Genomic DNA, 57,105 nt, shown 5'->3' on the forward strand with positions numbered 1-57,105 from the left:
CCCCCCCCCCCCCCCCCCCCCCCCCCCCCCCCCCCCCCCCCCCCCCCCCCCCCCCCCCCCCCCCCCCCCCCCCCCCCCCCCCCCCCCCCGCGGCGCCTTGGCAGCCTGCGCCGCGACGCTCCTCGCCGCCGCGCTGACGGGCTGCTCCGGGACCGACCGGGACGCGGGTCACGACACCGCCGCCGGTACGCCGCCGCCCGCGACCGGCGCCACTCCCGCACCGCGGCCCACCCCGCCCGAGGACCTCTGCACCGCGCTGATCACGCACTGGGCCGGCGTGGTGCTGGACGGGGACGGCGCGGGCGACCCCGTGGGCCTGGACTACCAGTCCATGGGCCTGTCCGGCGACCAGAACGAGATCCTGCGGGCCGTGCTCGCCGACGCCCGCGCCGAAGGCCGGGCCAAGGCCCCCGAGGGCGCCGCCGCCGCCGACGCGGCCGCCCGCCGGCTCGCCGCCCGCGAGGCCCGCGAGCGCTGCGCCGCGCACCACCGCTCCGCGGCGACCGCGACGGCGACCGGCGGCCCCTGGGGATGAGCGGCATCGGCCCGGTCGAACCGGGCGAGGGCACCGCGGGCCGGGAGCCCGACGACCTCACGGACGGGCGGGGCGGCGACCTCCCCGAGGGAGCCTCCCCGGGACCCGCCGACGCCCCCCGCGCCCTCCTGGGCCGCGCCCGCGACCGCTACGCCCGCCACCGCCCCGCGGTGGCCGCGCTGGCCCTGCTGGTCGCCCTCGGCCTCGGCGGGGGCTACCTCTACGCCGTGCGGCCCCGGCCGCCCGCGCCCGTACCGGCTCCGCCGCCGGCCGCACCCTCGCAGACCCTGGAGCTGACCTACGGGGAGCCGGAACCGCTGGAAACGACCCCGGCAGGCACTGCCCTCAGGTTCACTGTGCGTGCACGAACGTCCGCCGGACCGCCGGTGACGATCGAGCGGATCGGCCAGCCGTCGCGGGCACTGACGGTCACCGTGCGGCCACCCTCACCCGTCATCGTGGCTGCCGGAGAAGTCCGTGAGGTTGTTGTGGAGATTCACGTGGCGGACTGTGTGCATGTTGCACGGAATGCGGGGCTCCCTTTTCTGGAAGTAACCCTGAGTAATGGATTCCAGAAAGAGGATCACAGTTACATCCTCGGTGACCGATATGCCAGGGATCTTTCCAGCGCTCTGACCAGGGCCTGTCCCGTTGGTCGAGATGTGGGCCCCACACCCGCGTCATGACCAAAACCCTTGAGCAGCCTGGCTTGTAAGGACTTAAACCCTCCGACAGTCCTGCCGCATCTCACCATGCGGACAAGACGAACCGGCCGGAATTCCCCCGTTCCACCCCTACAGATCCGCTATGTATTACGCCGTGGCATAACAAGAGAGTCACATCATTGGCCTGAGCCCTCCATATCGTCCGGTGGGCGGCTTAGAGTCACGGCCAGTTACCGCGACCGCCGGATGCCATTCAGTTCGGTTCCCCGCGTTCGACTCGGCGCGTCCCAGGGGGGACGCGGCGCCAGGAAAGGACTGATCGTGCGTCATCGTTCGCTCATCGCCGTGACGGCCGCCCTCGCCGCGGGCGCTCTCACTCTCACCGCCTGTGGCTCCCGCGACAACAAGTCGGACACCTCCGGCGGCGGCGACGTCACGGTCACCATCGGCGTGGACGCGCCGCTGACCGGTGACCTGTCCGCCCTGGGCCTCGGCATCAAGAACTCGGTCGACCTCGCGGTCAAGACCGCCAACGAGAAGAAGTACGTCAAGGGCGTCACCTTCAAGATCCAGGCGCTCGACGACCAGGCGCAGCCGTCCTCCGGACAGCAGAACGCCACCAAGCTCGTGGCCGACAAGGACGTCCTCGGCGTCGTCGGCCCGCTGAACTCCTCGGTGTCCGAGTCGATGCAGAAGGTCTTCGACGACGCCAAGCTCGCCCAGATCTCCCCGGCCAACACCAGCCCGTCCCTCACCCAGGGTCCGAACTGGGCGACCGGCCAGAAGGTCCGCACCTACAAGAGCTACTTCCGCACCGCCACCACGGACGCCATCCAGGGCCCGTTCGCGGCGCAGTACCTCTTCAACAAGGGGGGCAAGAAGAAGGTCTTCCTCATCGACGACAAGAAGACCTACGGCGCCGGTCTGGCCGCCACCTTCAAGGGCGAGTTCACCAAGCTCGGCGGCGCGGTCGCCGGCGAGGGCCACATCGACCCGGAGTCCAAGGACTTCTCGGCGATCGTGACGCAGGTCAAGAACTCCGGCGCCGACGTCGTCTACTACGGTGGCGAGTACCCGGCCGCCGGCCCGCTCAGCAAGCAGATCAAGGCCGCGGGCGCCAACATCCCGCTCGTCGGTGGCGACGGCATCTTCGACAAGAAGTTCGTCGACCTGGCCGGCCCCGCCGCCGCGGGTGACATGGCGACCTCGGTCGGTGCGCCCGTCGAGACCCTGCCGTCCGCCACGGAGTTCATCGCGAACTACAAGAAGGCCGGCTTCAAGGACCCGTACGCGGCCTACGGCGGCTACTCGTACGACTCCGCCTGGGCGATCATCGAGGCCGTCAAGAAGACGGTCGACGCCAACAACGGCAAGCTCCCCGAGGGTGCCCGCGCCAAGGTGCTCGAAGCCGTTCAGGGCGTCTCCTTCGACGGTGTGACCGGCAAGGTCTCCTTCGACGAGTTCGGTGACGCCACCAACAAGCAGCTGACCGTCTACAAGGTCGACGGCCCGGACTTCAAGGCTGTCGAGTCGGGCACCTACCCCGCCAAGTAACCGGCCCGTACCACCTCACTCCTGCCGCGCGGGGCGCGCATCCAGCGCCCCGCGCGGTGTCACATCCGTCGAAAGACTCGGAGGACCTGCGGTGCACGAACTGCCGCAACAGCTGGTCAACGGCCTGCTACTGGGATCCATGTACGGGCTCGTCGCCATCGGCTACACGATGGTTTATGGCATTGTCCAGCTCATCAACTTCGCGCACGGCGAGATCTTCATGACCGGTGGCTTCGGCGCCTTCACGGTCTGGTCGATCCTCCCCTCGGGCACCACCATGTGGATCGCGCTGCCCCTCATGCTCATAGGCGCTGTCATCGTGGCGACCCTCTTCGCCGTCGGAGCCGAACGCTTCGCCTACCGCCCCCTGCGGAACGCTCCCCGCCTGGCCCCGCTCATCACCGCCATCGGCCTCTCGCTCGCCCTCCAGCAGGCGGTCTGGGCCTGGTACCCGGACGCGAAGTCCTCCATCGTTTTCCCCGAGATCTCCGGCGGACCCTTCAACATCGGCGACGTCACCATCCAGACCGGTGACGTGTTCCTGCTGATCGCCGCTCCGATCTCGATGGCCTTCCTCGGCTACTTCGTCCTCAAGACCCGCACCGGACGCGGTATGCAGGCCACCGCGCAGGACCCGGACACCGCCAAGCTCATGGGCATCAACACCGACCGCATCATCACGGTCGCGTTCGCCCTCGGCGCCGTGTTCGCCGCCGTCGGAGCCGTCGCGTACGGCCTCAAGTACGGCGAGATCAACTACAAGATGGGCTTCCTGCTCGGCCTCAAGGCCTTCACCGCGGCCGTCCTCGGTGGCATCGGCAACATCTACGGCGCGATGATCGGCGGCCTCGTCCTCGGTCTCGCCGAGACCATGGCCACGGCCTACATCGCCGACATCCCCGGCTTCCACCAGCTGGGCGGTCAGACCTGGGGCAACACCTGGGCGTTCGTACTCCTCATCCTCGTGCTGCTCTTCCGGCCCCAGGGCCTGCTGGGCCAGCGCGTGGCGGACAGGGCGTGACAACCATGACGACCAACACCGCGGACATCCCGCAGACCGCCGCTGCCCGGGGCTTCGTTCCCCTCCCCGAGAAGACGGGCCGCGCCCTCGCCACCGTCGGCGGCGCGCTCACCGCCCTCTCCGCCTTCCTCTCCTGGACCTGGACCGCCGCGTTCCCCGGGGACCTCACCTTCTACGGCTCCCCCGCGGGCCTGCAGTGGCTGGTCCTCGTCGGCGGCCTGATGACCGCCCTCTTCGGCCTCGCGTCGTACGGGGTCAAGGGCCTGGGCTGGATCGCCCCGGCCGGTGCCGACGCGGCGATCAAGCTCTCCGCCCTCGCCGCCTTCGCCACCGCCTGGTACACGATCATCGCGATCATCAGCAAGCTCGGCCACCTCGTGGACCTGGAGCCCGGCGGCTTCTTCCTCGCGGTCGTGAGCCTGCTCGCCCTGGTGGGCGCCCTGGCGCTGCCCTTCGAGCGGGCGGTCCCCGAGACCCCCGACCCCGAGGACAGCGGCTGGGACAACTTCAAGCTGGACTGCCGCAACCAGTGGGCCAACGTCAAGGCCGCCTTCGCCAACGGGCCGGTCCGGCCGGCCAAGGCGCTGCCCGCCTACCTGGAGATCCTGCTCATCGCGGCCCTCCTGGGCGTCGCCCTCGGCGTCTTCACCTTCGGCATCGGCACCCCGTACCAGGAACTCTTCATCGGCTTCCTGATCACCGCGAGCTTCGGTTTCGCCGCGCTCAACAAGGCCGGCCTCATCGCCCGCTTCTCGGCGATCACCGGTCGCCACCGCAACGTCGCCCTCATCGGGGCGTTCGTCGCCGCCGCGGCCTTCCCCTTCACGCAGACCGACGACCAGTACGCGACCCTCGGCGTCAACATCCTCATCTTCGCCACCGTCGCCCTGGGCCTGAACATCGTCGTCGGCCTCACCGGCCTCCTCGACCTCGGTTACGTCGCCTTCCTCGGCGTCGGCGCCTACACCGCGGCCCTGGTCTCCGGTTCGCCCAACTCGCCCTTCGGCGTGCACCTGCCCTTCTGGGCCGCGCTCCTCATCGGCGCCGCCGCCTCGATGATCTTCGGCGTGCTGATCGGCGCCCCGACCCTGCGACTGCGCGGCGACTACCTCGCCATCGTGACGCTCGGCTTCGGTGAGATCTTCCGGATCTCGATGAACAACCTCGACGGCATCTCCGGCCCGGACGTCACCAACGGTCCCAACGGCATCTCCTCGATCCCGAACGTGGACCTCTTCGGCTTCGACTTCGGCGCCGAACACACCATCGCCGGATTCACCATCGGCCGCTTCGCGAACTACTTCCTGCTGATGCTGATCATCACCCTCGTCGTGGTGATGGTCTTCCGCCGCAGCTCGGAGTCCCGCATCGGTCGCGCCTGGGTCGCCATCCGCGAGGACGAGACCGCCGCCGAGGCCATGGGCATCAACGGCTTCCGCGTCAAGCTCATCGCCTTCGCCCTCGGCGCCACCCTGGCCGGTCTGGCCGGTGCCGTTCAGGCCCACGTCCAGTACACCGTGACGCCCGAGCAGTACGTCTTCGCCAACACGGTCCCGCCGAACTCCGCGTTCCTGCTCGCCGCCGTGGTCCTGGGCGGCATGGGAACGATCGCCGGCCCCCTGATCGGTGGCTCGCTGCTCTTCCTGCTGCCGAACAAGCTCCAGTTCATGGGCGACAAGCAGCTGCTCATCTTCGGGCTCGCGCTCATCGTCCTGATGCGCCTGCGCCCCGAAGGCATCATCCCCAACCGGCGCAACCAGCTCGAACTCCACGAGGACATGGAAGCGCCCACGGTCCTCGGCAAGGCAGGGGTCTGAACCCATGACGACCACCACCACCGACGCCCCCGCCGCCAGCACGGCGGAGACCGTCCTGGACGCGCGCGGCGTCACGATGCGCTTCGGCGGCCTCACGGCCGTCCGCAACGTCGACCTCACCGTCAAGAGCGGCGAGATCGTCGGCCTCATCGGCCCCAACGGCGCCGGCAAGACCACCTTCTTCAACTGCCTCACCGGCCTCTACATCCCCACCGAGGGTGAGGTCCGGTACAAGGGCACGGTCCTGCCGCCCAAGTCGTACAAGGTCACCGCGGCCGGTATCGCCCGTACCTTCCAGAACATCCGTCTCTTCAACAACATGACGGTGTTGGAGAACGTCCTGGTCGGCCGGCACACCCGGACCAAGCAGGGGCTGTGGTCCTCGCTGCTGCGCCTGCCCGGCTTCCACCGCGAGGAGGCCGCCAGCCGCGAGAAGGCCCTCGAACTCCTGGAGTTCATCGGTCTGGCCCACAAGGCCGAGCACCTCGCGCGCAACCTGCCCTACGGCGAGCAGCGCAAGCTGGAGATCGCCCGCGCCCTCGCGAGCGACCCCGGCCTGATCCTGCTCGACGAGCCCACCGCGGGCATGAACCCGCAGGAGACCCGGGCGACGGAAGAGCTGATCTTCGCCATCCGGGACCAGGGCATCGCCGTTCTCGTCATCGAGCACGACATGCGCTTCATCTTCAACCTCTGCGACCGCGTCGCCTGCCTCGTGCAGGGCGAGAAGCTCATCGAGGGCACCGCGGCCGAGGTCCAGGGCGACGAGCGCGTCGTCGCCGCCTACCTGGGCGAGCCCTTCGAAGGCGCCCCCGGCGCCGAGGAAGTCGCCGAGGTCGAGGCCGCCGAGGCGCACAGCACCACCAGCACGGACGGAGAAGCCAAGTGACCGCACTCCTCGAGGTCGAGGACCTCCGGGTCGCCTACGGCAAGATCGAAGCCGTCAAGGGCATCTCGTTCAGCGTCGAGGCCGGCCAGATCGTCACCCTCATCGGTACCAACGGTGCGGGCAAGACGACCACCCTGCGGACCCTGTCGGGCCTGATCAAGCCGCGCGGCGGCCAGATCCGCTTCAACGGCAAGTCGCTGAAGAAGACCCCCGCGCACGACATCGTCGCGCTCGGGCTCGCCCACTCCCCCGAGGGGCGGCACATCTTCCCGCGCATGACGATCGAGGACAACCTCCTCCTCGGCGCCTTCCTGAGCAAGGACAAGGAAGGCATCCAGAAGGACGTCCAGCGCGCCTACGAGCTGTTCCCCATCCTGGGCGAGCGGCGCAAGCAGGCCGCGGGCACCCTCTCGGGCGGCGAGCAGCAGATGCTGGCGATGGGTCGCGCGCTGATGTGCCGGCCGAAGCTGCTGATGCTGGACGAGCCGTCCATGGGCCTCTCGCCGATCATGATGCAGAAGATCATGGCGACCATCGCCGAGCTCAAGGCGGCGGGCACCACGATCCTGCTGGTCGAGCAGAACGCGCAGGCCGCGCTCTCGCTCGCCGACCAGGGCCACGTCATGGAGATCGGCAAGATCGTCCTGTCCGGCCCGGGCCGCGAGCTGCTCGTCAACGAGGACGTCCGCAAGGCGTACCTCGGCGAGGACTGATCCGACCGACCTGACATACAACGCAGGTGGCCCGCCCCGAATGTTCGGGGCGGGCCACCTGCGTTGCGGGGGGGGTGCGGGGCCGGCCCGTGGCCGCCCCGGCCGGCTAGTCCTTGGCCGCCGCCGCGGCGTTCTTCTTCTCCTCGGCGTCCTCGATGACCGCCTCGGCGACCTGCTGCATCGACATGCGGCGGTCCATGGAGGTCTTCTGGATCCAGCGGAAGGCGGCGGGCTCGGTCAGGCCGTACTGCGTCTGCAGGATGCTCTTGGCGCGGTCCACGAGCTTGCGGGTCTCCAGCCGGAGCGAGAGGTCGGCGACCTCCTTCTCCAGGGCGCGCAGCTCGGCGAAGCGGGACACGGCCATCTCGATGGCGGGGACCACGTCGCTCTTGGAGAACGGCTTGACCAGGTACGCCATGGCCCCTGCGTCCCGGGCCCGCTCGACGAGGTCGCGCTGCGAGAAGGCCGTCAGCATCAGGACCGGGGCGATCGACTCCTCGGCGATCACCTCGGCGGCGGAGATCCCGTCCAGGACGGGCATCTTCACGTCCAGGATGACGAGGTCGGGCCGGTGCTCGCGGGCCAGTTCCACGGCGCGCTGACCGTCCCCGGCCTCGCCGACGACGGCGTAGCCCTCCTCCTCCAGCATCTCTTTCAGGTCGAGCCGGATGAGCGCCTCGTCCTCGGCGATGACGACGCGGGTCGTCAGCGGCGGGACATGCGACTGGTCGGCGTCGACGGGTGTGGGCGACGACTCGTGCTCGGCGGTCACGGAGGGCTCCTCGTTGCGGGGCATAACAGCTCCCCTGAGCCTACCTAGCTCCTGTAAGGTGGTCTCGCGCAGGGTTCGTTGAGTCCTTCGTTTCGTAGGCCCCAGTACTCCAACTGGTCAGAGAGGCCGCTCTCAAACAGCGGACAGTGTGGGTTCGAATCCCACCTGGGGCACTTTCCTTACATTCCATGGTCGCGCGACTTCGCGGCCATTAGCTCACCTGAGCGAATTCGACCGCGCTGTCGGTCACTCTGGGCTGTCTACCCGCCCACCTCCCCCCGCACGGCAGCCCCGTGCGCATCACTTCCCACGAGTCCGTGGACGACCGCGGCCGCATGGGCCGCGCCCTCGGCGCGGGCCGGCGGGGCCCCCATGACCAGGAGCCGGTACCAGAAGGGGCCGAGGACGAGGTCGGCGGCGCGCTCGACGTCGGTCGCCGCGGGGACCTCCTCGCGCACGACGGCGCGGGCGAGGAGGGCGAGGACCACCTCGCGCTGGTCCCCGACCCAGGCCCGGAAGGGCGCGGCGGAGCCGGGGTCGAGCTGGGCCTCGGCCGCGAGGCCGGCGAGCGCGCGGGCGCGGACGGGGTCGGCGGCCGCGTCGTGGAGGGCGGCGAGGAACGCGGCGAGGTCACCCGCGAGGGAACCCGTGTCGGGTTCCGGGGCGGGGGCCGGGGCGGGGGCCGGGGCGGAGCCGGGATCAGGGGCGGGGGCGGGGGCGGTCGCATGGAACGAGGCGTCCATGACGAGTTCCGGCTTGGTCTTCCACCAGCGGTAGACCGTGCTCTTGGCGACGTTGGCCCGCTTGGCGACGCCCTCGATGGTGAGGGCTCCGTAGCCGTTCTCCAGGAGGAGCGCGGCGGTGGCCTCTAGGACGGATCGATGGGCTTCCTCGTTGCGGAGGCGGCCACCGGTACGGGGGGTGGAGTTGGTTGACACGGCTTCACGATAGCCGCTACCGTTTATCGAAACGCTGCGTAGCGTTTCGATAGGGACTGCGAACGGCGAACAACGAACACCGAACAACCAACAGCGGTGCGGACAGGACGCGTACGGGACGGGGGCACAGTGATGAACGGAAGCGTGATCGCTCAGGAGCATTGGTACGAGGCCACGGGCGAGGAGTTCGCCGAGGCCGGCCAGGAGGTGCGCATCCCCAACTTCCCGGCGGCCGATGCGTGGCTGGGGAGCGCGGAGGCGGCGGCGCGGCCTCGGCGACCGCGGGGGTGCCCGGAGCGGGCCACCGTGGCCGAGAGGGTGTGCGCCGGGATGGTGCCGGGGGCCGCTGCGGGCGGGCCGGGGCGCGTGACGCCCACGCCGTTCTTCTCGGCGGGGCGGAGGGGGGACCGGAGCCTGAGGGCCGCGGCCGGGGCCCTCCCCCGCATACGGGACCGGGATCAGGCCGGGCTGGAGGCGGAGCCGGAGGAGGCGTCGAGCCGGGCCGGCCGGGCCGTGATCAGTACGGCGGCGAGCAGGGCCGCGAGCAGGGTGGCACCGCAGGCCCACCACAGGCCGGTCGTGTAGCCGCGCAGCAGCTCGTCACGGATGTGCACGGACGCCATCGACGCGTTGGCGCGGGCCCCTTGGATCCGGCTCGCGATCAGGGCGCTGAGCATGGCCGCGCCGATCGCCAGGCCCACTTGGTGAGCCGCGTGGATGACGGCCGAGGCCCCACCGGAGTGCTGCGCGGCGCCCTCGGTCGCGACGGTGAAGATCGCCGTGACGAACAGGCCCGAGCCGAGGCCCACGAGCAGGATGCCGGGCAGGACCGTCGCCCCGTAGGCGCCGTCGCCCGCGAGAGCGGCGAGCAGCGCCAGTCCCGCGGCCGTGCCGACCAGACCCGCGACGATCACCACGCGTGCTGCCGCGCGCCGTAGCAGCCGGGGGGCGATCAGCGTGGCGGCGATGGCGTTCGCGCCGACCAGGGGCAGCAGATTCAGCCCGGCGGCGAGCGGGGAGCGGCCCAGCACGGCTTGCAGAGAGAAGCTCAGGGCCACGAAGAGGGTGAAGAGGCCGATGCCGGCCAGGGCCATGGCGAGGAAGGCACCGACGCGGTTGCGGTCGGCGGGCGAGAGCGGGTTCACCGCCCTGCTCTGCCACCGCAGGAAGGCCACGAGCAGGAGGACGCCCCCGAGGAGCAGGATCAGGACGAGAGGAGTGAGGGTCCATCCGCTGGGCTGGTTGCCCAGCAGACCGTAGGACAGCGCGGCGAAGGCGGCCGAGCCGAGGATGACGCCGAGCGGGTCCGGACGCGCCGCGGTGCTCCCCCGGCGGTCGTGCACCAGGGACAGGACACCGATCAAGACGATCACCGAGAGGAGGACGCCGGAGAAGAAGCACCAGCGCCAGCTCAGGCTCTCGACGAGCAGGCCGTTCACGCACAGCCCGAGTGCCGAACCGCTGCCGACGATCGCGCCGTACACACCGAGGGCCCTACCGCGCTCCTTCGGGTCGGTGAAGCCGTTGGCGACCAAGGCGAGCGCGGAAGCCGTCAACAGCGCACCGAAGACGCCCTGGAGGGCGCGGGACCAGACCACCATGTCGACGTCGGCGGCCGCGCCGCCGAGTGCGCAGGCCCCCGCGAAGCCGATCACACCGACGACCAGAGTGCGCTTGCGGCCCAAGAGGTCCGCGAGGTGTCCGCCGATCAGCAACAGGCCGCCGAAGGCCAGGGCGTAGGCGTTGCCCAGGCCGTTCATCTCCTTGGCGGCCAGGTGCAGGTCTGCCTGGATGGCCGGGATCAGGAATCCGAAGCCCGTGACCTGGAGCAGCACCATCAGCTGGGCCAGGGCGATGACGGCCAGGCCCCACCACCGCCGCGGGTGCGGGGGCTCGGAGGCCTGGGGGAAGCCCTGGGGGGACGCGGGCCAGGCGCCGGGAAGTGGGCCCGGCGGCGGGCCGAAGCCTTGCCCGGGGATCATCGGCGAAGGGGGCGTCGGGGCGTACGCGGGGGGCGGGGGCAGCTGTCGGGCCTGCTCCGGTGTTCCCGCGGACGGGACGCGGGGGTCCGGCCGCGCGGCGGGCGACTCGGCGGGGGCTTCGGCGCGGTCGCCGGCGGGGGCGCCCGCGGGGGCGAAGTCCAGGAGTTCGGCGGCGTGCCGGCCGAGTTGGGCCAGGACCGCGCCGGGCAGCCACTCCCCCTCCTGCTCGGCGGCCGTGCGCTCGGCCACCTCCTCGGGGGTGGGCCGCTGGGTCGGGTCCTTGTGCAGGCACGCGCGGACCAGCTCGACGAGCGAGTCCGGCACGCCGGTCAGGTCCGCCTCCTCCTCCGCGATCCGGAAGAGGTGGGCGTTCAGCCCGGTGTCGGTCGCGCCGAAGAGCAGGCGCCCGGTGGCCGCGTAGACGAGGACGGCGCCCAGGCAGAAGACGTCGCTGGCGGGGGTGAGTTCGAGCCCGCGGACCTGTTCCGGCGACATGAAGCCGGGCGATCCGATCAGCATGCCGGTGTGCGTGTGCAGGCTGTCCCCGGCCAGGCTGTCCATGGCCCGCGCGATGCCGAAGTCGATGACGCGCGGGGCGTCGACGGTGACGAGGACGTTGGAGGGCTTCAGGTCCCGGTGGATCAGCCCGACCTCGTGCACGGCGCGCAGGGCGAGGGCGAGGCGGTTGGCGAGGGTGTGGACGGACCGCTCGGGCAGCGGGCCGTAGTCCTTGGCGACCACGGTCTGCAGGTCGGGGCCCGGGATGTACTGGGTGGCCACCCAGGGGATCGCGGCCTCGGGGTCGGCGTCGAGGACGGCCGCGGTCCAACTGCCGCCCACCCGCCGCGCGGCGGCGACCTCGCGCGCGAAGCGCCTGCGGAATTCAGGGTGCCCGGCGAACTCGGCCTGCACCACCTTCACGGCCACGGTGCGTCCGCCCTCGGAGCGGCCCAGGTAGACCAGGCCCATACCGCCCGCGCCCAGCCGGGCGATCAGTCGGTAGGGCCCTATGCGGGTCGGGTCTTCGGCGATCAGCTGGTCCACGGAAGAAAGATAGTCCAACCCCCCAACCGAACAAGGGATTCGGGGTGTTGCGGCGACCGTTGACGGTGCTCGGTCGGGATATTCGCTGGTCGCCGCTTGTTGGGGGTGGTCATACTGCCGCGATGGATCCAGTGACGCTCAAGACCGACCGTCTGCTGCTGCGGGCCTTCACGACTGCCGACGTGGATGCGGTGTACGAAGCCTGCCAGGACCAGGACATCCAGCTCTACACCCCGGTGCCGGTGCCCTACCGGCGTGCGGACGCGGAGAAGCTCGTCGGCGAGACGCTGCCCGCCCAGTGGGCCGAGGACAAGGACTACACCCTCGGCGCCTTCCGCGAGGACACCGGCGCCCTGGTCGGCTCGTACTGCCTCACCCTCATCAGCCGCGGCGTCTGGGAGCTCGGCTACTGGGCGGTCAGGGAGCAGCGCGGACGCGGGTACTCGGTGGAGGCCGCTCGGGCCCTGTGCGACTGGGGCTGGGCCACGCTCGACGTGCACCGCATCGAGTGGTGGGCCATGGCCGGGAACACCGGCTCGCGTGCCGTCGCCGAGAAGCTCGGCTTCACCCTCGAAGGGACACTGCGCAATCGCGGCATCGCCAACGACGGCGAGCCGCACGACTGGTGGGTGGGCGGCCTGCTGAGGCCCTGACGCCCGGGCCTAGGCTCCGGCAGCCGGGAGGGGTTCGCGCCACATGCCCCACAGCACGGGGCCGCCGCCCGGTAGCGGGACCTCGGCCCGGACCCGGAAGCCGAAGTGCTCGTAGACCGGGAGGTTGGCCGGCTTGGAGGACTCCAAGTAGGCCGGCAGGCCCGCCGCGTCGGCCTTGGCCAGTCCCGAGCGCAGCAGGGCGGCGCCGTGCCCCTGGCCCTGGGCGGCGGGGTCGACGCCGATGAGGGCGAGGTACCAGTGGGGTTCCTGCGGGGTGTGCGCGGCGGCGGCTCCGACGGCCTCCCCGAAGGCGTCGGCCCGATCGCCGAGGATGCTCCGCAGTTCCGCGATGGTCCCGGCGTCGGGAACGGCCTTGTCCCCGGCCTCGGGGGCCACCCAGAAGGAGGCGGCCGACGCGGTGCGCTCGCACACGCCGTGGTGGACGTACTGCCGGGTGAAGAGGGTGGTGAAGTAGCGGCCCAGCGACTCCTCGCGGGAGACGTCGTCGGGGAAGAACCAGCGCATCATCGGGTCGTCGTCGAAGGCGCGGGTCAGGATGCGGCTGACGAGGGGAGCGTCTTCGATCGTGGCCGTTTCGGGCGTGTTCGTCATCGACATACAGGCCATTCTGCACATGATGATCTTGAGCGTGGTGCCGGGGTCCTACGATCGCACCATGGCCAGCGCACTGATCCTCATCGACCTGATGCCCCGCATCATCGCCCTCCCCCTCGCGCCGTACTCCGGTGAGGACGTGCTCGCGCGCTGCCGCGCCCTGGCCGAGGGGTTCCGGGCGGCCGGGCGGCCCGTGGTGCTGGTGCGGGTCGACCGCCCGGGCGTCACCGAGCAGCCGCCGGGCAGCGGATTCGCCGACGGGCTGGTGCGGGAGGGCGACGTCGTGGTGGTCAAGCGCACGGTCGGCGCGTTCTACGGCACCGGGCTGGACGAGCGGTTGCGCGCGCTCGGCGTGGACACCCTGGTGATGGCCGGGCTCGTCACGACGATGGGCGTCGAATCCACCGCCCGGGCCGCCTCCGACCACGGCTACGAGCTGGAGTTCGTGGCCGACGCGATGTCCGGGCTGGCGGCGGACGAGCACGAGTTCGCGGTGCGGCGGACCTTCCCGCGCTTCGGCGAGGTGCGGAGCACCGCCGACTACCGCTGACCCGCCGACCCGCTGCCCCGCCGACCAGGACGGCCGACCGCCCCGCGCACCGTACGAGCAGGGCGGGGCGGGACATCAGCGGACGGCGTCAGCGCACCGCGTCACTGAACGGCGTCGCCGATGTGGTGGATGCGGACGAGGTTGGTCGAGCCGGGGACGCCGGGGGGCGAGCCGGCGGTGATCACGACCACGTCGCCGGGCACGCAGCGGCCGATCCGCAGCAGCTCCTCGTCGACCTGGGCGACCATCGCGTCCGTGGAGTCGACGTGCGGCCCGAGGAAGGTCTCCACGCCCCAGGTGAGGTTGAGCTGGGAGCGGGTCGCCTGGTCCGGGGTGAAGGCCAGCAGCGGGATGGGCGAGCGGTAGCGGGAGAGCCGGCGCACGGTGTCGCCGCTCTGGGTGAAGGCGACGAGGAACTTCGCCCCGAGGAAGTCGCCCATCTCCGCGGCGGCCCGGGCGACGGCACCGCCCTGGGTGCGGGGCTTGTTCCGGTCGGTGAGCGGGGGCAGGCCCTTGGCGAGGATGTCCTCCTCGGCGGCCTCGACGATGCGGGCCATGGTGCGGACGGTCTCGATGGGGTACTTCCCGACGCTCGTCTCGCCGGAGAGCATGACCGCGTCGGTGCCGTCGATGACGGCGTTGGCGACGTCGGAGGCCTCCGCGCGCGTGGGCCGGGAGTTGTCGATCATCGAGTCGAGCATCTGGGTAGCGACGATGACCGGCTTGGCGTTGCGCTTGGCGAGCTTCACCGCGCGCTTCTGCACGATCGGGACCTGCTCCAGCGGCATTTCGACGCCGAGGTCACCGCGGGCGACCATGATGCCGTCGAAGGCGGCGACGATGTCGTCGATGTTCTCGACGGCCTGCGGCTTCTCGATCTTGGCGATGACGGGGAGGCGGCGCCCCTCCTCGTCCATGACGCGGTGGACGTCCTCGATGTCGCGGCCGCTGCGGACGAACGAGAGCGCGATGACGTCGGCGCCGGTGCGCAGGGCCCACCGGAGGTCGTCGATGTCCTTCTCGGACAGGGCGGGGACGGAGACGGCGACGCCGGGGAGGTTCAGCCCCTTGTGGTCGGAGACCATTCCGCCTTCGACGACGAGGGTGCGGACGTGCGGGCCGTCGACCCCGGTGACTTCGAGGGTGACGCGGCCGTCGTCGACGAGGATGCGCTCGCCGGTGGTGACGTCGTGGGAGAGGCCCTTGTACGTGGTGCCGCAGGTGTGGCGGTCGCCCTCGTGCTCCTCGACGGTGATCGTGAACTCGTCGCCGCGTTCAAGGAGTACGGGTCCTTCACGGAAGCGGCCGAGGCGAATCTTCGGACCTTGAAGGTCGGCGAGGATTCCGACGCTGCGGCCGGTTTCGTCGGAAGCCTTGCGCACCCGGTGGTAGCGCTCCTCGTGCTCGGCGTAGGTGCCGTGGCTGAGGTTGAAGCGGGCGATGTCCATTCCGGCTTCGACCAGGGCTTTGATCTGGTCGTATGAGTCGGTGGCGGGGCCCAGGGTACATACGATTTTCGCTCGGCGCATGGGCTGAGCGTATGCCCCTACCGGGGAGTAGAGAATTGGTTCCGGGTGTCCACTCAACAACCAATGGGCAAAAGCTTGTTGACAATTATTGAATGTGCACGGGGGTGCTCTGATGAGCACCCCCGCAAGGGCGTTCGCACGGTTCTCAGAGCTGCGGCGCGGTCATCGTGAAGCGGGCGTTCACCTGGGCGTAGACGGTCTGCCGCTGGGGTTCGAGGTCGAGCGCCGGCGCGTGCTCCTCGGGGGCCCCGCCGTAGGCCATGGAGCGCATGGCGCTGCCGGGCGCCGCCATCAGCCGCGGCCCGGCGTCCTCGGCACCGAGGTCCGCGAGTTCGACGAGGGAGGCGAGGCCCGCGCCGAGGGCCTCGGCGTATTCGCGGGCGCGCTTGACCGCTTCGAGCACGGCCTGGCGCCGGGCCCGGCCGTGGGCCGGCGAGTCGGGCCGCAGGGCCCACCAAGGTCCGTCCACACGAGTGAGTTCGAGGTCGGCGAGGCGGGTGGTGAGTTCGCCCAATGCGGTGAAGTCGGAGAGTTCGGCGGTGATCAGGACCCGGCCGTGGTAGGCCCGGACCCGTTCGCCGCGGCCCTGGCGGGTGAGTTCGGGGGTGATCGAGAAGGCGCCGGTTTCGAGCTTCTCGACCTCGTCGCCGTAGCTCTTGACCAGGTCGAGGACCGCGTTGTTGCGTCGGGTGAGGTCTTCGAGGGCGCCCCGGCGGTCCACGCCGCGCGCGCTGACCGTGATGCCGATGCGGGCGATCTCGGGGTCCACCTCGATGCGGGCCTCGCCGCGGACGGCGACCCGCGGGACGTCGGGGGTGCCGTACGGCAGCGGGGTTCCCTGCGCCGGCGGGGCTGCGTAGGACTGGGGCGTTGCGTCGTCGTCGCTCATGGTTTCACTCTCGCACTGTCGCCCGTTCGGGGCTGGTCATCGGATCGAAACCTGCCAGGGGTGTTGTCGGGCGACGTCGACGGGTCAGAATCTACGCGCGTTATCTACGCGCGTTGTTCACGCCTTACAAGGCACGCCTCACAAGGGGAGATGGCATGGCGTTCGACCGAAGGACGTTCCTGGGGACCACGGCCGCGACGGGAGCCGCGGTGGCGTTGACGGGGACCGCGGTCACCCCGGCGGCCGCCGCGCAGCAGCCCCGGCCGCCGCGCACCTACGCGTTCACCGTGATGGGGACGACCGACCTGCACGGCAACGTCTTCAACTGGGACTACTTCACGGACAAGGAGTTCGACGACAAGGCGCACAACGACGTCGGTCTGGCGAAGATCTCCACCCTGGTGAACCAGGTCCGCAAGGAGAAGGGTCGGCAGAACACCCTGTTGATCGATGCGGGTGACACGATCCAGGGCACCCAGCTGTCCTACTACTACGCCAAGGTGGACCCGATCACCGCGCGCCGCGGTCCGGTGCACCCGATGGCGCAGGCGATGAACGCGATCGGCTACGACGCGGCGGCCCTGGGCAACCACGAGTTCAATTACGGGATTCCGGTCCTGCGCAAATTCGAGGAGCAGTGCGACTTCCCGCTGCTCGGGGCGAACGCGCTGGACGCGAAGACGCTGCGCCCGGCGTTCCCGCCGTACAGCATGCACCGCATCTGTACGCCGCACGGTCCGGACGTGAAGGTGGCGGTGCTGGGTCTGACCAACCCGGGGATAGCCATCTGGGACAAGGCGAACGTGCAGGGGAAGATGACCTTCCCGGGTCTGGAGGAGCAGGCGGCGAAGTACGTGCCGCGGCTGCGTTCGCTGGGCGCCGACGTCGTGATCGTCTCGGCGCACTCGGGTTCGAGCGGTACGTCGAGCTACGGCGACCAGCTGCCCCACATCGAGAACGCGGCCGGCCTGGTGGCCGAGCAGGTGCCGGGGATCGACGCGATCCTGGTGGGCCACGCGCACACGGAGATCCCGGAGTACCGGGTGAAGAACAAGGCGACCGGCAAGGACGTGGTGCTGTCCGAGCCGCTCAAGTGGGGCCAGCGCCTGACCCTGTTCGACTTCGAGCTGACCTGGGCGAAGGGCCGTTGGTCGGTGGCGAAGGTCGCGGCGCGGGTGCTGAACTCCAACACCGCGGTGGAGGACCCGAAGATCGTCGCCCTGCTGTCGGACGAGCACCGCAAGGTGGTGTCGTACGTCAACCAGGTCATCGGCACCTCGCTGCGGGCGATGTCCTCGGCGGAGGGCCCCTTCAAGGACGTGGCGATCATCGACCTGATCAGCCACGTGCAGGCGGAGACGGTGAAGACGGCGCTGACGGGCACGGAGTGGGCGGCGCTGCCGGTCCTCTCCCAGGCCTCGTGCTTCTCGCGGACGGCGGCGATCCCGGCCGGCCAGGTGACGATCAAGGACGCGGCCGGCCTGTACCCCTTCGAGAACACGCTGGAAGCGCGGCTGCTGACCGGCGCGCAGCTGAAGGACTACCTGGAGTTCTCGGCGAAGTACTACGCGCGGACGGCGCCGGGCGACCCGGTGGACCTCACGAAGCTGACCAACGCGGAGAACATCCCGGACTACAACTACGACGCGGTGTACGGCGTGACCTACGACATCGACATCGCGCAGCCCGCCGGGTCCCGGATCACCGGGCTGTCCTTCCAGGGCAAGCCGGTCGACCCGGCGGCGCAGTTCGTGCTGGCGGTCAACAACTACCGGGCCTCGGGCGGCGGCAACTTCCCGCACGTGCCGAAGTCCAAGCAGCTGTGGGCCAACTCGGAGGAGATCCGCAACACCATCATCCAGTGGGTGAAGGCCAAGGGCACCGTCGACCCGGCGCAGTTCGCGGCGGTGGACTGGCGCCTGACGCGGGCCGGCGTGCCGGTCTTCTGAGCGGAACCCGACGGGGCGGCGGGGGTGGTGGTGCGCGGGACTCCCACCCCCGCCCCCGCTCAGGGGTGCTCGACGAGCGGCAGCAGTTCGCCAGGGACCTGCGGCCGGGCGGCCTCGCGCCGTTCGAGGCCGAAGGAGGTGAAGGCGGTGCGGGCCGGCTGCGGGTAGGGGTCCTTGCCGGTGAGGGTGTTGAGGATGGTGGCGCTGCGCCACGCGGCGAGCCCGAGGTCGGGCGCGCCGACGCCATGGGTGTGCCGTTCGCCGTTCTGCACGAAGACGGCGCCGGTGACGGTGGGGTCGAGCTTCATCCGGAAGCGGTCGTCGATGCGCGGGCGGCCCGAGGAGTCCTTGCGCATGTACGGGTCGAGGCCGGCCAGGATCCTGCCGATCGGGCGTTCGCGGTAGCCGGTGGCGAGGACGACGGCGTCGGTGGTGAGCCGGGAGCGGGTGCCCTGCTGGGCGTGTTCGAGGTGGAGTTCGACCTTGGTGGTCGCGACCCGGCCCGCGGTGCGGACGCTGACGCCGGGGGTGAGGACGACGTCGGGCCAGCCGCCGTGCAGGGTGCGCCGGTAGAGCTCGTCGTGGATGGCGGCGATGGTGTCGGCGTCGATGCCCTTGTGGAGCTGCCACTGGGCGGGCAGGAGCTTGTCGCGCACGGGCTCGGGCAGGTCGTGGAAGTAGCGCGTGTAGTCGGGGGTGAAGTGTTCCAGGCCGAGCTTGGAGTACTCCATGGGCGCGAAGGACGGGGTGCGGGCGAGCCAGGTGAGGCGTTCGCGGCCGGCGGGGCGGGCGCGCAGCAGGTCGAGGAAGACCTCGGCGCCGGACTGGCCGGAGCCGATGACGGTGACGTGGTCGGCTCCGAGGATCCGCTGCCGGTTGTCGAGGTACTCGGCGGCGTGCACGACGGGGACGGTCGGCGCTTCGGCGAGCGGGCGCAGCGGGTCGGGCACGTAGGGGGCGCTGCCGATGCCGAGGGCGAGGTTGCGGGTGTAGGTGCGGCCGAGGGCCTCGGCTTCGCCGTCGGCGTCGAGCTGGGTGAAGTCGACCTCGAAGAGGGAGCGTTCGGGGTTCCAGCGGACGGCGTCGACCTGGTGGCCGAAGTGCAGGCCGGGGAGCTGGCCGGCGACCCAGCGGCAGTAGGCGTCGTACTCGGCGCGCTGGATGTGGAAGCGCTCGGCGAAGTAGAAGGGGAAGAGGCGTTCCTTGTGCTTGAGGTAGTTCAGGAACGTCCAGGGGCTGGCGGGGTCGGCGAGGGTGACGAGGTCCGCGAGGAAGGGGACCTGGAGGGTCGCGCCGTCGATGAGGAGGCCGGGGTGCCAGTTGAAGTCGCGGCGCTGGTCGTAGAAGGCGGTGGCGAGGCCGCCGGCGAACTCGTGTTGTTGGAGGCCGTGGGCGAGCGCGGCGAGGGAGAGGTTGAAGGGGCCGATGCCGATTCCGACGAGGTCGTGGGGTGCTTCGAGTGGGGCGGTCATCGGTGGGTGCTGCCTTCCAGGAGGGTCAGGAGGGTGGCGAGGTCCCCTGTGGTGGTGTGGGGGTTGAGCAGGGTGGCTTTGAGCCAGAGGCGGCCGTCGGCGGTGGCCCGGCCGAGGACGGCCCGGCCGCCGAGGAGCAGGGTGCGGCGGGTTTCGGCGAGGGCGGCGTCGTCGGTGGGGACGGGGCGGAACAGGACGGTGCTGATGGTGGGCGGTGCGTGGAGCTCGAAGCCGGGATGGGCGTCGATGAGGCGGGCGAACTGCTGTGCTGCGGCGCAGGTCGCGTCGATCAGCCGGGCGAGGCCGTCGCGGCCGAGCGCGCGGAGGGTGACGGCGATCTTGAGGACGTCGGGGCGGCGGGTGGTGCGCAGGGAGCGGCCGAGCAGGTCGGGCAGGCCGGCCTCGGTGTCGTCGGTGGCGTTGAGGTAGTCGGCCTGGTGGGCGAGGGGGGCGAGCAAGGCGCTGTCGGGGACGGCGAGGAGCCCGGCGGCGACCGGCTGCCAGCCGAGTTTGTGCAGGTCGAGGGTGATGGACCGGGCCCGGTCGAGGCCGCTCAGGAGGGGCCGGTGACGGGGGCTGAGGGCGAGGGTGCCGCCGTAGGCGGCGTCGACGTGGAGGTCGGCGCCGTGCCGTGCGCAGAGGTCGGCGAGGGCGTCGAGGGGGTCGATGAGCCCGGCGTCGGTGGTGCCCGCGGTGGCGGTGACCAGGAGCGGGCCGGGGCGCTCGCGCCGGGCCAGGGTGAGGGCGGCGTCGAGGTCGGCGGGGTGCAGGGTGCCGGTGGGGGTGGGGATCCCGATGGCCGCGGGGAGGCCGAGGAGCCAGGCGGCGCGCGGGACGGAGTGGTGGGCGTTGGCGCCGTGCAGGACCGTCAGGGGGCCGGCGGCGCGGTGGCGTTCGCGGGCCAGCAGCAGGGCGAGCTGGTTGGCCTCGGTGCCGCCGGTGGTGACGAGGGCGTCCGGGTGCGGGGCGTCGGGGCGCGGGGCGCCGTACAGCTCGGCGGCCAGCGCACGGGTGACGAGCGCTTCGATCGCGGAGGCGGCGGGGGCCTGGTCCCAGGAGTCCAGCGAGGGGTTCAGCGCGCTGGCGGCGAGGTCGGCCGCGGCGGCGACGGCGAGCGGCGGCCCGTGCAGGTGGGCCGCGCACAGCGGGTCGGCCGGGTCCGCGGCCCCCGCGGCGAGGGTGTGGACGAGGGTGCGCAGGGCTTCGTGGTCGCCGTGCCCCCGCGCGGGCAGTACGTCGCCCAGTGCGGCGCGGACCCGGGCGGTGACGGCGTCGGGGCCGCCGGCCGGCAGGGGGCCGCCGCGGGCGGCGGCGCCGGTGGTGAGGGCGTCGAGGACGGTGTCGAGGAGGGGCCGCAGCGCGTCGGCGGCCCCGCTGCCGCCCGCGAGCGGGGGCAGCGGGGGCGGGGTGCCGGGCGGTGGAGTCGTGCGGATCGTCACGCGGGTCCTCACGGAAGCTGGGCGGGGCGCGGGGCGCGGCCCCGCCGGGCCCCCGCCCAACACAACGATCCGACCCTAATGGGGTAACCGCCGGGGTTTGTCCGGTGGTTGTTTTTCAGCCACCGCCCGGCCACCGCCCAACCGCTCCCCGGCCGCTCCCCGGCCGCCCCGGGGTGCTCAGCCGGTGCGCACCCGCAGGGCGCGCGCGATGTCGTCGAGCTGGTCGACGAGCTTGCGCCGGAGCAGCGGGATGGGCTCGCCCCGGTCGAGGCACGCCTGGCCGGCGTCGAGGTTGTCCTGGTCGATGGCGTGGACGGGGAAGGCGTAGCGGCCGACGGCCGCGGCGATGGCGGGCCCGCGGCGGGCGGTGACGGCGAGGGCCTCGGGGTAGAAGCGCGGCACGTAGGCGCTCAGGAGTTCGGCCTGTTCGGGCTGCCAGAAGCCCTGGGCGGTGGCGGAGAACAGGTAGTTGGACAGCGTGTCGTCGTGGAACATCCGCTCCCAGGCGGCTTCCTTGGTGTCCGCGTCGGGGAGGGCGGCACGGCAGCGGGCGGCGCCCTCCTCGCCGGTGGCGCTGGGGTCGGCGGCGAGGGCTTCGTCGATGGCGCGCTCGCCGACCGCGCCGAGGGCGGCGAGCCGGGCGAGGATCCGCCAGCGCAGTTCGGGGTCGAGCTCGGGTCCGCCGGGGACGGTGCCGTCGGCGAGCCAGGCGGCGAGGGTGTCGGGCTGGGTGGCGCTGTCGATGAAGGTGCGGACGGCGGCGAGGCGCAGTCCCGGTTCCGCGCCGTCCTCGGTGCGCCGGATGAGGGCGCGGGTGAGGGAGGTGAGGGTGGCCAGCGCCCCGGCGCGGTCCTCGGCGGGCAGGTAGCGGTCGGCGATCTGGCCGCGGGCGAAGCCGAGGACGCTCTGGACGATGGCGAGGTCGCCCTCCTGCGGCAGGTGGGCGGCGGCCGCTCCGAGGTAGGCGGCGGGCGCCAGTTCGCCGTCGCGGACCATGTCGCGGGCGGCGTTCCAGATGATGCTGCGGGTGAGGGCGTCGGGGATGCCGGCCAGGGCGCGCAGCGCGGTGTTCCAGGAGCCGGGGTCGAGGCGGACCTTGGCGTAGCTGAGGTCGCCGTCGTTGAGGAGGAGGAGCGCGGGGCGGGGGCCGACGCCGGAGATGACCTCGCCGGTGGGCAGGTCGAGGTCGAGCAGGAGGCGCTGTTCGAGGCGGCCGTCCTCGCCGGGCACGTCGTCGTAGGCGCCGACGGCGATGTGGTGGGGGCGGCTGCCGCGGCGCTCGACGGTGAGGGTCCACCCGTCGGCGTCGGCCTCGATGTGCGGGGTGAGGGTGTCGATGCCGGTGGTGCGCAGCCAGGTGTCGGCCCAGGCGTGGACGTCGCGCTCGGTGTGGGCGGCGAGGGATTCCACGAAGTCGGCGAGGGAGGCGTTGGCGAACTTGTGCCGCTGGAAGTGGGTGTTGATGCCGGCGAGGAAGTCCTTCTCGCCGAGCCAGGCGACGAGTTGACGCAGCGCGGAGGCGCCCTTGGCGTAGGAGATCCCGTCGAAGTTGAGCAGCGCGGACGCGGTGTCGGGGACGGCCTCGGGGTCGGGGGCGACGGGGTGGGTGGAGGGCCACTGGTCGGCGTCGTAGCCCCAGGCCTTGCGGGCGAGGCCGAAGTCGGTCCAGGCGCCGGTGAAGCGGGTGGCTTCGGTGAGGATCTGGTAGCCCATGTACTCGGCGAAGGACTCGTTCAGCCAGATGTCGTCCCACCAGCGCAGGGTGACGAGGTCGCCGAACCACATGTGGGCCATCTCGTGGGCGATGACCACGGCGCGCCACTGGCGTTCGGTGTCGGTGACGGCGGAGCGGTAGATGTACTCGTCGCGGAAGGTGACCAGGCCCGGGTTCTCCATGGCGCCCGCGTTGAACTCGGGGACGAACGCCTGGTCGTAGGAGTCGAAGGGGTAGGGCTCGGTGAACTTCTCGTGGTAGCGGTCGTAGCAGTCCGTGGTGATGCCGAGGATCTCCTCGGCGTCGGCGTCCAGGTACGGGGCGAGGGAGCGGCGGCAGTGGACGGCGAAGGGCAGCCCGGCGTGCTCGGTGCGGATCGTGTGCCAGGGGCCGGCGGCGACCGCCGCGAGGTAGGTGGAGATGAGGGGGGTGGGGGCGGAGCGCCAGATGCCGGCGCCGTCCGCCTCGCGCTCGCCGGTGCGCTCGGTGGTCCCGTTGGCGATGACGCTCCAGTGGGCGGGCGCGGTGACGGTGAACTCGAAGACGGCCTTGAGGTCGGGCTGGTCGAAGGCGGGCAGCACGCGCTGCACGTCGTCCAGGAACATCTGGCTGTAGACGTACGTCTCGCCGTCCGCGGGGTCGGTGAAGCGGTGCAGGCCTTCGCCGGTGCGCGAGTACCGCATCGACGCCTCGACGCGCAGCTCGTGCGGGCCCTCGGCGAGCCCGGTGAGCGGGAGCCGGTCGTCGGTCAGGGTCGCCGGGTCGAGCGGGGTGCCGTCGAGCGCGGCGGAGCGCAGTTCCTCCGGCTTCAGCTCCACGAAGGTGTCACCGGCGGCCTTGGCGCTGAACCGGATGACGGTGGTGGAGTCGAAGGTGTCCTCGCCCGTGGTGAGGTCGAGGGCGACGGCGTAGTGGTGGACGTCGAGGAGGGCGGCTCGGGTCTGCGCTTCGTTGCGCGTCAATGCGGACATGCCCCCATGCTGCCAAAGGGGCGGCGCGCACCGAAGGGCCGGCGGCCGGGGTCCGCTTCGGGACCCGCTGGACGTCCCGCGGCCACCGTGCGGACACCCCCCGGTCACCTCCCGGCCACCCCGTGGCCATCAGGTGACTACGCGTCGGGGTCTTCGGCCGCGGCGATCGTCTCGTGGTGGCGGATCACCTCGGCGATGATGAAGGTGAGGAGCTTCTCGGCGAAGGCCGGGTCGAGCTTGGCGTTCTCGGCGAGCTGGCGGAGCCGGGCGATCTGGCTGGCCTCGCGGTTCGGGTCGGCCGGGGGCAGCTGGTGCTTGGCCTTGAGGTGGCCGACCTGCTGGGTGCACTTGAAGCGCTCGGCGAGCATGTGCACGACGGCCGCGTCGATGTTGTCGATGCTGTCCCGCAGCCGGGCCAGTTCCTCGCGGACGTTCTCGTCGATGTCGCTGTTCGTCATGGTTCCCGAGCTTACGTGGCTGGTGGGGCGGGGTCTTCGGCCGCTCGGCCAGTGAGACGGCTGGCGAAGGGCAGGATCGCGGTGACGATCCAGCCGCCTTCGGGGGCCGGGCCGGCGCTGAGGGTGCCGCCCATCGCTTCGGCGCGTTCGGTCATGCCGGCGAGGCCGTAACCGCCGCCGCGGGCCTGTTCGGAGAGCTTGGCGGGGCGTCCGCCGTCGTCGGCGACGCGGACTTCGAGGCCGGTGCCGACGGTGCGCAGGCCGATGCGGACGGCGGTGGCGGTGGCCGCGTGCTTGCCGATGTTGGTGAGGGCTTCGAGGACGATGCGGTGGGCGGCGGCGGCGACGTCGCCGGGCAGGGTGTCGGCGAGGCCCTGTTCGATGTAGAGGACGACGGGCGGGCCGGTGACGGAGAAGCGGGTGGTGAGCTCGCGGATGTCGTCGAGGCCGGCGATGGGGGCGGTGCCGGGGCCCGAGTCGTCCTCGCGCAGGACCTTGACCAGGCGGCGCATGGAGCCGAGGGCGTCGCCGCCGGCGGTCTCGATGCGGCCGAAGATCTCGTTGGCGCGTTCGGCGGAGACGTGGGTGAAGCGCGCGGCGCGGGCCTCGACGACGATGCCGGTGACGTGGTGGGCGACGAGGTCGTGGAGTTCGCGGGCGAGTTCGAGGCGTTCGGCGGTGCGGACGGCGCGCACCTCGCGGCGGCGCTGGACGGCCTGTAGGCGCAGCAGCAGCGAGTAGGCGGTGACGACGACGGTGAGGACGGAGAAGAGCAGGGTGAAGCGGCCGGGGTCGGAGTCCCGGACGGGGACGGCCATGCAGCCCAGGCCCAGGATCGGGCCGAGGACGGCCGCGGTGCGGGCGGGCGTGCGCAGCAGCACGCCGCTGAGCAGGACGAGGAGGGCGATGGCCTCGCCCGCGCCCCAGACCACGATGGGGTGGTTGACGAAGATCAGGAAGGCGGTGGCGGACCAGGTGACGGCTGCGGCGAACCAGGCGCGGGCGACCAGCCCGAGCCGGGGCCAGGGCGCGGCGCCGAGGCAGACCAGGACGCCGGAGGTCAGGATCACGGCGTGCGGGACGGTGGGCTGCCGGGCCAGTACGGCCCCCTCGAAGCTGACGAGGGCGAGGAGCAGCACGATGAGGGAGACCCTGATCCGGTCGGCGCCGTGCGGATGCCGCCGCGACCAGCTGGCCAGCGGACTCACCCCGGGCCTCCGTGCGGGGGCCCGGCGGGAGCGGCCTTCGGTGGGGCGGGGCTCACGTCGAGCTCGCCGCCAGGCCGCTCTCCCAGGCCCAGGCGGCGATCTCGACGCGGTTGCGGGCGTCGAGCTTGGCCTGGACGTTCGCCAGGTGGGTCTTCACGGTGGAGAGGGACACGTACAGCTCGGCGGCGATCTCGGCGTTGGTCATGCCGCGGGCGAGGCACCGTACGACGTCCACCTCGCGCTCGGTGAGCGGTTCGGCGGGGCGCCGGGCGGCCACGGCCGCGGGGGTGCGGGTGGCCATCTCGCGCAGCAGCCGCACGGTGATGGCCGGTGAGACGAGCGAGTCGCCCACGGCCGCGGCGCGGACCGCTTCAACCAGCATGGCCGGACTCGCGTCCTTGAGGAGGAAGCCCGAGGCGCCGCCGTGGAGCGCCGCGTGGACGTACTCGTCGAGGTCGAAGGTGGTGACGATGACGATGCGCGGTTTGTCCCGTCCGGCGAGCCGCCGGGTGACTTCGAGGCCGTCCAGGCGGGGCATGCGGATGTCGAGGAGGAGGACGTCGGGCCGGTGTTGCTCGACCGCGACGAGGGCGGCTTCCCCGTCGACGACGTCGGCGAGCACCTCGATGTCGCTCTGGCTCTCCAGGATCATCCGGAATCCGGTTCTGACCATCTCCTGGTCGTCCGCGATGACCACGCTGATCGCCATGCGTTGCCTGCCCCACTGTCGCCCGTCGCCGTTGGACCCTTCCCATGGGACCGGCGCGCGGGTCGGACCGCAACCGCACGGCGGACCGCGGGGAGGGGACCGCGGCGCAGGGACGGCGCTGTGCCAGCCTCGCGGTACTGTCACCGACCTTACGTACATTCGGGGCGTAACGCCTCGTCCTTCCGGCCGCATCCCGCACGGCCGGAAGGACGAGAGCTGCGGGTCAGAGGCCGGCGGCCGCGGTCCGGATGGCGTTGGCGAAGGTGGACACCTCGCTGTAGACACCGGGCAGGCCCGGGCGGGCACAGCCCTCGCCCCAGCTGACGATGCCGACCTGGATCCAGGCTCCGGCGTCGTCACGCCGGAACATCGGGCCGCCGGAGTCGCCCTGACAGGTGTCGACGCCGCCCTGGTCGTAGCCGGCGCATATCTCGTCGCCGGGGACCAGCTGACTGCCGTAGGCGGCCTTGCAGGCGGCGTCCGAGACGAAGGGGACGGTGGCCTTCAGCAGGTAGCGCTGCTGGCCGCCGCCCTCGCGGGCGGCGCCCCAGCCCGCGACGGTGAAGGTGCCGTTGTTGTAGGCGGTGGTGTCGGCGATCTTGAGCGTGGGCAGGTTGATCGGCTTGGCCAGCTTGATCAGGGCCCAGTCCTTGCCCTGGCCGTTGTAGCCGGGCGCCTGGAGCACCTTGGTGGACTTGACCTTGATGGCGCTGGAGCTGTTGAGGTCGACGACGCCGGCGGTGGCGGTGATGGAGGTGTTGTTGCCGGAGCCGTTGACGCAGTGGGCCGCGGTCAGCACGATCTGGGAGCTGTAGAGGGCGCCGCCGCAGCCCATGGAGAGGCGGACCATGAAGGGGAACTCGCCCTGTGCGGCGCGGGTGCCGCCGACCACGGGGGTCGGGTCGGCGCTGGCGGAGCCGGGCTGGAGGCTGACGGCCGCGAGGGCGACCGCCGCGACGGCGAGGGCGCTGCGGATCGGACGGGTGGCACGACGGGTGACGCTCTTGGGGTGCAACACAGTCGGCACGCTGCCTTTCGTGGGGGGTGGGGCGGTGCGTGGGTGCGTCGCGCACGCCGCCGCGGGGACGGCGGACATGACGGGTCCATGTCACATCTAGCTCGGCGCGGGCACAAGCCCGCCGATTCGGCCAAGGTCATTCGGGACGTACGCCCCGAGGGGGACGGACGGGGCAGGGGGGACGGATGACGCACGGAGGCGGCCGGCACAGCCCGGTCGAGCACGGATTCCCGCACCTCGCCACGGTCCGCGCCGCGCTCACCGCGCTGCACCGGCGGCTCTCCACCGACGGCGTCCGCTCCTACGCGGCGGCCTTCGCCCCCGCCGACGCGGCCTTCTCCGACGGCGACGACCTGCACCTCGGCGCGCAGCGGGTGGCCTCCGCGATGGTGCGCCACCTGCGGCTCCCCGACGCCCGGATGATCATCAGCTTCCGCGCGATGGAGCACGCGGCCACCGTCGAGCTCGCCGCCGGACCCGAGTACTTCATCGAGGTCAACGACCGCTTCCGCACGCACCGGCGCGATCTGGCCGCCGCCCTGGCCCACGAGGTCACGCACGTCCTGCTGCACCGGCTGGACCTCGACTTCCCCACCACCGCCGAGACCGAGATCCTCACCGACACCGCCGCCGCCTACCTCGGGGCGGGCTGGCTGCTGCTGGACGCCTACCGCGAGGACGCGCTCACCCACCAGAAGCTCGGCTACCTGACCCCGGAGGAGTTCGGGTACGTCCTGGCCAAGCGCGGGGAGCTGCTGGGCGAGGACCTCTCCACCTGGTTCACCAGCCCCCAGGCGTACGAGGCCTACGTGCGCGGGCGCGAGCTGGCCCGCCGGGACCCGCGCCGGGCCCCGCTGGCCGCGGCGGGCCCGCTGGAGCGGCGGCGCTACGCGAAGGACCGCCGGGCCGGGGCCGCCGACCCGGTGCGGGGGGCGACGTACCGCTTCGAGCCCGGCCCCTCGGGGCAGCGGGTCAGCTTCGCCTGCCCGGTCTGCTGGCAGCGGCTGCGCGTCCCCGTGCGGGGGCGGCTGCGGGCGCGCTGCGCGCTGTGCGCCGCGGTGCTGGAGTGCGACACCTGAGGGACCTCGCCCCCGCACCCGGCCGGCCACATCCAGCCCCTCCGGCGCTTCAGGCCCCGCCGGAGGCCGGGCCCTCACAGACCGCCGCCAGCCGACCAATTCCAGCCTCGCCGGCGTTTGAGGCGCCGCCGGAGGCAAGAGCCCCGCCGGAGGCCGGGGCCTCACAGACCGCCGCCAGCCGACCAATTCCAGCCTCGCCGGCGTTTGAGGCGCCGCCGGAGGCAAGGACCCCGCCGGAGGCCGGGGCCATCACAGGCCACCGCCGCAACCCCCGCACCCCCCGCCCCCGCAGCCGCCGGGGCCGTATCCCCCCTCGCTGCCGGAGCCGGAGCCGGAGCCGCCGGAGGACGACCCGCCGCCGAACATCAGCATGCCGCTGAACATCGTGATCGCGGTCGGGACGGAGGCGCCGAAGCCGATGATGTGCCCGCCACCACCGAAAGCGTCCCGCGCGTCCTGCATGGCCGGATCGAACCAGACCCAGGCGAGCGCGCCCCACGTCCCCAGGCACAGCACCGCACAAACCGTGATCCAGACCGCTAATCGGCTCATGCCCCGGTTCGTGCCCCGCCGCCGGCTCCGGAACACCCGGCTCCGTGCCGTGCCGGCATCACGCGTCCGAGCACCCGCAGCCGCAGCTGTCACCGCCGCCCCCGCAGCCGTCGCCGTCCTCGTCGCGGGGCCCCCTCAGGGGCGCGCTGCCCCGGCCCCGGTTCGTCAGCCAGCCCAGCACGAAGAACGCGATGAAGGAGGCGAGGACGCCCCCCACGATGATGGCGTTCGTGCTCATGTGCGGGGTGTGCCCGGCCGCACGGGCCGGAACACCCCGCTCCGCGACGCGCGCGGGCCGCCGCGCACCGCCCCGGACCAACGGCCGGGGGTGCCGGAAGAAACGATGGACAACATGTTGGGTCGGCTGCGGTTCAGCGAGTGGATGTAGTGGGTAGTCATACCGCAGCGCACGAGAAGGACCGGACCCGACCTCCCGCCAGGGGGCCGGGTCCGGTCCGTTGTCCGGCCCCCGGATCCGGGTGGATGCCTAGAGCGCCCCGACGAAGGCCGCGAAGGCGACCCGCCCGACGGTGAAGACGGGACCGCCGGGGACCTTGGAGTCCCGGACGGCGACCTGGCAGGGCTGGGGGGCGACCTCTACGCACTCGCCGCCGGTGTTGCCGCTGTACGAAGCCTTGCGCCAGGCTGCGGGGGCGAGGGGGGCGCACTCGACGCAGTCACCGCCCGTGTTTCCGCTGTACGAGGACTTACGCCACCGCGCGTTGGCCAGGTTCTGGTTGGTGCCCATAGCGTTCCTCCATTACGCGGACGATCAATGCCGCCGATTCCTCCACCGAGAGGGCGGCGGCTTGCAGCTGAGCGTAACGAAGGGCGGACTCCCTGACCGTGTCAGGGTTGGCCGTCATGTGGCCGGAGACCAAGTCCTCGGTGTAGACGATGTCCGGGTCCCCGTCGAACCGCAGGGTGTTGAACGACCCGATCAAGCTGGCGTGTTCGCCTGCTGCGAAGGGAAGCACCTGCAATCGTGTCCAGCGGTGCTCGTTGAGGCTGAGCAGGTGCTGGAGTTGGTGCCGCATGACCTCCCGGCCACCGATCGGCCGATACAGCACGGCCTCGTCGAGCACCACCCACACCATCGGCGGACGCTCCCGCCGCAGGATCCGCTGGCGTTCCATCCTGGCCGCAACCAAGTCTTCTAGGTTGCTCGGCAGCCCCGTCGCGAGCACCGCTCGCGCGTACTCTTCCGTCTGCAACAGGCCGTACACCACCTGCGCCTGGTAGGTGGAGATGTACTCGGCCCGGGCCTCCATCTCGGCGTACGCCTGGAACCAGGACGGCAACTGACTCCTCAGCACCAAGCCCACCAGCCGACCGAACTGGCCGTCGGTTCCCAGGGCCGCGTCCACCCGCTCCGAGAAGTCCCGGGTCGGGACCCTCCGCGTCGTCTCGATCTGGCCGACCAGGGAGCCGGTGCAGTAGATGATGTCGCCGAGCTGCGCCTGCTTCAGCCCTGCGGCTTCGCGGCAGCGCCGCAGCTCGGCCCCGTAATAGTCGAGCGGGGAGGCAGTCGGATCGAGATCGGTGTTCTTGGTCATGGGCGGTCACCCCAAGTACGAGCCGTGCGGCGTACGTTCGGTCGACGACCGAGCGTAACGAGGCCGCAGCGCCCCGGTACCCGAATCCGGGCAACCGCCCCCGCACGGGTGGTACTACGCCCGCGGGCCCGGACAGACCTGCCAGGCGAGGTGGTACAGGGTGTTCACGCTCGCGTCCGTGGAGTCCATGGCCATGAAACTCGTCGTGCCCGGCGCGGACGTACCGGCGTTCACCCGCAACTCGGTGTTGATGTTGAAGTTGCGCTGCTCGCCACACGGCGCCCAGACCAGGTCGGCGTACTCGGTCTTGTCCGTCGTCTGCCAGTTGTCGTCGAGCGGGCCGGTGAACTGGTGGGTGCGCTGCGTCGTCTGCGGCATGCCCTGGAAGTAGTAGCCCGCCCGTTCCTGCCCGGTGGCCCCGCGCTGGAGGCTGCCGAAGCCGCGGTAGTCGGCCTGGACGATGGCGTAGGTGAAGCCGGACGGCACGTGGACCCGCAGGTTGAGCTGGCAGTTCTTGCGGAAGGCGGTGGGCGGGGCGCCCGGGCCGACCTGGGCGAGGTACTCGCTGTAGGTCACCGTGAAGGCCGTGTTGTCGGGTGCCACGGCCACCTGCGCGGTGCCCTCACGGCAACCGGAACCATTGACGGTGGCGAGCTCGATCACGATCTTGTCCGGCGGGACGGTGATGGGACCCGCCTGGGCGGGGGCTGCGGTGGCGAGCAGGGCGGCGGTCGCGCCGAGGGCGAGCAGGACTCGGGACAGGGAAGGAGACATCGTTGTCACTCCTGACCATTCGGTGGGTGGTGCGGGAGGATCAGGCGGCCGCCGGACACTGCTTCCACTCGAAGTGGTAGACGGTGTTCACGCTGCCGTCCGTCGAGTCCATGCTCATGAAGCTCAAGCCCTGCGGGTTGGACGAGCCGGCGTAGACCCGCAGTTCGGTGTTGACGTTCAGGATCCGGTCCTCGCCGCAGGCGGCCCACACCAGGTCCGCGTAGCCGGTCTGGTCACTGGCCTGCCAGTTGTCGGAGTACGGGCCGCCGAACTGGTGCGTGGTCCGCGCGGTCTGCGACTGGCCCTGGAAGTAGTAACCGGCGCGCTCCTGCCCGTACGCCCCGCGCTGGAGGCTGGCGAAGCCGCGGTAGTCGGCGCGGGCGATGGCGTAGGTGAACCCCTGCGGCACGTGCACCCGCAGGGCGAGCTGGCAGTTCTTGCGGAAGTCCGTGCTCCCGGCGCCGGCGCCGGCCTGGGCCAGGTAGTCGCTGTAGGTGACGGTGAAGGCGGTGTTGTCGGGCGCCGCGGCGACGTCGGCCGTCCCCGCGGGACACCCCGAACCGTTCGCCCCGACCACCTCCACGGTGACCCGGCCGGGGGGTACGTACGCGCTGTCCGCCTGGGCGGTGGCGGTCGGGACGGCGACGGCCGTCAGCGTCAGGGCCGCGGCCCCGAGGGTCCATCTGCGCAGGGTCATGTCCGGGTACTCCGTCCGGTGAAGGCGAACCCGGATCCGCAATCCGGATCCGGCTTGAGCATGCACATGCCACCACGCCCCCGCCGGCCCGGTAACCACCCGATACGGCCAACACCCCCACCCCGCCTCCCACTGGCCGGAACCAAAGAGTCCACTCCCCCCCACCGACCTCCCCATCAGCCGGGCCGTCAGCGCCGCAACGGCCCGCCCTCCCCAGGATGTCCGGATCCGCCACGCGCGGCCGCACCGAGCACGCCCGCCTGCTCGATCGGCACGGACGAGGTGATCCTCGTACCATCGTGCGAGGCATCAGGCACTCAAGGCTCGTTCACGGAACGGGAGTTGATGCTCACCACTACAAGGGGGGCGACATGGGCTGGGGCGGGGGTCGCGTCATGCGTGACCGGAACGTGGGGTTCTACCTCACCGGTGTGGTGGTGTCGGGCTTCGGCAGCTCGGCGATGTCACTCGCGGCAGGGGTGTGGGCCAAGTCGATCACGGGATCGGACAGCCTGGCGGCCCTGACCACGTTCTGCGTGTGGGCTCCCATGCTCTTCGGCCCGATCATCGGCACGGTGGCCGACCGGGTCCGCCGACGACCCCTGCTGATCTGGTCCAATCTGGCCATGGCCGCCCTGCTGCCCTGCCTCGTCCTCGTCGACTCCGCGGACCGGGTCTGGCTGCTGTTCGCGGTGCTGATCGTCTACGGCACCTCCACGGTGCTGATGGACGCGGCCGAGGCGGCGTTGGTCGCCGCCGCCGTCCCCGAGGAGCTGCGGGGCGACTTCAACGGCCTGCGGCTGACGGCCAACGAGGGCATGAAACTCCTGGCCCCGCTGCTGGGGGCGGGCCTCTACCTCCGCTTCGGTGGGCCCAGCGTCGCGCTCCTGGATGCGGCCACCTTCGTACTCGCGGCCGCGGCCTTCACCCTCATCCGGGTCCGCGAAGCCCCACCGGCCCGCGCCGAGCGGCAGCCCTGGACCGCCCAGGTCTCCGAAGGCGTCCGCTTCTTGCGCACGCACCCCACCCTCCGGCGCCTGGTCCTGACCGGTGCCGTCACGATGGGCATGGCCGGCATCAACGGCGCCTCCGTCTACGCCATCGTGGATTCGGGTCTGCACCGGACACCCGCCTTCGTCGGCGTCCTCTACGCCGCGCAGGGCGTGGGCTCCGTACTGAGCGGCCTGCTCGCCGGCGCCCTGCTGCGCCGCATGCCCGAACGCGTCTTCACCGCCGCCGGGGTACTCCTCTTCGCGCTCGGCGTCGCACTGCGCGCCCTGCCGTCCACTCCGGTCGCCCTGGTCGCGAGCGCCCTGATCGGCATGGGCCTCCCGTGCGCGCTCATCGCCGCCATGACCGCCGTCCAGCGCGACACCCCGAGCGAACTCCTGGGGCGGGTGGCGGCCACCGCCAACACCCTGCTCCTCGCCCCCAACGCCGTCTTCCTGGCCCTGGGCGCCGCCCTGCTTGCCCTCATCGACCACCGCATCCTCATCGTCGCCGCCGCGGCCGTGGCCGCCGGCGCCGCCCTCGGCTGCCTGACGAGCGGCGGCACCCGGGACCGGGCAGGGGCCGCCGAGTCGACCGGGGCGACCAAGACCCCGACCGAAGACCGGGCCTAACCGATCGAGAAGGTAGCGCCGGGAGCGGCGTATTCGACAGGACCGTCGAACCGGGCCGCGGCACGCTCCACCGCGTCCTTCGGCGTCAGGAAGCGCCCGACGTGCGTGACGATCAGCCGCCCCGCACGCGCCGCACTCGCCGTATCCCCGGCGTCCTCGGGCGTGTGGTGCACCCGCTCGCCCTCGGCCGGCGGCCGCGCACTCTCGGCCTCGCACAGCAACACGTCGCACCGGTCGGCCAGACTCGTCAGGCTGGCGCACGGCGCCGTGTCCCCGGAGTAGACCAGCGACCTGCCCCCGGCCTCGACGCGCAGGGCGAAGGCCGGTATGCCGTGCGCCACCGCGCGGCTGGTCAGCATCAGTGCACCCACTTGTACCTGATGACCGTCGTGCAGCTCGTGAAGGGCGAAGGCCGATTCGACCGGGCTGCGGGTCGCGGTGTTGGTGAGGAAGTGGGCCAGCCGATCGGCGATGCCGGGCGGACCGTACAGCGGGATCGGGGCGGCGAGCTCCACGTCCGCGAAGAGGGCCGCGTAGTAGGTGGTGAGCAGGTCAGCGCTGTGATCGGCATGCAGGTGCGAGATCCAGATCGCGTCCAAGTCCTCCAGCCGCACGTGCCGTTGCAACTGGGCCAGCGTCCCAGTGCCGGCATCCACCCACACCCGGGTGTGACCGCTGGACACCAGGTAGCCGGAGCACGGGTTGTCCACGCTCGGATACGGCGTCGCACACCCCAGAACGGTCAGACGGAGAAGATCACTGGTCATCCGCGGAGTGTAGGACCGTGTTCCACGGCCACTGAAAACTTCTCCGCGACATCCGGCCGTCCCGCGTAGTCAAGAGGGGTATGCACGGGGATCACCAGGCAAGCGACGCAAGCGAACAGGCGGGGACCGAGTGAAATCAGCACAGGAGGACGCGTACCTGGAATTCGTGTCCGCACGGGCGAAGGCCCTCTACCGCTCGGCCTACACCCTCGCGGCCGGCGACGCGCACCTCGCCGAGGACCTGGTCCAGGAGACCTTCAGCCGGGTCTACGTCCACTGGAACCGCGTGGCCCGGGCGGACAGCCCGGCGGCCTACGCCCAAACGGTCCTGGTCCGCACGTTCCTCACCCTGCGCCGCCGCCGCAGCACCACCGAGCGCCCGACCGGGACCGTACCCGACAGCGCGGACGTCGGCGGCCGCGACTCCGCCCTGCGCATCACCTTGATGGACGCGCTGGGCCAACTGCCGCCCCGGGACCGGGCGGTGCTCCTGCTCCGCTACTGGGAGGGGCACACCATCGAGGAGACCGCCCGCACGCTCAAGCTGAGCAACAGCGCGGTCCGCTCGCAGGGCACCCGAGCACTGGGCAAACTCCGCGCACTCCTGGGCGAAACCCTGTCCGACCTGGTCCCGCACTGAGCGAACGCCCCCTCACCCTCACCCACCAGCAACAGAGAAGTAGTGACCCACCATGCCCTTCGAAACAGACCTCGCCCACGCCCTGAACCGCACCACGGAGTCCCTGGACCCCGACCTCACCCCGCTCCTGACCGGCGCCGTCCAGCGCGGCCGCACCCACCAGCGCCGTCGCCGCACCGCCGCCGTCCTGGCCGGGGCCGGGGCCTGCGCCGCGATCGCCACATGCGCCCTGCTCCTCCCCACCCTCCGCCCCTCCGGCTCCGACATGGAACCGACGGCCCTGGCCCTACCCCGCTCCGCGGTCTCCGGTGACCAAATGATCCAGGCCCTGCAACAAACCTTCCCGGGAGCCCGGTTCAGCGAGCAGCACGGCCAGAGCAACAACCCGGCGGACCCCTCGGCCGGCTACGTCGCCAACGCCGGACTCATCCTCGACGACGGCCACGGCCCCGCCTTCGTAGGCATCTCAGCGGTCCGCCTGAAACTCCCCCTCCGCGACGGCGACGGCCTCACCTGCGACCGCACCCCGGCCCGCCCCAAGGGCGACACCTGCACCCTGACCGAACTCCCCGACAGCCCGACCACCCCCGGCGGCGCACTGCTCCTCTCAGAACGCAACGCAGCCGAACACACCCCGGGCTCCGCCCAACGCTGGACCCTCACCCTGACCCTGAAATCCACCGGAGCCCAACTCCAACTAACCCAGTGGAACAGCCCCGGCGGCGGCACAGGCCCCGAAACCCCCAAACCCACCCGCCCCACTCCCCCGCTCCCCGAAGCCCAAGCCCTATCCGCCCTCACAAGCCCCACTTGGTCCCCAATCCTCAACGCAGTCGGCTGACGCCCGCAGGGACGAAAAACGCAGACCTGAGCCAGCCAGCCCTGGCTGTACCTGGACCCGACAAGCGCCCGCTCACAGCCCCAAGCGGATCCAGCGCGGTCCGATAGCCACCGAGAACCCCGGGAAGCTGCGGCTATCTCTCGGCGGCGCGACTCTGGAAGCGTGCGGTACAGCTGGAGAATCGCAGCCGCGTCAGCCCTCCCCCTCGGCGTTCGCGTGACGGGGCCAACGCCATTAGCTGCTCCAACTCATCCAGGCGCACGGTCTTCACCTGGACGGCGCCGCCATCCGCGCCGGTGATCTCGGTCCAGACAGGTCGGTTCAGGCCGAGGAGGTGGCTGCTGCGTTCGACAATGCGTACGGAGCGGTACAGGGCGGCCAGGTCGCTGGTGCGGATCGCGGAGCGGTACACCCCGAAGAAGAGGCGCTCCAGCCGCTCGACCATGAGCTTGCGCATCGATGCCCGGCGCAATGAGCCCGGTTGCTGCGCCATCCGAGCATGCCGCTCCAAGCAACTCTCTCCGCTTACGCTGGCCTACATCCACTCCGTACTCACGTCCACGCTCGAGCACGCCGTACGTGAGGAGGAGATCCTGCGCAACGTCCGCACCGGCACACCCCGACCCCGCCGCTTCGAACCTCTCACCTCCGACGCAGCCCGCCAGCTCCTCACCACCACGCAGGGTCACCGGCTGCACGCCCCGTACGAACTCGCTCTCCACACCGGACTCCACAAGGACGAACTCCTCGGCCTGTACTGGGAAGACCTCGACCTCGACACTGGTACTGCCCCATCCGCCGTACCTTGCAGCGCACCAGTAGGGGCGGACTCACCACTCTGCCCACCAAGACCCGGGCCTCCGAATGCCGCATCGCCCTCACTGCCCGCTGCGTCCAATCGCTGAAGCTCCACCACGAACAGCAGCAGCGTGAGCGCAAGGCCGCAGGCACCGCATGGCAGCACAGCAGGCACGTGTTCACCACCGTGCAGGGCGGATCGATCGACCCGACCAACCTCACCCGCACCTTCACCGCGCTCCTCCGCAAGGCCGGCCTCCGCCGCATCCGCTTCCACGACCAGCACTCGACGGCCACGCTGCTCCTGGAACAGGGCGTCGAACTCGTCGTGTTCAAGGAACTTCTCGGCCACGCCCACATCGGCGACACCGCCACCGTCTACGTAAGGCTCCGCCACCAGCGAGACGCCATCGACCTCCTCGGCCACGCCCTCCGCGACTCCGCCGGCCAACCCGACGACCTCGACGACCCACCGCTCTGCGCAGTCCCCGTCCCCTGACGTTGCCGTCAACTTCTGCCGTCAGACACCTCTGAGGCCCCATCAGTCACAACCGATGGGGCCTCAGATTTGCGCCTGGAAATTCATGCGACTCGGATGGAGATCCCATTTTCGATAGGACCAGACTGCCGGATTGATCAGCAGGGGAGTCTACCCGACTCCAGCAATCTGGCAGTGAATCCTATCCATCGCAATCAGGAAATCAAGAAATGGAGGAACTATTGACGCTCGACCAATAACTGCGAGCTGCCTCGACAATCGGATCATACTCGGCAGATGCCACGACGGCGACCAGCGTAGGACCCATCAAAGATCCATCCTCGTCACCTCGCGCAACCACAACTACGTTCCCCTTGTATACGTATCCGTGGATCAACCAGTCGTCCAACGACTCGGCGATAGACAGGGTTGTGCGGTCGTGGAGCTCCTCCTCAGTCAGCAACGCCGAGAATACGGCATCCCTGTCCGAGAACAAGAGACTAAGCCGATCGTCTTCCAGATGCGTCAGGTCACCCAGCCTGGCCATGGCTGTGCCCAGAATGCACGGTTCAGTGTCACCGATCAATTGGCTGTCGACGATGAGCTGGAACCGGAACATTCCGCGACCCGTCAAAGGGGCGACAAGAATGCCAAATCGGCCGTCGTCGGTCAAGAACCTCACGTCTAGCCTCTCTTGACCTGAATAGGAACACGACTCATCGGAATCGGAACCGGAGTACCCGACTTCGTTACACCGTTGGTACTACCGCTCCAGTGCCACTTACCGTTGCCGTCATCGAAGTAACGGTAGTACTCGGCACTCTTGCCGGAACCGACCTTAGTCCACCTGGTGCCGTCGACGAGGACGCTCTTGCCGAATTGCTCCCCAGCATCACCGGGCAGCACTGCCTTCTTCGGAACATACGGGTTCGGACCACCCGTCGGATCATGGTGTCCCGGGTTCTCATACTCAGGGCATGTGCTGTTGTGAACGAGTACCGGCGTCTGCCCAGCGAGCACATAGTACGTGTGCAGGTCAGCGACGGTGAGATTGTACGTGACGATGGCCTGCCTGAAAGGCACATTCTTCGCGACTCGAGCGTTCTGCCCATCGGCGGTAAGCAGTGTAGCTCCGACGGCGAGGTCGCCAGCGTTGACCCATGCGCTCTCGGATGGCGACCAGAAGGGATGTCCGCTGGTAGCCGTCAACTCCTCGACACCCCCTACAGTATCGACCGATAGCGCATTAAGCTCCTTGTCTCCGTCCTGCTTAATTAGAGACGTGACAGCAGAAGGCTTCGATTCTCCGGATTCAGGGTCTGACGACATTACTTCATCGCCGACTTGAATATCTTCAATATTCTTAGTCGACCCATCAGCCATTTGAACCAGAGTGCCAGCGGGGAAGCAATTACCACCGACGCTCTTCTTTGCCTTGACCCCAGGCCCTACTCGCGCCCCTGCACCCTTTCCTGCCGCGGCTGAACCTTCTGGCACTCCGGACCCGAACACTGCGGCAAGAAATCCAGGGATCTGATAGGCATCGGAATTTGTATCGACCCCATTTTCCTGCATCCACGCGTCATAGTCGCCGCCGATGCCACAGCCGGGTGCACCTGCTCCAGCCTCGCCATTCCCATGCCCCCAGCAGTCACCATCCCAAATCCACGCGAATAGGTTTGATGTGTTGGCGACGCTACTTCCGGCCCCAGCTAGAGCGTTGCCGAGCGCCTGAGAAACTGGATCACGCTTCGGCCAAATTCCCTTCAGGTCATTCGCCGTCAGGCGTGGACGATCCCTTGGGATGAAGCCAGATTCAACAGTGACGCCTGATCCACCAGTGGGTCCTGTTATTCCCTTTAGGGGGCGAGAACGGTCGCGGCCAGTATTGATGTTATAGCTGCCGCTGTTCGTACTGTAGCGGTCGGCTGCTTCGAGGAGTCGGTCGGGGGACGCCTGGAAGCCTCCATCGTTCATGCCTTCGAAGTATTTCAGGCCGGATGGATCAGAATTTCCGACTGGGTTGCCATTGGAGTATGTGTACCCGTTCATCTGGAGTGGGTCGGTGATGTCGATGACCGGGTCGACGGAGATGAAGCGGCCCGTGGTGGAGTCGTATTCACGGGCGCCGATGTGGGTGAGGCTCGTGGTGTTGTCGTCGTTGCCGGTACCGAGGAAGGATCGGCTACCTGGCCAGTTGGCGGGCTGGGCGCCGCGGGGGTTGCCGTACGGGTCGGACTTGCGGCGGGTGATGGTCTGTCCGGTGGCCTGGGCGATGGAGGTCGTCGCGGTGCCATGGTGGTCGGACAGTTGGATGGTGAGCTGGTGGCCGGTGTCCTTGCCCTGGGTGCGGCGGACCGTGGTCCCGCCAGCGCCGGGGTAGTAGCGGACGGCGTCGATGGCCTGGCCGGCCTTGTTGACGGTGATCTCGGATTCGCCGAGGTAGAGGGTGCGGCTGCTGCCGTTGTCCTCGATCAGGCGGTTGCCCGAGGCGTCGTAGAGGTAGGTGGTGGTGTCGCTGAAGCCCCACTGCTGGTTGGTGCCGCCGTTGCAGGCCCACAGCTTGAGGTCCGTGCCGTCGGTGTCGACCGATTGCGGGACGTCCACGCACTGACCCGTCGCCGGGTTCCGGAGTGACTTGTCCCCGGCCTGGTAGGCGAACTTCTGCTTGTCGGACCCGTCACAGGTGGACAGGACCAGGTTCCCCGCGTTGTTCGTGAGGCACTTGCCCAGGGCCCGGACCGTGTCGCCGGTCAGGCGCCACTGCTGCGCCTTGGTCTCGTTGCAGGTCCACAGCTGGATGGGGGTGCCGTCGGTGTCGATGCCGTGGTCGACGTCCAGGCACTTGCCGGAGAGTCCGCTGACGGCTACGGCTCCGATGCCGGGGCTGGTGGCGGAGGTGACCTTGTTGCGGCGGTCCCAGTTCAGGGTCTGGGTGTCTCCGCCGAGGGTGCGGCGGGTGGTGTTGCCGGAGGGGTCGTAGCCGTAGGTCGACTGCGAGTTGATCGTCGATCCCGGCTTGCGGGTGACCGCGTCGACCTTGGACAGGGCGTGGGGTTGGGTCGTGGTGGTGGGCTGGGTGCCGTTGCCGGTGACCGTGACGCCGTAGGTGTAGGTGTACTCGTCGTCCAGGGCCGCGTTGGTGAGGTCGTGGTCGACGAGCTTGGTGCGGTTGCCGATGGCGTCGAAGGAGTACGACTGCCAGTAGCCGTCACCGTCCGGGCCGGGGGTGACGTCGTTCAGGGAGGGGCCGGTGCAGTTCTCGGTCTTGCCGGTCCAGGCCTGGGTGAGCTGGCCCATCGGGTCGTAGGCGTAGCACTGGCGGTCGGTGCGGCCGCCGGGCTGGCTGTCGGTGATCGAGGTGATGTTGCCGGCGGGGTCGTACTGGTAGGAGACGTCGCTGATCCGGTTGGGGTTGGCGGTCTCCCGGTCGGTGATGGAGTTGGTGATGCGGCCGGTGTTCGGGTTGTAGTTGTTGGTCGTCCACACGCGCTGCGGGGCCGCGCCGGTGGCGGTGCGCAGGACTTCGCCGAAGGGGCTGTAGAGGGTGTCGGCGGTGTACCAGGAGAGGCCGGAGAGGGTGATCGGTTGGCCGTCGCCGTTGTAGCGGGTGATCAGCTTCTCGGCGGCGAGGCCACCAGGGGTGGCCGGGAGGGTCGTCGACTGGATCTTGCCCGTGGGCGTGTACGTCGTGCCGTAGGCGTAGGTGCCGGCGAGGCCCTTGGTGGCGGGGACGTCCGGGATCGTGATCTTCGATCCGGTGGGGCGGTATTCGGTGTCGTAGCCGGTGACCTCGCTGGTGAACGGCTTGCCGTCGTAGTAGCGGGTCGAGGCGACGGGCTGGCCCTTGGCCCCCGGGAGGGAGTCGAAGGTCCAGGACGCGACGAGCGGGCCGTCGGCGGCGTCGTCACGGGTCTCGGTCTTGCGCCCGAGGACGTCGTACGTCGTGAACTGGGTCCTACCGGAGGAGTCCTTGGCCCAGATCTGCTGGTCCAGGTTGTTGTAACCGAACTCCGCCTGACCCATGTCCGGGTCGTTGGACGAGGTCATGCGACCGCGGGCGTCGTAGCCGTACGTCCAGTTGTTGCCGGCCGGGTCGGTGACCTTGGCGAGCTTGTTGCGGGTGTCGTAGTTGTAGCTGGTGGTGTTCCAAATGGTCAGGTCGGTAGACGTGGCGTACTGGACGAGCGCGGTACGGCCCAGCGCGTCTGTGGTGGTCTTGGTAGCGCGGCTACCGCCGAGCGGGGTCGTGCCGTCGGCCGACATCGCGGTGCGGGTGAGCGTCCAGTCGCCCTCGTAGCGGGCGGTGCTGGAGTACTGCGGGACGTCTGCGAAGAGCGTCGTCGTGCGGACCGCGCGGCCAAGGCCGTCGTAGGCGGTCTTGGTGGAGTTGGGGACCTTGAAGACCGACTCGGGGACGAAGATGTGCTTGTCCGGGTCGCCTTCCGCGTAGTACCCGTTGTTGGTCTGACGGACCGTGCCGTCCGCGCTGTAGAAGGTGTCCGTGATCAGACGGCCGCCGCCGAGGGCCTCGGCCTGGGACTGGCGCGGGCGCAGCAGACCGTCGTAGATCACAACGGAGTTGGTGTAGGTCCCGTTGTCCTGGAGCGTGCTGCTCGTGACAACCGGCGGCTCGTGCTCGGAGATCTGGTAGGCGAAGGTGTACGCCGCCTTGTCCTTGCCCGGGCTCTGCGACGGGGTCCACACGGCGGTGGTGCGGCCGAGGTTGTCGTAGGACGTGGTGATCTTGCGGTTATTGCTATCAGTACTCTCAAGGGCGCTGCCGCGGGCGGGGTCGGCCTTGGACACCGTCGTGTATCCGGCGGCATTCGTCACCGTGGTGGTGAAGACCGATCCGATGGCCGGGCTGTACGCCGTCGATGCAGCCTTGCCCGACGCGTCGTACGCCTTGATGGCACGGCCGAGGGTGTCGTACTCAGTGCGAGCCGTGGTGATCCAGCCGGTCCCGGCCGCATCATTCGTGTCGACCTGATAGGGGAGGCCCTTGACCGGAGCGGTGCCGAAGGCATTGAGCGCGTCGTATGAGGTACGTGCGTCGGAGAGCGTTGTAGCGGTGGCGGCGTGGGCGCAGTCACCGCTGCTCATCCGTGTCCGTTGAGGCAGCCCGATCAGGTACTTGTTCGTGTTGTGGACGTAGGTGGTGGTGAGGCAATTCTGGTCGACGGTTGTCCAGCCACCCGCGCCGTTCGGGGCGAGAGTGTCGTTCTGAGCGGTCACCGCAAGGCCATAGACGGGCTCGACGGTGGACGTCGTTCGGCTGATGCGCGTTGCACCGCCGCTGACCGTTTCGATCTTGTCGGTACGAGGAGTGCTGACTCGGTATGCGTCGAGCGGAGTCGTGCCGTCGCGCGGACGGGAGGCGACCTTCTGGTTCGCCGTCCACGTTAGTGTGCGCGTGGCGACGCTCCCGCCGGCCTTGGTGTAGATGATCTCTTCGAAGGCGCGGCCCTGGTAGGGAAACAGGTCCTCGCCTAGGTCCTCGGTACCCGTGGAGTCCTTGACCGTGATCTTCGGGCGTCCCGCGTCGGCGGACATGCCCCGGAAGTAGCGGGTGCGGGTCTGGGACTGTTCGGTGGCGTCTGCGGCACCTGTGTTGGCGGTGACACCCTTTTTGACCATCAGGCTCGCGTATCCGCGCCACTGGCTGTAGGTACGCAGTTCGGGCTTGGTGAACTCGTCGGTTTCCTTGGCCCAGGCGCCGTCACCTTCATAGGTGTAGCTGGTGACCACCGCGTCCTGGCGGGCGACGCGGTCCTTCTCTGTCACCCGGTCGACGACGTACTTGTTGAACCACTGCAGCGGCGGCGTCTCCAGGTCATGGTCGGGTGACCAGTGGACCGGGTAGCAGCGGGTGGTGTTCTCCTCCGGCTTCGGATGAGTACCGCCCACCGGGCAAGGAGCGGAGTAGTCGGCGTGGACCTCGCCACCCGTCTCGGTGCGGATGGTCTCCACGCGCAGGCGGTCGAAGTCGGGGGTCGCATCGGTCGTGCTGGTCGCGACACGGTTGGGCATGTCTGTGACGTTGGCGAGGAAGGAGACCGGTGGCAGCGTGGTGCTCGGTTGGTTGCCGTTGGCGTCCTTACCCGTCCCGTACCCCGTGCGGGTTATGGACTCCAGCCACAGTGGCGGGTGGGTGTCCGTGCGCTGTTTCGGGAAGGACTGGGTGAGGTTCCACCGGTCGACGAGCGATAGCTCGGTCGAACCTTCGGTCCGCTGCGTGTAGGTCGTGACTGCGGTCAGTCGCTTACGGGTCCAGAAGGTCGGCGAGGCGTTGTAGCAGTCCTTCTCGGCGGCCTTGCAGTAGAGGGTGGAGGGGGTGTCCCACCAAGGCTGCTTGTCCTCGTAGTTCTTTGACTCGAACTCAGTGTCCGAGCAGGTGGTCTTGCCTTCCTTGATGCACCGCTCGTCGACCTTGAACTCGACCCTGCCCGCAGGGGTGCCGGAGAGGTTGTCGGAGCGCAGGCCGTAGGTGATCTGCGTGGGGTAGCCGGCGCGGTCGTAGGCGACCTTGTCCTTGGTCTTCTGGTTCTTGGCGTAGCTGTTGGTTTCCTTGGCCCAGTCGACGATCATCGCGTTACCGTGGACGTCCTCGACGTAGTCGAGGTTCCACCGCCAGGCCTGGGTGCAGGAGGAATCGGCGTAGGCAGCCTGGTAGCAGGGCTCGCCGGGGTGATTACCGAAAACCGGGACGGTCAGGACGGAGTTGGTGACCGGCCGACTGCCGGCGCCGTCCACATCATGGCGACCGAAGAAATAGCGGGTGCCATCACGCTGAGTAACGACCCAGTACTCACCATCCTTCGCGCCATTGGGTACGGCCGCATCCGTCTTGTGTTCGACCTTCAGGCCACTGTCGGAAGACGGGACCCACTGGCCGGTAGTGGCGTCGTGAACGAGCTCGACGCTGCCGCCGCCGAACGCCATCACCACGTTGTCACCGGCCCAACACAGGTCGCTCTTCTTCTTGTCCGTGCTGTTGTCGTTGTTCGGCTTCCCCGAGGTCGCCTTGAGGTCGTCGGCGCACGAGCGGTAACGGCGCTCGATGTATCCGGGCTCGTAATCCCATCCGTCACCAATCCAGGACGCCTGGCTGTTGGCAACCGAGGTCTTACCGTCCACGGACTGTGAGGAGTACGAGAACGCGAGCTTCGGGGCCGGGCCCGCCGGAGGTGCGGGCACAGTCAGCGGGTAGGTCCAGGAAAACCCACCACCGCTACCCCCCTCGGTCCAGCTGCCTGACGCGGCCAGCGAGGTCGCCTTGTACGAGCCGCCCGCGCCGGAGCCCGAGTCGGACGCGGCGAGGACCATCGGGCCGCCACCGCCGACCGCCATGGTGCGCAGGCCCTGGCCCGGCGCGGTGGCCGGGTCAATGGTGGCGCGGACGGTGCCGGTGCTCGGGTCGTTGGTGCTGGGGACGTCCTTCGCGGTGGTGCACTCGGGGACGTCGGGGGTGCGCAGGAAGCACTCCGGGAGCTGCTTGAGCTCCAGGCGGCTGGACCATTCGGTGCCGAAGAGGTCCTGGAACTTCTTGTAGTCCAGCTGGACGTCGACGGGCGTCGATCCGGTATCCGGAGGCGTGACCTTGATGATCGCCCCGTCGTCGACGACGGCCGCGGCTTCATTGGCGGGGCGGGCCTCGATCGAGACCTTCCACGTGCCCGACGGGTCGGCCGGGGTGGGGTTCGCCTCGGTGGGCGAGGCCTTGCCGATGCTCACCGGCAGGGCGCCGGCCTGCACCAACTGGGTTCCGCTGCCCGGGTTCAGGGGCACGTCGGCCGATCCCGTCGCCGGCGTGGCCAGCTTGGACGGCTCGTAGCCGGCCGGCGGCTGTACGGGCGCGCCGTCCCAGCCCTCCAGCTTGGCCGCGGCGACCTTGTCGAGCTTGGCCTTCATCTCCTGCTGGAGACCCGGGAGCGCGATCCCGCGGTCGCCCGGTGGCGCCGCCCAGGCCGCACTGGGCAAGAGCCCGGCGACGAGCAGCACCGAGAGGACGACCCCGGTGCGTCTGGCCATGCGACCGCGCACGGCACTCGCCTTCCCATTTCTGGGCAGGCGGAAGTTGTTCGCCGAGAACGGCGACATGTGGACCCCCCCACGCTCTGCCAGCCGCGCCGACGGCATACGGATGGCAGGAAAACTGACAAATTTGCAGTTGATTCTGCGGGCGTACGCCACAGGAAATCCATAGCTTCACGACCAATGTGGCCATGATCACTTTACGGTTCTAAAATATCGGCATAAAAGCCTCATACGGGTTCATTTCAATCACCCTTACGTCGAAAGCGGGGATGACGAATCGGGCGTCATGGTCCATGCTCACCTCGCGCATTTATGCGCGAGGGGCGAGTGGGGAGCGGACCCTTCATTTCGAGCCGATATGGCTGAATTACCGCTAGTACCGAGGGTGGTTGCATTCGCATGCCCGAGGGGGGAGAGAACACCGTGGACATCAGCGAAGAGACAGGCGAAAGTCCGCCAACTCAGCAATCCGATAAGGCAGTTACATCGCCCGGCCCGAGCCCGCGCAAGCGCCGCCGGGCCATCGGCACGCTCGCCGCGCTGCTGGCCGTCGCCGTCGCCGTGCCCGTCGGCGTCCAGCTGACCAAGAGCGAGCCGAAACCCGAGGCGAAGCCGCAGGCCGAGGGGGGTCCGGCGGTCACGTCGGCGCAGGCGCGGCTGCGGGCGAAGGAGTCCGGCAAGGAGGTCGAGGTCACCGCGGACCGGACCGCGAACACGACGACCTGGGCGCAGCCGAGCGGACAGTTCAAGGCGCAGGTGTTCAACAGTGCGATTCGCGCCAAAGTCGGCAACGACTGGAAGTCGATCGACACGAACCTCCAGCGGGTGGAGGGCGGTTACGCGCCGAAGGCGGTGAACGGCCGGGTGCTGTTCAGCGCTGGCAGCAAGCCCGCCGCCCCGGCCGGGACGGACGGTCAGCGCGCCTCGCGTTCCGTGTCGCGGGGGACCCTCGCCCCGGCGGCGTTCACCGCTCCTGCCGCCCCCGCGCCGGGCACCACCTGGACCGAACTCGTCCGCCTCACCGTCGATGGCCATGACATCGCCGTGAGCTGGCCCGGAGCGCTCCCCGAGCCGGTCATCGACGGTCCGCGTGCCCTGTACGAGAACATCCGACCCGGCATCGACCTGCTGATGACGGCCCAGGACGGCGGCTACTCGCACCTGGTCATCGTCAAGGACAAGCAGGCCGCCGCCGACCCGCTGCTCGGCGAGCTGAACTACCGACTCTCCTCCCCCGACCTCACCTTCGTTCTCGACGAGGCGTCCGGTGCGGTCAGTGCCCGTAACGCCGAGAACACGGAGATCGCCGGCTCCCCCACCCCCTACATGTGGGACTCCGCGGGCAAGGTCGCGATCACCGAGGGCGAGACCCGGCCCGCCCCGGGCCCGGCGGCCAAGGACCACCCCTCGCTCGGCCTGCCCGGCATCCGCGGCGCCGAAGGCGCCCACGCGGCGGTGGCCAAGGCCGCCCTGACCGGTGGTCCTGACGGCACGCTCTCCATCAAGCCCGATGCGGGTCTACTGAACGACGCCGACACCATCTACCCCGTCTTCGTGGACCCCTCCTTCAAGGGCCACAAGCAGGCCTGGAGCCTCCTCTACAAGACCGAGGAATCCTCCAGCTTCTACAACGGGCAGAACTACAACGCGGGCGGCACCAACGAAGCCCGCGTCGGCTATGAATCCACGTCCGGCGGCACGTCCCGCTCGGTATTCAACTTCGAATTCAACACGGCCCTGAACGGCGCCGTCATCAAGTCCGCATACCTGCGGGCCCTCCAGACGTATTCGTGGTCCTGCGAGTCCAAGCCATTCGACGTATACCTCACTCCGCTCATCAACAGCTCCAGTACCTGGAAGAACACCAGTTACGACGGCTTCTGGAGCAGTCGCATCGCCTCCGGCAGTGCGGGGTTCGGTTACAAGAGCGAATGCCCGGACAACTGGGTGGGCGTGGACATCAAGAGCGCAGCCGAACGCGCGGCCACCAACAAATGGCCCGCCATCGGCATCGCGCTCCGCTCACCGAACGAGTCTGACTCCTACCTCTGGAAGAAATTCCTCGCCAACGGTGAGAGCGCCCCGTTCATCGAGATCGTTTACAACAAGCCCCCGGATACCCCGGTCCAGGCCAATATGAGCAGTTACCCCGGCGGTCCCTGCACCACCCGTGCGCCCTTCACCAAGGTCGGCAAGACCAACGTGACGTTCCAGGCCAAGGGCAGCGACGGCGACGGCAACCTCAAGCAGATCCAGTTCCGCATCTGGTCCACCGACGGCACCCAGTCCCTCCCCGCCGACACGAAGGACACCAACAGCGACGGCGTGGCGACCACCCAGATCGGCTGGGACAAGTTCACCCCCGGCAAGACGTACTACTGGCTCGCCCAGGCAATCGACGCTGACGGCTGGTGGTCCGGCAGTGGCCCCAACGACTCCGGCGGCGGCGGGTGGTGCACCTTCACCGTCGACCACACGGCCCCCAACCCGCCCACCGTCCGCTCCGACGACTTCCCCGCCCCCGGCCCCGACGGAGCCGAGTGGAGCAAGAACCCCTTCGGCCCCGGGAAGATCACCGTCACCGGCAGTGGCACCGCGGCGGCCGACATCCGCGAGTTCCAGTGGAGCCTGAACCGCAACTCCTTCAATCAGAAGGCGGTCCCCGCCGCGGGCCAGGACACCGTCACCCTCGACATCACCCCCGACAACACCGGCCCCAACACCCTCTACGTCCGCACGGTCAACCAGGCCGGGAACGTCTCCACGACCACCACGCACCTCTTCTACGTCCGCCCGAACGCCGGCCAGGACAAGCCCGGTGACGTCACCGGCGACGGGTTCACCGACACCTTCGCCATCGACCCCGCGGGCAACCTGCGCACGTACTCGGGCGACAGGACCGGCGACGTCGACGGCTGGCTCCCCGGAGCCACCGACGCCGGCAAGCCCGTACCCGCCGGGTACTGGAAGGACCCGGCCACCGGCAAGAGCGCGCTGATCACGCACTCCACCGACTGGTTCCCCGGCGACGGCCTCACCGACCTCATCGCCCGGATGCCCGACGGCAAGCTCTACGTCTACCCCGGCGACGGCCTCGGCCACGTCGACATCAGCCGCCGCCTGGAGATCCTCCTCCCGGCCGGCTCCCCGAACACCGCCGCCCTCACCCAGCTCATCGCCGGCGAGGACGTCACCGGCGACGGCATGCCCGACTTCTTCGCCCTCGGCGACGACGGGGACACCTTCTGGGCCTTCACCGGATACACCGGGGCCAGCTTCAGCACCGTCAAGCAGATCGGCGGGGCCGGCTGGAAGCAGCGCGACATCGTCGGCGTCCGGGACGTCTCCGGCGACGGGGTCGCCGACCTGATCTTCCGCGACGAGTCCATGGCCAACCGTGGCCTCGCCCTGCGCAAGGGCAAGCCGGGCGCGAGCGGCGGAGTCGACCTCGCCTCCCTGGCCTCCGAAGCCGCCTCCAACGGAGCCAACGACATCACCTACGGCGCATCCGGCTGGAACCGCGCCACCTGGCCCCTCGTCCGCGGCGTCCCCGACATCACCGGCGACGGCATCCCCGACCTCTACCTCACCAACACCAACGGCTACCTGTACCTCTTCAAGGGCGGCAACGCCGCCATAGGCGGCCCCGCCGTCGGCACCGGCGGCAACGTCGCCGAAGACGGCTGGAACACCTTCCCCGCCATCGGATAACCACGGCACGATGCGATGCGCCTGCCCGGAGCGGTTCTCCGGCAGGCGCATCGCCGTATCCGCTCACCGTGTCGCCTCAAACGCCGGGCCGGCTGGACCCTCCGGGGACGCCTCAAACGCCGGCGGGGCTGAGGGGGGCCGCCAAGGGCCGAGGTGGCGCCGACCCCGGGCTCCAAATCCAGCCCGCCCGGCGTTTGAGGGCCCGCCGGAGGCCCCACGAGCCGCGCGACCGCATGCACCCCTCAAGCGCCGGGTCGGCTCGCCCTCCGGGGGCGCCTCAAACGCCGGCGAGGCTGGGAGATGCACGCGCTCGGCGGTTGAGAGCGCACCAGCGGCGCTGAGTGTGGCCCGCCCAGCCCGGCCACATCCAGCCCGCCCGGCGATTGAGGGCAGCGGCTCCGCCCCCGGCTAGCCCGCCGCCCCGTACACCCCCAGCGGGGCCTGCGCCGCCGCCAGGAGTTTCGACGCCGCCTCCCCCGCATCCGACGGCGACCAGCGGGTCCCGCGGTCGACGGTGGGGCCCGGGCGCCAGCCCTCCATGACGGTGATGCGGCCGCCTTCCGCTTCGAAGACGCGGCCCGTGACGCCGGCCGAGGCGGCGGAGCCCAGCCAGACGACCAGGGGCGAGACGTTCTCCGGGGCCATCGCGTCGAAGGCCCCGGCGACCGGGGCCGCCATCGTCGCCGCGAAGGTCTCCTCCGTCATCCGGGTCCGGGCCGCCGGGGCGATGGCGTTGACCTGGACCCCGTACCGGCCCATCTCCGCCGCCGCGACCAGGGTCAGGCCGAGGATGCCCGCCTTCGCGGCGCTGTAGTTGCCCTGCCCGACCGAGCCCAACAGGCCCGCCCCCGACGAGGTGTTGACCACCCGGGCCGCCACCTGCCGCCCCGCCTTCGCCTCGGCCCGCCAGTGCGCCGCAGCGTGTTTCAGCGGCAGGAAGTGCCCCTTCAGGTGGACCCGCATGACCGCGTCCCAGTCGTCCTCGTCCAGGTTCACGAGCATCCGGTCCCGCAGGAAACCGGCGTTGTTGACCAGGGTGTCCAGCCGCCCGAAGGCGTCCAGCGCGCACTCCACCAGCGAGGCCGCGCCCTCCGTCGTGGCGATGTCGCCGCCGTGGGCCACCGCCTCGCCGCCCAGCGCCCGGATCTCCGCCACCACCAGCGCCGCCGGGGCGTCCGGCCCCGGCAGCCCGTCCAGGCCCACCCCGAGGTCGTTGACGACGACCCGCGCACCCTCCGCCGCGAAGGCCAGCGCATGGGCCCGGCCCAGCCCGCGGCCCGCGCCCGTCACGATCACTACCCGGTCTTCGGCGAGGCCCGCACTCGTACCCATGTCAGTTCTCCTTGTTGGCGGTTGCGGCGTCCAGGAAGGCGGGGCGTTCGCCGCCGCCGTGCAGCAGCAGGCTCGCGCCGCTCACGTACGCGGCCCGGTCGGAGGCCAGGAAGACGGCCGCCGCGCCCACGTCGGCGGGCTCGGCGAGCCGGCCGAGGGGGACGGTGGCGCCGACGGCGGCGATCCCGTCCTCGTCCCCGTAGTGCAGGTGGGACAGCTCGGTGCGGACCATGCCCAGGACGAGCGTGTTCACCCGTACCTCGGGCGCCCACTCCACGGCCATCGAGCGGGCCAGGTTCTCCAGCCCCGCCTTGGCGGCCCCGTAGGCGGCGGTGCCCGGCGAGGGGCGGGTGCCGCTGACGCTGCCGATCATGACCACCGACCCGCCCGCCGCCCGTAGCGCGGGGTAGGCGGCCAGCGAGGCGGTCATCGGGGCCGTCAGGTTGAGGGCGACGACCCGTGCGTGCCGTTCGGAATCGCCCTCGCCCAGCAGTCGGTACGGGGTGCCGCCGGCGTTGTTGACCAGGCAGTCCAGGCGCCCGTACCGCTCGGCGACGGAGGCGAAGAACTCCCCCACCGCCGCCGGGTCCCGCAGGTCGAGGGCGGCGAAACGGGCCTCCCGAGCCCCCGCCGCCACCGGTTCCTCCGGCGGGCGGCGCGCGCACACGACGACCCGCGCACCCGCCGCGAGGAACGACCGGGCGATGCCGGCGCCGACGCCCCGGGTGCCACCGGTGACGACGACGACCCTCCCGTCCAGCTCCATAGGCTGCTACCTTCCTCCCCTAACAAACGTTTGGTGGAAAGGTAGCTGATCCGCTCATGGGTGTCTCCACCTCAAGCCCCGGCAAGGGCATCGCACTCGTCACAGTCGACTTCCCACCGGTCAACGCCCTTCCCGTGCAGGGCTGGTACGACCTCGCCGACGCCCTGCGCGCCGCGGGCCGCGACCCCGAGGTCCGCTGCGTGGTGCTGGCGGCCGAGGGGCGCGGCTTCAACGCGGGCGTCGACATCAAGGAGATGCAGCGCGACACCAGACAGGGCGAAAACGGCGGGCACGGCGGACACGGCGCGCTCATCGGCGCCAACCGCGGCTGCTACGAGGCCTTCGCGGCCGTGTACGAGTGCGAGGTACCGGTGGTCGCCGCGGTGCACGGCTTCTGCCTGGGCGGCGGCATCGGCCTGGTCGGCAACGCCGACGCGATCGTGGCCAGCGACGACGCCACCTTCGGGCTGCCGGAGCTGGACCGGGGCGCGCTCGGCGCGGCCACCCACCTCTCGCGGCTGGTCCCCCAGCACCTGATGCGCACCCTGTACTACACCTCGCGCACCGCGACGGCAGCCGAGCTGCACGCGCACGGCTCGGTCTGGAAGGTGGTCCCGCGCGACGCGCTGCGCGCGGCGGCCCTGGAGCTGGCCGCCGAGATCGCGCTCAAGGACGGCTACCTCATCCGCCTGGCGAAGGCGGCCATCAACGGCATCGACCCCGTGGACGTCCGGCGCAGCTACCGCTTCGAGCAGGGCTTCACCTTCGAGGCCAATCTCAGCGGGGTCGCCGACCGGGTCCGCGACACCTTCGGAGGCGAGGAGCGCCGATGAGCAACAGGACCGACAAGACGATGACTGCCGACGAGGTGGTCGGACGACTGCGCAGCGGAATGACGATCGGGATCGGCGGCTGGGGCTCGCGGCGCAAGCCGATGGCCCTGGTGCGAGCGCTGCTCCGGTCCGAGATCACCGATCTCACCGTCATCTCCTACGGCGGCCCCGACGTCGGCCTGCTGGCCGCCGCCGGGAAGATCCGCAAGCTGGTGGCCGCCTTCACCACCCTCGACTCCATCCCCCTGGAGCCCCACTTCCGGGCCGCCCGCGAGCGCGGCGCCTTCGCCCTCACCGAGATCGACGAGGCCATGTTCATGTGGGGGCTGACCGCCGCCGCGAACCGGCTGCCCTTCCTCCCCGTCCGCGCCGGCCTCGGCTCCGACGTCATGCGGGTCAATCCCGAGCTGCGCACGGTGACCTCCCCCTACGCCGACGGCGAGGAGTTCGTCGCCGTACCCGCCCTGCGCATGGACGCGGCCCTGGTCCACGTGAACCGCGCCGACCGCGCCGGCAACGGCCAGTACCTGGGCCCCGACCCCTACTTCGACGACCTCTTCTGCGAGGCCGCGGACAGCGCGTACGTCTCCTGCGAGCGGCTCGTCGAGACCGCCGAGCTGACCCGCGCAGCGGCCCCGCAGACCCTGCTCCTCAAGCGGCACTCGGTCACCGGGGTCGTCGAGACCCCCCACGGCGCGCACTTCACCACCTGCGCCCCCGACTACGAGCGCGACGAGCCCTTCCAGAAGGCGTACGTCGCCGCGGCCGCCGACCCGGCCACCTGGGCGGAGTTCACCGCCCGCTTCCTGTCCGGCAACGAGAAGGCCTACCAGTCCGCCGTCCAGGCCTGGCACGAGGAGCAGAAGTGACCACAGGATCCACCACCGTCAGCGCGGCCACCCGCGCCGACTACTGCGTGATCGCCTGCGCCGAGGCCTGGCGGGACAACGGCGAGGTCCTCGCCAGCCCCATGGGCCTGATCCCCTCGATCGGCGCCCGCCTGGCCCGCCGCACCTTCTCCCCCGACCTGCTGCTGACCAACGGCGAGGCGTTCCTGGTCGGCCCGGACGGCTCCACCGAGGGCTGGCTGCCCTACCGCCAGCACCTGGCCATGGTCACCGGCGGCAAGCGGCACGTGATGATGGGTGCCAGCCAGATCGACCGGTTCGGCAACCAGAACATCTCCTGCATCGGCGCGTGGGAACAGCCCGCCCGCCAGCTGCTCGGCGTCCGCGGCGCACCCGTCAACACCCTCAACAATCCCGTCAGTTACTGGATCCCCAAGCACTCCTCGCGGGTCTTCGTCGCCCGCGTGGACATGGTCTCGGGCGTGGGCTACGACCGGGCCGCCGCGGCGGGCCCGTCCGCGACCCGCTTCCACCGCATCCCCCGCGTGGTGACGAACCTAGGGGTCTTCGACTTCGAGACCCCGGACCGGTCCATGCGGATCGCCTCCCTGCACCCGGGGGTGAGCGTCGAGGAGGTCCGCGCGGCCACCGGCTTCGACCTGAGCGGGATCACGGAGCCGATCGCCCGCACCCGCGAGCCGAGCCCCGCCGAACTGCGCCTGATCCGCGAGGAACTCGACCCCCGCGCCACCCGCCTGCGCGAGGTGCCCGCGTGAGCACGCCCCGGATGGAGACCGCCCTCACCAAGCTCGTCGGCATCGAGCACCCGATCGTCCAGACTGGCATGGGCTGGGTAGCGGGCCCGCGCCTGGTGTCGGCCGCCGCCAACGCGGGCGCGCTCGGCATCCTGGCCTCCGCGACGATGACCGTCGACCAGCTGCGCGGCGCCGTGCGGGAGGTCACGTCCCGTACGCGGGCGCCCTTCGGGGTCAATCTGCGGGCGGACGCCGGGGACGCGGCCGAGCGGGCCCAGCTGATCATCGACGAGGGGGTCCGGGTCGCGTCCTTCGCGCTCGCGCCCTCCAAGGAGCTGATCGCGCGGCTCAAGGACGCGGGCGTGGTGGTGATCCCGTCCATCGGGGCCCGCCGGCACGCGGAGAAGGTCGCGGCCTGGGGCGCGGACGCCGTCATCGTGCAGGGCGGTGAGGGCGGCGGGCACACCGGGGACGTGGCGACGACCGTACTGCTGCCGCAGGTGGTGGACGCCGTGGACATCCCGGTGATCGCGGCGGGCGGCTTCCACGACGGGCGCGGCCTGGTCGCGGCCCTCGCCTTCGGGGCGGCGGGCATCGCGATGGGCACCCGGTTCCTGCTGACCTCCGATTCGACCGTCCCGGACCAGGTCAAGGCCCGCTACCTGGCGGCCGGGGTCAAGGACGTCACGGTGACGACGGCCGTGGACGGGCTGCCGCACCGGATGCTGCGCAGCGAGCTGGTCGTCGCACTGGAGCGCGCGGGCCGGGCCAGGGCGCTGGCCAAGGCGGTCCGCCACGCGGCGTCCTTCCGCCGGATCTCGGGCCTGAGCTGGCCGCAGATGGTCCGTGACGGGCTCGCGATGAAGCACGGCAAGGACCTGTCCTGGAGCCAGGTCCTGCTCGCCGCCAACACCCCCATGCTCCTCAAGGCGTCCATGGTCGAGGGCCGTACGGACCTCGGCGTCATGGCATCGGGCCAGGTAGCGGGCGTGATCGAGGACCTTCCGTCCTGTGCGGAACTCGTCACCCGCGTCATGGCCGAGGCACACGCAGTGCTCCGCGCCCTGCCTCCGGCAGGGTGATCCCCCTTCTCCCCTTTCAGGAGTCGCACCGATGAGCCGTGCCCGAATCCGCCTGGCGGCGACCGGAGTGCTTCTCTCCGCGCTCGCCGTCGGCACCCTCCCGGCCTCCGCGTACGCCGCGCCGGCGCCGGCCACCGCCCCCACCCAGGCCCGGCACCCCCAGCAGCAGGCGGACACGATCCGCCGGATCCCGCTCCAGGGCGCGGTCAACGTCCGTGACCTCGGCGGGTACCGCACCCTCCTCGGCGGCCAGGTCCGCCAGGGGCTCGTCTACCGTGCCGACGCGCTCGGCAAGCTGACCGACGCCGACCTCACCACGGTCTCCGGTCTCGGCCTCACGAAGGTCGTCGACTTCCGCATTCCCATGGAGGTGCAGTACGACGGGGCCGACCGGCTGCCGGCGGGACTGACCTCCACCTCGCGCCAGGTCAGCGACCGGGGCCTGTACGGGTTCCTGGTGGGCGCGATCGCCACCGGCGACCCCGTCAAGCAGGAACAGCTGCTCGGCGGCGGTCGCGCCGAGGCCTACATGCGCGAGGTCTACCGCACCTTCGTCACGAACCCGGACAGCCGGGCCCAGTTCGCGGCGACGCTGCGGGACATCGCGGACGGCGGGCAGGGTCCGCTGCTGTACCACTGCACCTCCGGCAAGGACCGGACGGGCTGGCTGAGCTACGTCCTGCTGCGGGCGCTGGCCGTGCCGCGGGCGACGGCCGAGCAGGACTACCTGGCCTCGAACGCCTTCCGGGCCGCCTACGACGCCCAGGTCCGGGCGGGACTCAAGCAGTCCGGCCGGATGCAGGACCCGGACCTGCTGATACCGCTCCAGGAGGTCCGCCAGGACTACCTGGACTCGGCGACGGCGCAGCTGGAGGCCGACTACGGCAGCTTCTACGGCTACCTGACGGACGGCCTCGGGCTGGACCTGCGGACCCTGACGAAGCTCCAGTCGAAGCTGGTCCGCCCGTAGGGACGCGAAAACGCCGGGCAGCGCGCTGTGCGCTGCCCGGCGTTCTCGTACGTGCGGTGGGATCAGGCGCTGGGACGGCCCGAACCGGCGCCGCCGCCGGTCGCGCGGCGCCGGCCCTGGCCGAAGCCCTGGCTCGCGCCCTGGGCGCCACTGCCGCGGGTCCGGGTCGAGGCACCGGCGCCGCCGCCGGAGCCGCCGCCGCGGCGGCCCTGGCCGCCCGCGCCGGAGCCGGAGGTCGCGGCGACCGAGGCCGTGCCGCGGGCGCGGCGCGGACGCTCGCCCGAGGTCGAGCCCGCGCCGCCGCCCTGCGGGGCGCCGGAGCGGCGACGGCCGCCACCCTGGCCGCCGCTCTTGGCGGCGGTGCGCGGCTTGGCGGGGGTGGGCTGCGGCACGTCGAGCACCACGGGGATGCCGGAGGGCACGCGGGCGCCGGTGAGGCGGACCAGTTCCTCGTCCGAGGAGCGGATCTGCGCGGTGCGGGGGCTGATGCCCGCGTCCGACATGAGTCGGGTCATCTCGCGCTTCTGCTCGGGCAGGACCAGGGTGATCACGCTGCCGGACTCGCCGGCGCGGGCGGTACGGCCGCCGCGGTGCAGGTAGTCCTTGTGGTCGGTGGGCGGGTCCACGTTGACGACCAGGTCGAGGTCGTCGATGTGGATGCCGCGGGCCGCGACGTTGGTGGCGACCAGCGCGGTGACCTCGCCCGTCTTGAACCAGTCGAGGGTGCGGTTGCGCTGCGGCTGCGAGCGTCCGCCGTGCAGGCCGGAGGCGCGGACGCCGTCCGCGAGGAGCTTCTTGACCATGCGGTCGACCCCGCGCTTGGTGTCGACGAACATGATCACCCGGCCGTCGCGAGCGGCTATGCGCGTGGCCACGGCCTTCTTGTCGGTCTCGTCCATGACGTACAGGACGTGGTGCTCCATCGTGGTGACGGCGCCGGCCGACGGGTCGACGGAGTGCGAGACCGGGTCGTCCAGGAACATCTTGACGAGCTTGTCGACGTTCTTGTCCAGGGTCGCGGAGAACAGCATCCGCTGACCGCCGGGCTCGACCTGCTTGAGCAGCGCGGTGACCTGCGGCATGAAGCCCATGTCGGTCATCTGGTCGGCTTCGTCGAGAACCGTGATCGAGACCTGGTCGAGGGTCGCGTCGCCGCGCTCGATGAGGTCCTTCAGACGGCCGGGGGTGGCGACGAGGACCTCGGCGCCGCGGCGCAGGGCGCCGGACTGCCGGTTGATCGACATGCCGCCGACGACGGTGGTGATGCGCAGGTTCACGGCGGTGGCGTACGGCGTCAGCGCGTCCGTCACCTGCTGGGCCAGCTCGCGGGTCGGTACGAGGACCAGCGCGAGCGGCGCCTTCGGCTGGGCACGGCGACCGGCCGTACGGGCCAGCAGGGCCAGGCCGAAGGCGAGGGTCTTGCCGGAGCCGGTGCGCCCGCGGCCGAGGAGGTCGCGGCCCGCGAGGGAGTTCGGGAGGGTGGAGGCCTGGATCGGGAACGGCTCGGTGACGCCCTGGGCTGCGAGGGTCTTCAGCAGCGCGGCGGGCATGTCGAGGTCCGCGAAGGCGGCCACCGGCGGGAGGGCCGGCGTGATCGGGTCCGGCATGGTGAATTCCTGCGGCCGGGCAGGCTGGGCGGAACCGCCCTTGGGCCGGCCGCCGCCAGCCTTCGGACGTCCCTGGGCAGCACCCCGACCCCTGACGGGACGGCGGCTGGGACGTGCGGAGCTGGAGCTGGTCATGCGGGAAAGCCCTCCTGGAACCGGCAGAAAACTTATTGACGGAACAACACACAAGCCGGGGCCCGCACCTCGCGGTGCGGACCCCGGCCGTGCGAAGAGCGTCAGGCAGGCAGGATGT

47 protein-coding genes, 1 tRNA gene and 1 pseudogene (1 of these 49 only partly in view) are annotated in these 57,105 nt (G+C 70.6%); 21 read left to right on the forward strand and 28 right to left on the reverse strand.

Annotation, left to right across the window (positions count from 1 at the left end; all coding sequences use genetic code 11):
• Positions 1-97: 97 nt before the first annotated feature.
• The 6 genes from ACZ4UB_RS19550 (at position 98) to ACZ4UB_RS19575 (ending at position 7,194) form a co-directional block, all read left to right on the forward strand.
• Positions 98-535: a hypothetical protein gene (locus ACZ4UB_RS19550; protein ID WP_468071667.1), complete on the forward strand. Its 438-nt coding sequence runs from the start codon at positions 98-100 to the stop codon at positions 533-535.
• A gap of 986 nt (positions 536-1,521) precedes the next feature.
• Positions 1,522-2,754, forward strand: coding sequence for a branched-chain amino acid ABC transporter substrate-binding protein (locus ACZ4UB_RS19555; RefSeq protein WP_354383326.1), 1,233 nt, complete (start codon positions 1,522-1,524; stop codon positions 2,752-2,754).
• Between the two features lie 91 nt (positions 2,755-2,845).
• Positions 2,846-3,775 (forward strand): branched-chain amino acid ABC transporter permease, encoded by a 930-nt coding sequence (locus tag ACZ4UB_RS19560; RefSeq protein ID WP_467960091.1) that lies wholly within the window; start codon positions 2,846-2,848, stop codon positions 3,773-3,775.
• A complete protein-coding gene (locus ACZ4UB_RS19565; protein ID WP_468071669.1) occupies positions 3,772-5,592 on the forward strand; it encodes a branched-chain amino acid ABC transporter permease in 1,821 nt (606 codons plus the stop codon). Before ACZ4UB_RS19560 ends, ACZ4UB_RS19565 begins: the two co-directional genes overlap by 4 nt.
• Positions 5,593-5,596: 4 nt before the next feature.
• Entirely contained in the window at positions 5,597-6,481 is an 885-nt protein-coding gene (locus ACZ4UB_RS19570) for an ABC transporter ATP-binding protein (RefSeq protein ID WP_354383323.1), read from the forward strand.
• On the forward strand, positions 6,478-7,194 hold the full coding sequence (locus tag ACZ4UB_RS19575) for an ABC transporter ATP-binding protein (protein ID WP_354383322.1): 717 nt from the start codon (positions 6,478-6,480) through the stop codon (positions 7,192-7,194). The genes ACZ4UB_RS19570 and ACZ4UB_RS19575 overlap by 4 nt, the downstream gene beginning before the upstream one ends.
• 106 nt (positions 7,195-7,300) lie before the next feature.
• Here the strand turns inward: ACZ4UB_RS19575 and ACZ4UB_RS19580 are convergent, their stop codons facing one another.
• On the reverse strand, positions 7,301-7,990 hold the full coding sequence (locus tag ACZ4UB_RS19580; protein ID WP_354383321.1) for an ANTAR domain-containing response regulator: 690 nt from the start codon (positions 7,988-7,990) through the stop codon (positions 7,301-7,303).
• A gap of 74 nt (positions 7,991-8,064) precedes the next feature.
• On the opposite strand from ACZ4UB_RS19580, the gene ACZ4UB_RS19585 reads away from it, so the two are divergent.
• A tRNA-Leu gene (locus ACZ4UB_RS19585) sits at positions 8,065-8,139 on the forward strand.
• Between the two features lie 87 nt (positions 8,140-8,226).
• Here ACZ4UB_RS19585 and ACZ4UB_RS19590 read toward each other — a convergent pair.
• The 3 genes from ACZ4UB_RS19590 to ACZ4UB_RS19600 all read right to left on the reverse strand — a co-directional run bounded on the left by ACZ4UB_RS19590 (position 8,227) and on the right by ACZ4UB_RS19600 (position 11,930).
• Entirely contained in the window at positions 8,227-8,904 is a 678-nt protein-coding gene (locus tag ACZ4UB_RS19590) for a TetR/AcrR family transcriptional regulator (RefSeq protein WP_468071671.1), read from the reverse strand.
• 152 nt (positions 8,905-9,056) lie between these two features.
• Positions 9,057-9,281, reverse strand: a complete 225-nt coding sequence (locus tag ACZ4UB_RS19595; RefSeq protein WP_468071673.1) for a hypothetical protein — start codon at positions 9,279-9,281, stop codon at positions 9,057-9,059.
• 81 nt (positions 9,282-9,362) lie between these two features.
• The gene (locus ACZ4UB_RS19600) at positions 9,363-11,930 is read right to left on the reverse strand and encodes an MDR family MFS transporter (protein ID WP_468071675.1); all 2,568 of its coding nucleotides are present in this window, start codon (positions 11,928-11,930) and stop codon (positions 9,363-9,365) included.
• 122 nt (positions 11,931-12,052) lie between these two features.
• Between ACZ4UB_RS19600 and ACZ4UB_RS19605 the strand changes: the two genes are divergently transcribed.
• The gene (locus ACZ4UB_RS19605; protein WP_468071677.1) at positions 12,053-12,583 is read left to right on the forward strand and encodes a GNAT family N-acetyltransferase; all 531 of its coding nucleotides are present in this window, start codon (positions 12,053-12,055) and stop codon (positions 12,581-12,583) included.
• Positions 12,584-12,592: 9 nt separating this feature from the next.
• On the opposite strand, the gene ACZ4UB_RS19610 is transcribed toward ACZ4UB_RS19605, so the two are convergent.
• A complete protein-coding gene (locus ACZ4UB_RS19610) occupies positions 12,593-13,210 on the reverse strand; it encodes a GNAT family N-acetyltransferase (protein WP_468071679.1) in 618 nt (205 codons plus the stop codon).
• Positions 13,211-13,259: 49 nt separating this feature from the next.
• On the opposite strand from ACZ4UB_RS19610, the gene ACZ4UB_RS19615 reads away from it, so the two are divergent.
• Positions 13,260-13,748: an isochorismatase family protein gene (locus ACZ4UB_RS19615; protein ID WP_468071681.1), complete on the forward strand. Its 489-nt coding sequence runs from the start codon at positions 13,260-13,262 to the stop codon at positions 13,746-13,748.
• Positions 13,749-13,849: 101 nt separating this feature from the next.
• On the opposite strand, the gene pyk is transcribed toward ACZ4UB_RS19615, so the two are convergent.
• Together pyk and ACZ4UB_RS19625 are read right to left on the reverse strand one after the other, a co-directional pair.
• Complete coding sequence (pyk, locus tag ACZ4UB_RS19620; protein ID WP_468071683.1) at positions 13,850-15,277, reverse strand: pyruvate kinase; 1,428 nt, start codon at positions 15,275-15,277, stop codon at positions 13,850-13,852.
• Between the two features lie 145 nt (positions 15,278-15,422).
• Entirely contained in the window at positions 15,423-16,166 is a 744-nt protein-coding gene (locus ACZ4UB_RS19625) for an SIMPL domain-containing protein (RefSeq protein WP_468071685.1), read from the reverse strand.
• Positions 16,167-16,321: 155 nt separating this feature from the next.
• Between ACZ4UB_RS19625 and ACZ4UB_RS19630 the strand changes: the two genes are divergently transcribed.
• Entirely contained in the window at positions 16,322-18,115 is a 1,794-nt protein-coding gene (locus ACZ4UB_RS19630; protein ID WP_468071687.1) for a bifunctional metallophosphatase/5'-nucleotidase, read from the forward strand.
• A gap of 59 nt (positions 18,116-18,174) precedes the next feature.
• On the opposite strand, the gene ACZ4UB_RS19635 is transcribed toward ACZ4UB_RS19630, so the two are convergent.
• The 7 genes from ACZ4UB_RS19635 to ACZ4UB_RS19665 form a co-directional block, all read right to left on the reverse strand.
• Positions 18,175-19,587 carry a lysine N(6)-hydroxylase/L-ornithine N(5)-oxygenase family protein gene (locus ACZ4UB_RS19635; protein ID WP_468071689.1) on the reverse strand — a complete coding sequence of 471 codons (1,413 nt, stop codon included), beginning with the start codon at positions 19,585-19,587 and terminating at the stop codon, positions 18,175-18,177.
• Positions 19,584-21,026: a pyridoxal phosphate-dependent decarboxylase family protein gene (locus ACZ4UB_RS19640; RefSeq protein ID WP_468071691.1), complete on the reverse strand. Its 1,443-nt coding sequence runs from the start codon at positions 21,024-21,026 to the stop codon at positions 19,584-19,586. The genes ACZ4UB_RS19635 and ACZ4UB_RS19640 overlap by 4 nt, the downstream gene beginning before the upstream one ends.
• 177 nt (positions 21,027-21,203) lie before the next feature.
• Entirely contained in the window at positions 21,204-23,711 is a 2,508-nt protein-coding gene (gene pepN / locus ACZ4UB_RS19645; RefSeq protein WP_468071693.1) for an aminopeptidase N, read from the reverse strand.
• 137 nt (positions 23,712-23,848) lie between these two features.
• Positions 23,849-24,169, reverse strand: coding sequence for a chorismate mutase (locus tag ACZ4UB_RS19650; protein WP_354383309.1), 321 nt, complete (start codon positions 24,167-24,169; stop codon positions 23,849-23,851).
• A gap of 11 nt (positions 24,170-24,180) precedes the next feature.
• Complete coding sequence (locus ACZ4UB_RS19655) at positions 24,181-25,377, reverse strand: sensor histidine kinase (RefSeq protein ID WP_468071695.1); 1,197 nt, start codon at positions 25,375-25,377, stop codon at positions 24,181-24,183.
• 52 nt (positions 25,378-25,429) lie between these two features.
• Positions 25,430-26,086 carry a response regulator transcription factor gene (locus tag ACZ4UB_RS19660; protein ID WP_354383307.1) on the reverse strand — a complete coding sequence of 219 codons (657 nt, stop codon included), beginning with the start codon at positions 26,084-26,086 and terminating at the stop codon, positions 25,430-25,432.
• Between the two features lie 223 nt (positions 26,087-26,309).
• Positions 26,310-27,113 (reverse strand): serine protease, encoded by an 804-nt coding sequence (locus ACZ4UB_RS19665; protein ID WP_468071697.1) that lies wholly within the window; start codon positions 27,111-27,113, stop codon positions 26,310-26,312.
• A 176-nt stretch (positions 27,114-27,289) separates the two neighbouring features.
• Between ACZ4UB_RS19665 and ACZ4UB_RS19670 the strand changes: the two genes are divergently transcribed.
• Positions 27,290-28,183 carry a hypothetical protein gene (locus ACZ4UB_RS19670; protein WP_468071698.1) on the forward strand — a complete coding sequence of 298 codons (894 nt, stop codon included), beginning with the start codon at positions 27,290-27,292 and terminating at the stop codon, positions 28,181-28,183.
• A gap of 249 nt (positions 28,184-28,432) precedes the next feature.
• On the opposite strand, the gene ACZ4UB_RS19675 is transcribed toward ACZ4UB_RS19670, so the two are convergent.
• From ACZ4UB_RS19675 to ACZ4UB_RS19700, 6 genes are all read right to left on the reverse strand, one after another.
• Entirely contained in the window at positions 28,433-28,735 is a 303-nt protein-coding gene (locus ACZ4UB_RS19675; RefSeq protein ID WP_468071699.1) for a hypothetical protein, read from the reverse strand.
• A 58-nt stretch (positions 28,736-28,793) separates the two neighbouring features.
• A complete protein-coding gene (locus ACZ4UB_RS19680) occupies positions 28,794-28,973 on the reverse strand; it encodes a hypothetical protein (RefSeq protein ID WP_468071700.1) in 180 nt (59 codons plus the stop codon).
• A 249-nt stretch (positions 28,974-29,222) separates the two neighbouring features.
• On the reverse strand, positions 29,223-29,483 hold the full coding sequence (locus ACZ4UB_RS19685) for a DUF397 domain-containing protein (RefSeq protein ID WP_468071701.1): 261 nt from the start codon (positions 29,481-29,483) through the stop codon (positions 29,223-29,225).
• Positions 29,443-30,291, reverse strand: coding sequence for a helix-turn-helix domain-containing protein (locus tag ACZ4UB_RS19690; protein ID WP_468071703.1), 849 nt, complete (start codon positions 30,289-30,291; stop codon positions 29,443-29,445). Before ACZ4UB_RS19690 ends, ACZ4UB_RS19685 begins: the two co-directional genes overlap by 41 nt.
• Before the next feature lie 114 nt (positions 30,292-30,405).
• Positions 30,406-31,065, reverse strand: a complete 660-nt coding sequence (locus tag ACZ4UB_RS19695) for a DUF4360 domain-containing protein (protein WP_468071705.1) — start codon at positions 31,063-31,065, stop codon at positions 30,406-30,408.
• A 40-nt stretch (positions 31,066-31,105) separates the two neighbouring features.
• On the reverse strand, positions 31,106-31,762 hold the full coding sequence (locus ACZ4UB_RS19700) for a DUF4360 domain-containing protein (RefSeq protein WP_468071707.1): 657 nt from the start codon (positions 31,760-31,762) through the stop codon (positions 31,106-31,108).
• Positions 31,763-32,157: 395 nt separating this feature from the next.
• Between ACZ4UB_RS19700 and ACZ4UB_RS19705 the strand changes: the two genes are divergently transcribed.
• Positions 32,158-33,384, forward strand: coding sequence for an MFS transporter (locus ACZ4UB_RS19705; protein ID WP_468071709.1), 1,227 nt, complete (start codon positions 32,158-32,160; stop codon positions 33,382-33,384).
• Here the strand turns inward: ACZ4UB_RS19705 and ACZ4UB_RS19710 are convergent.
• Positions 33,381-34,151 (reverse strand): MBL fold metallo-hydrolase, encoded by a 771-nt coding sequence (locus ACZ4UB_RS19710; protein ID WP_468071711.1) that lies wholly within the window; start codon positions 34,149-34,151, stop codon positions 33,381-33,383. The genes ACZ4UB_RS19705 and ACZ4UB_RS19710 overlap by 4 nt on opposite strands.
• Before the next feature lie 130 nt (positions 34,152-34,281).
• Here ACZ4UB_RS19710 and ACZ4UB_RS19715 point away from each other — a divergent pair, with 130 nt between their 5' ends.
• Positions 34,282-34,791 (forward strand): SigE family RNA polymerase sigma factor, encoded by a 510-nt coding sequence (locus tag ACZ4UB_RS19715; protein WP_468071713.1) that lies wholly within the window; start codon positions 34,282-34,284, stop codon positions 34,789-34,791.
• Positions 34,792-34,843: 52 nt separating this feature from the next.
• A complete protein-coding gene (locus tag ACZ4UB_RS19720) occupies positions 34,844-35,632 on the forward strand; it encodes a hypothetical protein (protein WP_468071715.1) in 789 nt (262 codons plus the stop codon).
• 133 nt (positions 35,633-35,765) lie between these two features.
• Here ACZ4UB_RS19720 and ACZ4UB_RS19725 read toward each other — a convergent pair whose 3' ends face one another.
• Complete coding sequence (locus ACZ4UB_RS19725) at positions 35,766-36,125, reverse strand: hypothetical protein (RefSeq protein WP_468071926.1); 360 nt, start codon at positions 36,123-36,125, stop codon at positions 35,766-35,768.
• Here ACZ4UB_RS19725 and ACZ4UB_RS19730 point away from each other — a divergent pair.
• Positions 36,088-36,929: pseudogene (locus tag ACZ4UB_RS19730) on the forward strand (site-specific integrase); the annotation flags it as partial. The gene ACZ4UB_RS19725 and the pseudogene ACZ4UB_RS19730 overlap by 38 nt on opposite strands.
• A 202-nt stretch (positions 36,930-37,131) precedes the next feature.
• On the opposite strand, the gene ACZ4UB_RS19735 reads toward ACZ4UB_RS19730, so the two are convergent.
• Positions 37,132-37,581 carry a hypothetical protein gene (locus ACZ4UB_RS19735; protein ID WP_468071717.1) on the reverse strand — a complete coding sequence of 150 codons (450 nt, stop codon included), beginning with the start codon at positions 37,579-37,581 and terminating at the stop codon, positions 37,132-37,134.
• Positions 37,582-37,592: 11 nt separating this feature from the next.
• The gene (locus ACZ4UB_RS19740; protein WP_468071719.1) at positions 37,593-45,104 is read right to left on the reverse strand and encodes a ricin-type beta-trefoil lectin domain protein; all 7,512 of its coding nucleotides are present in this window, start codon (positions 45,102-45,104) and stop codon (positions 37,593-37,595) included.
• Positions 45,105-45,347: 243 nt separating this feature from the next.
• On the opposite strand from ACZ4UB_RS19740, the gene ACZ4UB_RS19745 reads away from it, so the two are divergent.
• On the forward strand, positions 45,348-48,659 hold the full coding sequence (locus ACZ4UB_RS19745) for a DNRLRE domain-containing protein (RefSeq protein WP_468071721.1): 3,312 nt from the start codon (positions 45,348-45,350) through the stop codon (positions 48,657-48,659).
• A 408-nt stretch (positions 48,660-49,067) separates the two neighbouring features.
• Here the strand turns inward: ACZ4UB_RS19745 and ACZ4UB_RS19750 are convergent, their stop codons facing one another.
• On the reverse strand, positions 49,068-49,991 hold the full coding sequence (locus ACZ4UB_RS19750) for an SDR family oxidoreductase (protein WP_468071723.1): 924 nt from the start codon (positions 49,989-49,991) through the stop codon (positions 49,068-49,070).
• 1 nt (position 49,992) lies between these two features.
• Positions 49,993-50,757, reverse strand: coding sequence for an SDR family oxidoreductase (locus ACZ4UB_RS19755; protein ID WP_468071725.1), 765 nt, complete (start codon positions 50,755-50,757; stop codon positions 49,993-49,995).
• A gap of 56 nt (positions 50,758-50,813) precedes the next feature.
• Between ACZ4UB_RS19755 and ACZ4UB_RS19760 the strand changes: the two genes are divergently transcribed.
• The 5 genes from ACZ4UB_RS19760 to ACZ4UB_RS19780 are packed head-to-tail and all read left to right on the forward strand — an operon-like array spanning position 50,814 to position 55,245.
• Positions 50,814-51,590, forward strand: coding sequence for an enoyl-CoA hydratase family protein (locus tag ACZ4UB_RS19760; protein ID WP_468071727.1), 777 nt, complete (start codon positions 50,814-50,816; stop codon positions 51,588-51,590).
• The gene (locus tag ACZ4UB_RS19765; protein WP_468071729.1) at positions 51,587-52,459 is read left to right on the forward strand and encodes a CoA transferase subunit A; all 873 of its coding nucleotides are present in this window, start codon (positions 51,587-51,589) and stop codon (positions 52,457-52,459) included. Before ACZ4UB_RS19760 ends, ACZ4UB_RS19765 begins: the two co-directional genes overlap by 4 nt.
• Entirely contained in the window at positions 52,456-53,214 is a 759-nt protein-coding gene (locus tag ACZ4UB_RS19770) for a CoA-transferase subunit beta (protein WP_468071731.1), read from the forward strand. The genes ACZ4UB_RS19765 and ACZ4UB_RS19770 overlap by 4 nt, the downstream gene beginning before the upstream one ends.
• Before the next feature lie 11 nt (positions 53,215-53,225).
• The gene (locus ACZ4UB_RS19775; RefSeq protein WP_468071910.1) at positions 53,226-54,275 is read left to right on the forward strand and encodes an NAD(P)H-dependent flavin oxidoreductase; all 1,050 of its coding nucleotides are present in this window, start codon (positions 53,226-53,228) and stop codon (positions 54,273-54,275) included.
• Between the two features lie 31 nt (positions 54,276-54,306).
• Positions 54,307-55,245, forward strand: coding sequence for a tyrosine-protein phosphatase (locus tag ACZ4UB_RS19780; protein ID WP_468071733.1), 939 nt, complete (start codon positions 54,307-54,309; stop codon positions 55,243-55,245).
• Between the two features lie 62 nt (positions 55,246-55,307).
• On the opposite strand, the gene ACZ4UB_RS19785 is transcribed toward ACZ4UB_RS19780, so the two are convergent.
• The gene (locus ACZ4UB_RS19785; RefSeq protein ID WP_468071735.1) at positions 55,308-56,987 is read right to left on the reverse strand and encodes a DEAD/DEAH box helicase; all 1,680 of its coding nucleotides are present in this window, start codon (positions 56,985-56,987) and stop codon (positions 55,308-55,310) included.
• A gap of 101 nt (positions 56,988-57,088) precedes the next feature.
• Positions 57,089-57,105, reverse strand: the final stretch of a protein-coding gene (locus ACZ4UB_RS19790; RefSeq protein WP_351038745.1) for a cold-shock protein. The gene runs 187 nt beyond the window's last position; the window shows 17 of its 204 coding nt (coding positions 188-204); its start codon lies off the right edge, out of view — the gene reads right to left on this strand; it ends in the stop codon at positions 57,089-57,091.

It is taken from the genome of Streptomyces sp. NPDC028419, assembly GCF_055565515.1.

Excerpts from the sequence above, each read along its gene's own strand:
- ACZ4UB_RS19630 (WP_468071687.1), top strand. The coding sequence starts at position 16,322 with ATGGCGTTCGACCGAAGGACGTTCCTGGGGACCACGGCCGCGACGGGA.
- ACZ4UB_RS19580 (WP_354383321.1), bottom strand. The coding sequence starts at position 7,990 with ATGCCCCGCAACGAGGAGCCCTCCGTGACCGCCGAGCACGAGTCGTCG.
- ACZ4UB_RS19680 (WP_468071700.1), bottom strand. The coding sequence starts at position 28,973 with ATGAGCACGAACGCCATCATCGTGGGGGGCGTCCTCGCCTCCTTCATC.
- pepN (WP_468071693.1), bottom strand. The coding sequence starts at position 23,711 with ATGTCCGCATTGACGCGCAACGAAGCGCAGACCCGAGCCGCCCTCCTC.
- ACZ4UB_RS19690 (WP_468071703.1), bottom strand. The coding sequence starts at position 30,291 with ATGACCAAGAACACCGATCTCGATCCGACTGCCTCCCCGCTCGACTAT.
- ACZ4UB_RS19745 (WP_468071721.1), top strand. The coding sequence starts at position 45,348 with ATGCCCGAGGGGGGAGAGAACACCGTGGACATCAGCGAAGAGACAGGC.
- ACZ4UB_RS19685 (WP_468071701.1), bottom strand. The coding sequence starts at position 29,483 with ATGGGCACCAACCAGAACCTGGCCAACGCGCGGTGGCGTAAGTCCTCG.
- ACZ4UB_RS19615 (WP_468071681.1), top strand. The coding sequence starts at position 13,260 with ATGGCCAGCGCACTGATCCTCATCGACCTGATGCCCCGCATCATCGCC.
- ACZ4UB_RS19720 (WP_468071715.1), top strand. The coding sequence starts at position 34,844 with ATGCCCTTCGAAACAGACCTCGCCCACGCCCTGAACCGCACCACGGAG.
- ACZ4UB_RS19775 (WP_468071910.1), top strand. The coding sequence starts at position 53,226 with ATGGAGACCGCCCTCACCAAGCTCGTCGGCATCGAGCACCCGATCGTC.
- ACZ4UB_RS19725 (WP_468071926.1), bottom strand. The coding sequence starts at position 36,125 with ATGGCGCAGCAACCGGGCTCATTGCGCCGGGCATCGATGCGCAAGCTC.
- ACZ4UB_RS19755 (WP_468071725.1), bottom strand. The coding sequence starts at position 50,757 with ATGGAGCTGGACGGGAGGGTCGTCGTCGTCACCGGTGGCACCCGGGGC.
- ACZ4UB_RS19780 (WP_468071733.1), top strand. The coding sequence starts at position 54,307 with ATGAGCCGTGCCCGAATCCGCCTGGCGGCGACCGGAGTGCTTCTCTCC.
- ACZ4UB_RS19670 (WP_468071698.1), top strand. The coding sequence starts at position 27,290 with ATGACGCACGGAGGCGGCCGGCACAGCCCGGTCGAGCACGGATTCCCG.
- ACZ4UB_RS19635 (WP_468071689.1), bottom strand. The coding sequence starts at position 19,587 with ATGACCGCCCCACTCGAAGCACCCCACGACCTCGTCGGAATCGGCATC.
- ACZ4UB_RS19710 (WP_468071711.1), bottom strand. The coding sequence starts at position 34,151 with ATGACCAGTGATCTTCTCCGTCTGACCGTTCTGGGGTGTGCGACGCCG.
- ACZ4UB_RS19625 (WP_468071685.1), bottom strand. The coding sequence starts at position 16,166 with ATGAGCGACGACGACGCAACGCCCCAGTCCTACGCAGCCCCGCCGGCG.
- ACZ4UB_RS19570 (WP_354383323.1), top strand. The coding sequence starts at position 5,597 with ATGACGACCACCACCACCGACGCCCCCGCCGCCAGCACGGCGGAGACC.
- ACZ4UB_RS19765 (WP_468071729.1), top strand. The coding sequence starts at position 51,587 with ATGAGCAACAGGACCGACAAGACGATGACTGCCGACGAGGTGGTCGGA.
- ACZ4UB_RS19750 (WP_468071723.1), bottom strand. The coding sequence starts at position 49,991 with ATGGGTACGAGTGCGGGCCTCGCCGAAGACCGGGTAGTGATCGTGACG.
- ACZ4UB_RS19605 (WP_468071677.1), top strand. The coding sequence starts at position 12,053 with ATGGATCCAGTGACGCTCAAGACCGACCGTCTGCTGCTGCGGGCCTTC.
- ACZ4UB_RS19785 (WP_468071735.1), bottom strand. The coding sequence starts at position 56,987 with ATGACCAGCTCCAGCTCCGCACGTCCCAGCCGCCGTCCCGTCAGGGGT.
- ACZ4UB_RS19675 (WP_468071699.1), bottom strand. The coding sequence starts at position 28,735 with ATGAGCCGATTAGCGGTCTGGATCACGGTTTGTGCGGTGCTGTGCCTG.
- ACZ4UB_RS19700 (WP_468071707.1), bottom strand. The coding sequence starts at position 31,762 with ATGACCCTGCGCAGATGGACCCTCGGGGCCGCGGCCCTGACGCTGACG.
- ACZ4UB_RS19695 (WP_468071705.1), bottom strand. The coding sequence starts at position 31,065 with ATGTCTCCTTCCCTGTCCCGAGTCCTGCTCGCCCTCGGCGCGACCGCC.
- ACZ4UB_RS19760 (WP_468071727.1), top strand. The coding sequence starts at position 50,814 with ATGGGTGTCTCCACCTCAAGCCCCGGCAAGGGCATCGCACTCGTCACA.
- ACZ4UB_RS19660 (WP_354383307.1), bottom strand. The coding sequence starts at position 26,086 with ATGGCGATCAGCGTGGTCATCGCGGACGACCAGGAGATGGTCAGAACC.
- ACZ4UB_RS19610 (WP_468071679.1), bottom strand. The coding sequence starts at position 13,210 with ATGGCCTGTATGTCGATGACGAACACGCCCGAAACGGCCACGATCGAA.
- ACZ4UB_RS19705 (WP_468071709.1), top strand. The coding sequence starts at position 32,158 with ATGCGTGACCGGAACGTGGGGTTCTACCTCACCGGTGTGGTGGTGTCG.
- ACZ4UB_RS19650 (WP_354383309.1), bottom strand. The coding sequence starts at position 24,169 with ATGACGAACAGCGACATCGACGAGAACGTCCGCGAGGAACTGGCCCGG.
- pyk (WP_468071683.1), bottom strand. The coding sequence starts at position 15,277 with ATGCGCCGAGCGAAAATCGTATGTACCCTGGGCCCCGCCACCGACTCA.